This is a genomic window from Mesorhizobium sp. f-mel (assembly GCF_053850215.1).
Map to the genome: position 1 here is coordinate 1 of NZ_JBSPTO010000037.1, position 42903 is coordinate 42903.

At 63.5% G+C, this 42903-nt stretch carries 39 protein-coding genes and 1 pseudogene; 27 read left to right on the top strand and 13 right to left on the bottom strand.

The window, feature by feature from the left end; all coding sequences use genetic code 11:
• Positions 1-212 precede the first annotated feature (212 nt).
• From ACWUKX_RS27995 to ACWUKX_RS28005, 3 genes are all read left to right on the top strand, one after another.
• Positions 213-836, top strand: coding sequence for a CDGSH iron-sulfur domain-containing protein (locus ACWUKX_RS27995; RefSeq protein ID WP_456009917.1), 624 nt, complete (start codon positions 213-215; stop codon positions 834-836).
• A gap of 98 nt (positions 837-934) precedes the next feature.
• Positions 935-1309 carry an endonuclease domain-containing protein gene (locus tag ACWUKX_RS28000; protein WP_456009952.1) on the top strand — a complete coding sequence of 125 codons (375 nt, stop codon included), beginning with the start codon at positions 935-937 and terminating at the stop codon, positions 1307-1309.
• Between the two features lie 189 nt (positions 1310-1498).
• Entirely contained in the window at positions 1499-3535 is a 2037-nt protein-coding gene (locus tag ACWUKX_RS28005; RefSeq protein ID WP_456009918.1) for a hydantoinase/oxoprolinase N-terminal domain-containing protein, read from the top strand.
• Positions 3536-3537: 2 nt separating this feature from the next.
• Here ACWUKX_RS28005 and ACWUKX_RS28010 read toward each other — a convergent pair whose 3' ends face one another.
• A complete protein-coding gene (locus ACWUKX_RS28010) occupies positions 3538-3963 on the bottom strand; it encodes a hypothetical protein (RefSeq protein ID WP_456009919.1) in 426 nt (141 codons plus the stop codon).
• A gap of 241 nt (positions 3964-4204) precedes the next feature.
• Between ACWUKX_RS28010 and ACWUKX_RS28015 the strand changes: the two genes are divergently transcribed.
• The gene (locus tag ACWUKX_RS28015; protein ID WP_456009920.1) at positions 4205-6379 is read left to right on the top strand and encodes a malate synthase G; all 2175 of its coding nucleotides are present in this window, start codon (positions 4205-4207) and stop codon (positions 6377-6379) included.
• A 326-nt stretch (positions 6380-6705) separates the two neighbouring features.
• Positions 6706-7248: a hypothetical protein gene (locus ACWUKX_RS28020; RefSeq protein ID WP_456009921.1), complete on the top strand. Its 543-nt coding sequence runs from the start codon at positions 6706-6708 to the stop codon at positions 7246-7248.
• A gap of 359 nt (positions 7249-7607) precedes the next feature.
• On the opposite strand, the gene ACWUKX_RS28025 is transcribed toward ACWUKX_RS28020, so the two are convergent.
• Both ACWUKX_RS28025 and gshB read right to left on the bottom strand, forming a co-directional pair.
• Positions 7608-9140, bottom strand: a complete 1533-nt coding sequence (locus ACWUKX_RS28025) for a YifB family Mg chelatase-like AAA ATPase (protein WP_456009922.1) — start codon at positions 9138-9140, stop codon at positions 7608-7610.
• Positions 9141-9322: 182 nt separating this feature from the next.
• Positions 9323-10264, bottom strand: coding sequence for a glutathione synthase (gshB, locus tag ACWUKX_RS28030; protein WP_456009923.1), 942 nt, complete (start codon positions 10262-10264; stop codon positions 9323-9325).
• A 402-nt stretch (positions 10265-10666) separates the two neighbouring features.
• Between gshB and ACWUKX_RS28035 the strand changes: the two genes are divergently transcribed.
• From ACWUKX_RS28035 to ACWUKX_RS28090, 12 genes are all read left to right on the top strand, one after another.
• Positions 10667-11434 carry an SDR family NAD(P)-dependent oxidoreductase gene (locus ACWUKX_RS28035; RefSeq protein ID WP_456009924.1) on the top strand — a complete coding sequence of 256 codons (768 nt, stop codon included), beginning with the start codon at positions 10667-10669 and terminating at the stop codon, positions 11432-11434.
• Positions 11431-12387 carry a 2-dehydro-3-deoxygalactonokinase gene (locus ACWUKX_RS28040; RefSeq protein ID WP_456009925.1) on the top strand — a complete coding sequence of 319 codons (957 nt, stop codon included), beginning with the start codon at positions 11431-11433 and terminating at the stop codon, positions 12385-12387. Before ACWUKX_RS28035 ends, ACWUKX_RS28040 begins: the two co-directional genes overlap by 4 nt.
• Positions 12384-13025: a 2-dehydro-3-deoxy-6-phosphogalactonate aldolase gene (locus ACWUKX_RS28045; protein WP_456009926.1), complete on the top strand. Its 642-nt coding sequence runs from the start codon at positions 12384-12386 to the stop codon at positions 13023-13025. Before ACWUKX_RS28040 ends, ACWUKX_RS28045 begins: the two co-directional genes overlap by 4 nt.
• The gene (locus ACWUKX_RS28050) at positions 13022-13903 is read left to right on the top strand and encodes an SMP-30/gluconolactonase/LRE family protein (RefSeq protein WP_456009927.1); all 882 of its coding nucleotides are present in this window, start codon (positions 13022-13024) and stop codon (positions 13901-13903) included. The genes ACWUKX_RS28045 and ACWUKX_RS28050 overlap by 4 nt, the downstream gene beginning before the upstream one ends.
• A 177-nt stretch (positions 13904-14080) precedes the next feature.
• Positions 14081-15151: a D-alanine:D-lactate ligase-like protein gene (locus ACWUKX_RS28055; RefSeq protein WP_456009929.1), complete on the top strand. Its 1071-nt coding sequence runs from the start codon at positions 14081-14083 to the stop codon at positions 15149-15151.
• A 113-nt stretch (positions 15152-15264) separates the two neighbouring features.
• Positions 15265-15933 (top strand): helix-turn-helix domain-containing protein, encoded by a 669-nt coding sequence (locus ACWUKX_RS28060; RefSeq protein WP_127316962.1) that lies wholly within the window; start codon positions 15265-15267, stop codon positions 15931-15933.
• A gap of 30 nt (positions 15934-15963) precedes the next feature.
• Positions 15964-17034, top strand: coding sequence for an extracellular solute-binding protein (locus tag ACWUKX_RS28065; protein WP_029347850.1), 1071 nt, complete (start codon positions 15964-15966; stop codon positions 17032-17034).
• Between the two features lie 16 nt (positions 17035-17050).
• A complete protein-coding gene (locus ACWUKX_RS28070; RefSeq protein WP_095517613.1) occupies positions 17051-17935 on the top strand; it encodes an ABC transporter permease in 885 nt (294 codons plus the stop codon).
• Entirely contained in the window at positions 17935-18720 is a 786-nt protein-coding gene (locus tag ACWUKX_RS28075; protein WP_456009931.1) for an ABC transporter permease, read from the top strand. Before ACWUKX_RS28070 ends, ACWUKX_RS28075 begins: the two co-directional genes overlap by 1 nt.
• Before the next feature lies 1 nt (position 18721).
• Positions 18722-19831 (top strand): ABC transporter ATP-binding protein, encoded by a 1110-nt coding sequence (locus ACWUKX_RS28080; protein WP_456009932.1) that lies wholly within the window; start codon positions 18722-18724, stop codon positions 19829-19831.
• 24 nt (positions 19832-19855) lie between these two features.
• Positions 19856-21241, top strand: a complete 1386-nt coding sequence (locus tag ACWUKX_RS28085) for an NAD(P)/FAD-dependent oxidoreductase (protein ID WP_456009933.1) — start codon at positions 19856-19858, stop codon at positions 21239-21241.
• Positions 21242-21267: 26 nt separating this feature from the next.
• Positions 21268-21621: a cupin domain-containing protein gene (locus ACWUKX_RS28090; RefSeq protein WP_456009934.1), complete on the top strand. Its 354-nt coding sequence runs from the start codon at positions 21268-21270 to the stop codon at positions 21619-21621.
• 61 nt (positions 21622-21682) lie between these two features.
• Here the strand turns inward: ACWUKX_RS28090 and ACWUKX_RS28095 are convergent, their stop codons facing one another.
• From ACWUKX_RS28095 to dnaK, 6 genes are all read right to left on the bottom strand, one after another.
• The gene (locus ACWUKX_RS28095; protein ID WP_029347841.1) at positions 21683-21970 is read right to left on the bottom strand and encodes a DUF1330 domain-containing protein; all 288 of its coding nucleotides are present in this window, start codon (positions 21968-21970) and stop codon (positions 21683-21685) included.
• 17 nt (positions 21971-21987) lie between these two features.
• Positions 21988-22671 (bottom strand): orotidine-5'-phosphate decarboxylase, encoded by a 684-nt coding sequence (pyrF, locus tag ACWUKX_RS28100; RefSeq protein ID WP_455848775.1) that lies wholly within the window; start codon positions 22669-22671, stop codon positions 21988-21990.
• Between the two features lie 20 nt (positions 22672-22691).
• On the bottom strand, positions 22692-23288 hold the full coding sequence (locus ACWUKX_RS28105) for an NADPH-dependent FMN reductase (RefSeq protein WP_456009935.1): 597 nt from the start codon (positions 23286-23288) through the stop codon (positions 22692-22694).
• Positions 23289-23347: 59 nt separating this feature from the next.
• Positions 23348-23953, bottom strand: a complete 606-nt coding sequence (pmtA, locus tag ACWUKX_RS28110; RefSeq protein ID WP_029347837.1) for a phospholipid N-methyltransferase PmtA — start codon at positions 23951-23953, stop codon at positions 23348-23350.
• Positions 23954-24095: 142 nt separating this feature from the next.
• Positions 24096-25226 carry a molecular chaperone DnaJ gene (gene dnaJ / locus ACWUKX_RS28115; RefSeq protein ID WP_065006409.1) on the bottom strand — a complete coding sequence of 377 codons (1131 nt, stop codon included), beginning with the start codon at positions 25224-25226 and terminating at the stop codon, positions 24096-24098.
• A 211-nt stretch (positions 25227-25437) separates the two neighbouring features.
• Positions 25438-27354, bottom strand: a complete 1917-nt coding sequence (gene dnaK, locus ACWUKX_RS28120; RefSeq protein WP_456009937.1) for a molecular chaperone DnaK — start codon at positions 27352-27354, stop codon at positions 25438-25440.
• Positions 27355-27860: 506 nt separating this feature from the next.
• Here dnaK and ACWUKX_RS28125 point away from each other — a divergent pair.
• The 4 genes and pseudogenes from ACWUKX_RS28125 to ACWUKX_RS28140 form a co-directional block, all read left to right on the top strand.
• Positions 27861-28139, top strand: a pseudogene (locus tag ACWUKX_RS28125) (hypothetical protein); the annotation flags it as partial.
• 239 nt (positions 28140-28378) lie between these two features.
• On the top strand, positions 28379-29056 hold the full coding sequence (gene rpe / locus ACWUKX_RS28130) for a ribulose-phosphate 3-epimerase (RefSeq protein ID WP_287337391.1): 678 nt from the start codon (positions 28379-28381) through the stop codon (positions 29054-29056).
• A 225-nt stretch (positions 29057-29281) separates the two neighbouring features.
• Positions 29282-30652 carry a malonyl-CoA decarboxylase gene (locus tag ACWUKX_RS28135; protein ID WP_456009938.1) on the top strand — a complete coding sequence of 457 codons (1371 nt, stop codon included), beginning with the start codon at positions 29282-29284 and terminating at the stop codon, positions 30650-30652.
• Positions 30649-32172 carry a malonate--CoA ligase gene (locus ACWUKX_RS28140; protein ID WP_456009940.1) on the top strand — a complete coding sequence of 508 codons (1524 nt, stop codon included), beginning with the start codon at positions 30649-30651 and terminating at the stop codon, positions 32170-32172. Before ACWUKX_RS28135 ends, ACWUKX_RS28140 begins: the two co-directional genes overlap by 4 nt.
• A 16-nt stretch (positions 32173-32188) precedes the next feature.
• Here ACWUKX_RS28140 and nagA read toward each other — a convergent pair whose 3' ends face one another.
• From nagA to ACWUKX_RS28160, 4 genes are read right to left on the bottom strand one after another with little or no spacing between them, the layout of a single operon-like run.
• Positions 32189-33358, bottom strand: a complete 1170-nt coding sequence (gene nagA / locus ACWUKX_RS28145; protein ID WP_456009941.1) for an N-acetylglucosamine-6-phosphate deacetylase — start codon at positions 33356-33358, stop codon at positions 32189-32191.
• On the bottom strand, positions 33355-34365 hold the full coding sequence (locus ACWUKX_RS28150; RefSeq protein WP_455838870.1) for an SIS domain-containing protein: 1011 nt from the start codon (positions 34363-34365) through the stop codon (positions 33355-33357). The genes nagA and ACWUKX_RS28150 overlap by 4 nt, the downstream gene beginning before the upstream one ends.
• Positions 34366-34397: 32 nt before the next feature.
• Positions 34398-35180 carry a GntR family transcriptional regulator gene (locus ACWUKX_RS28155; RefSeq protein ID WP_456009942.1) on the bottom strand — a complete coding sequence of 261 codons (783 nt, stop codon included), beginning with the start codon at positions 35178-35180 and terminating at the stop codon, positions 34398-34400.
• Entirely contained in the window at positions 35177-36058 is an 882-nt protein-coding gene (locus ACWUKX_RS28160; protein ID WP_456009943.1) for a BadF/BadG/BcrA/BcrD ATPase family protein, read from the bottom strand. Before ACWUKX_RS28160 ends, ACWUKX_RS28155 begins: the two co-directional genes overlap by 4 nt.
• Before the next feature lie 199 nt (positions 36059-36257).
• On the opposite strand from ACWUKX_RS28160, the gene ACWUKX_RS28165 reads away from it, so the two are divergent.
• From ACWUKX_RS28165 to ACWUKX_RS28190, 6 genes are all read left to right on the top strand, one after another.
• Complete coding sequence (locus ACWUKX_RS28165; protein ID WP_456009945.1) at positions 36258-37214, top strand: N-acetylmuramic acid 6-phosphate etherase; 957 nt, start codon at positions 36258-36260, stop codon at positions 37212-37214.
• Positions 37215-37216: 2 nt separating this feature from the next.
• Positions 37217-38476, top strand: coding sequence for an ABC transporter substrate-binding protein (locus ACWUKX_RS28170; RefSeq protein WP_456009946.1), 1260 nt, complete (start codon positions 37217-37219; stop codon positions 38474-38476).
• A 236-nt stretch (positions 38477-38712) separates the two neighbouring features.
• Positions 38713-39636: a carbohydrate ABC transporter permease gene (locus ACWUKX_RS28175; RefSeq protein WP_456009947.1), complete on the top strand. Its 924-nt coding sequence runs from the start codon at positions 38713-38715 to the stop codon at positions 39634-39636.
• A gap of 11 nt (positions 39637-39647) precedes the next feature.
• The gene (locus ACWUKX_RS28180) at positions 39648-40487 is read left to right on the top strand and encodes a carbohydrate ABC transporter permease (protein WP_456009948.1); all 840 of its coding nucleotides are present in this window, start codon (positions 39648-39650) and stop codon (positions 40485-40487) included.
• Positions 40484-41545, top strand: coding sequence for a Gfo/Idh/MocA family protein (locus ACWUKX_RS28185; RefSeq protein ID WP_456009949.1), 1062 nt, complete (start codon positions 40484-40486; stop codon positions 41543-41545). The genes ACWUKX_RS28180 and ACWUKX_RS28185 overlap by 4 nt, the downstream gene beginning before the upstream one ends.
• A 31-nt stretch (positions 41546-41576) precedes the next feature.
• Positions 41577-42575, top strand: coding sequence for an ABC transporter ATP-binding protein (locus tag ACWUKX_RS28190; protein WP_456009951.1), 999 nt, complete (start codon positions 41577-41579; stop codon positions 42573-42575).
• Positions 42576-42903 lie beyond the last annotated feature (328 nt).

Genomic DNA, 42903 nt, shown 5'->3' on the forward strand with positions numbered 1-42903 from the left:
CAAACAAGCGAACAACCGCTGCAATCTCGCCGCCGCCAGATTCCGCTCGCAACTGTGCAACAGCCCCTCAAGGGGGGAGATTACTCGCTCGGCCGCCTGCACCAATTTCCACGTGGCTATCTCCCCACCCAAAAGGGGAGATAGGGGGCACCCTTCACGGCTTGACGCCGTCCGCACGGCTGCCCTAGCCTGACACGAACAGGAGACACCGCATGGCAGTGGTCGAGGGCGAAAAAATCGACGTCGGCTTTTCCGGCCGGCGCTGCATCCATTCGCGCAACTGCGTGCTTGGCGACCCGCGTGTCTTCGTGCCCAACGCACCCGGCCAGTGGATCCACCCCGAGGCGGCCAGCGTCGAGAAGATCGTCGCAATTGCCGAGAGCTGCCCGTCGGGCGCCATCACCTATGTCCGAAAGGATGGTGGGCCGCAGGAAAGGCCGCCGGTGGTCAACACCGTGCGCATTCGGGAAAACGGCCCGCTGGCGCTGCATGCCGAGATCGTGCTCGGCGACGAGAATTTTTATCGCGCCACGCTGTGCCGCTGCGGCGATTCGGAAAACAAGCCGTTCTGCGACGGCAGCCACACCAAATCAGGTTTTTCCGCCACCGGCGAGCCGCCACTGAAGGACACGCCGGCGCTAGACGCGAGGAATGGCCCGCTGACGGTAACCCCGACCACCAACGGCCCGCTCAAGCTCGAGGGCAATGTCGAGATCGTCACCGGCACCGGGCACACCGTCGATCGCACCCAACGCACCTTCCTCTGCCGCTGCGGCCATTCGGCCAACAAGCCGTTTTGCGACGGGACGCATAAGAAGGTGGGGTTCGTGGGGTAAGGCTGACGTTGCAGCCGAAACTGCCAATCTCCCCCTCGTGGGGGAGATGTCCGGCAGGACAGAGGGGGGCGCCGTGGAGCGCTAATTTCACAAGCACAATGCCTCACACGCCACTGCCTCCAAAACATCGCGCAAATGCCAGATCGATGCGCAAGGTCATGACATCAGCTGAATTGAAGCTCTGGAACGAACGTCGCGCGCATCGACTGATGGGGCTTGGCTTCCGCCGACAATTGCCCATCGCCTGCTATATCGTCGACTTCGCTTGCCCGGAGAAGAAACTGATCGTCGAGGTTGACGGCTTCCAGCATGCGCAAGGTGATGCGGTCGCCGGCGACGAGGTAAGGACATTGCGTCTGGAACAGGATGGCTGGACCGTCCTGCGCTTCTGGAATGACGAGATTATCCGCGACATCGACAATGTCTGCCAGCATATTGTGATTGTGGCTGGCCTAGGGCGTGCGTCTGAATGAACGGCCGGAGCGGATGTAACCACGGCGAGGCCGGCGGGACAGCGCCCCCTCTGTCCTGCCGGACATCTCCCCCACTTGGGGGGAGATTGGCCGTCACCACGGTCATCGCCTGTTGGCCCACCTCTCCCGCCTTTATCCGCCGGCCCGTATCGGCTAAGGGGCGGGAACGCAAAATCTCCGGACCCGCCAATGACCGCCAAGACCAAACCCCTGTTCCTCGGCATAGACACCGGCGGCACCTATACCGATGCCGTGCTGTGGTCGGAAGCCGGCGGCCCGCAACAGGGACCGAACAGCGGAAAAGTACTGGCCAAGGCCAAGGCGCTTACCACCCGCCACGATCTGGCGGTCGGCATTTCGGGCGCGGTCGATGCGGTGCTGCAAAAAGCCGGCACCGACCCTGCGGCGATAAAACTGGTGTCGATGTCGACGACGCTGGCCACCAATGCGCTGGTCGAAGGCCAGGGCGGCCGCGTCGCGCTGGTGATGATCGGCTTTTCGGAGGGCGACCTTGCCCGCGACGGGCTGAAGGCGGCACTCGCCACCGATCCGGTGGTGTTCTGCCCCGGCGGCCACGATGTCCACGGCAATGCGGCAAAGCTCGACCTGTCCGGGCTGGAGGCGGTGCTGCCGGAACTCGGCGCCACGGTGTCTGGCTTTGCCGTCTGCGCCTATTTCGCCACCCGCAACCCGGCGCATGAGCTCGCCGCTCGCGACGTCATCCGGGAAAAAACCGGCCTGCCGGTCACCGCCAGCCACGAGCTTTCGGCCAAGCTCGGCGGCCCGCGCCGGGCGCTGACGACGCTGCTCAACGCCAGGCTGATCTCGATGATCGACCGGCTGGTCGCGGCGACCGAAGGTTTTCTTGGCCACCGTGGCATCGCGGCGCCGCTGATGGTGGTGCGTGGCGATGGCGCCCTGGTCTCGGCCGCCTTTGCCCGCCAGCGGCCGATCGAGACGATCCTGTCCGGGCCGGCCGCCAGCCTGGTCGGCGCCCGCCACATGACCGGCCTCGACGATGCCGTGGTATCGGACATCGGCGGCACCACCACCGACGTCGCCGTGCTCGACAAGGGCCGTCCCAGGCTCGATCCGGAAGGGGCCACCGTCGGCGGCTTCCGCACCATGGTCGAGGCGGTGGCCATGCGCACTTTTGGGCTTGGCGGCGATTCCGAAGTGGCGCTGGAGGACGGCGTGCTCAGCCCGAAAATCCTGCTCGGGCCGCGCCGCCTGGTGCCGCTGGCGCTGGCCGGCATGGTGCATGGCGAAGCCGTCACCTCAGAACTGGAGCGCCAACTGCGGGCGCCGAACCCCGGCCGCATGGATGGCCGCTTCGCGGTGCGCACCGGCGTGCCGGAGCGGCTCGCCGCCGGCCTCACCGCTCCGGAAGCGAGGCTGTACGAGGCGATCGGCAGCGTGCCGCTCGCCCTCGACAGGCTGCTCACCTCGAACGCCCAGAACGCCACCCTGAACCGGCTGGTGTCGCGCGGCCTGGTGCATATTTCGGGCTTCACGCCGTCGGACGCCGCCCATGTGCTGGGCAAGCAGGCCAACTGGGATGCCGCCACCGCGAGGCTCGGCGCCGAACTGTTCACCCGCAAGCGCGACGGCCGCGGCCAGTTCATCGCCGCGACGCCGGAGGCGATCTCCGAGCGGGTGCTGGTGACGCTGACGCGCTGGTCGGCGGAATACATCCTCGAAACCGCCTTTGCCGAGGACGGGTTGGATGGCGCGGCGACCGTTGCCCATGCGCTGGTCCAGCGCGCCGTCGACGCGCATCCCGGCATCGCACGGCTCAGCGTCGCGCTCGACCGTCCGGTGATCGGCCTCGGCGCCTCGGCGCCGCTGCACTATGCCGGCCTGGCCGAGCTGGTCGGCAATGGCTGCGTGGTGCCCGAGGATACCGACGTCGCCAACGCGCTCGGCGCCGTCGTCGGCCAGGTCAGGGTTTCGGCGGAAGCGCGGGTCAGCCAGCCCAAGGAGGGGCTGTTTCGCGTCGCGTCAGGCGAAACCGTGCGCGATTTTGTCGACGAGGCGGCGGCGATCGCCGCGGCGGAGACCGATGTGCGGGCGATAGCCGCCGGGCGGGCCAGGGACGCCGGGACCGACAGCGCCGAGATCGAAATCGCCAGCGAATTCCGCGTCTCCACCGTCGAGGGTCAGCGCATGTTCATCGAGGCGCATGTGGTGGCGGTGGCGTCCGGCAGGCCAAGGATTGCGGTGTGATGTCAGATGGAGGATTTGGGCGCGGTTGCAAGTCGCTCGAAAACTGCGTTTACCCGTATGCGGCTGCCATTGGGATCGACGATCTGCATGACCAAAATCAGCCGCTTTTGATGAATCTTGAAGGCGGCCGCCAAGCCTCTGGCCTTAGCGCCTGCCGATGTTGACCCCGCCCAAGTGCCTTTTCCGATCAACGCAGCTTCTCCATTGATCGTTTCTGCTTTCAGATCGGCGGTCCAGCCATTGCTCGCAGCGACCTGCAGGCCGGGATTGCCGCTGTGGATGACGACTGTGCAATCGCTGCATTTGCCGCCGGTCGAGTAAACCTGCTGCCAGGTGCCGATGAATTCGGCATCAGCAGCCGCGGCAGGACCAGCGCCGGCGAATGCAAGAGAGAATAGAACAAAAGTAAGCCAGGCAAATCTCAACATCGGCCAACTCCAAAATGTCTTCTTCATTTGACAGGCAATGTATAAGGCCGGGTTTACTGGAATGAGAAAATTGACCCGATATGCGATTGAACATAGCCGCTTATGCCCCGCGACGTCTTTTCGCTCCTGCCTGAGATGACGAAGTGGACCAAAATAGCTCCCCTTCACCCTAAGCTGAATTGACCGTGCTACCCTGACATGCCAAAGGCCCGGCCAAAGCCTTCATCTTGGAGACACCCTGATGACCGATCGCGTCGAAATCGCCGGATTGCGGATTGCCCGCGAGCTTTATGATTTCGTCGTGAACGAGGCGCTGCGGGGCACCGGCATTGCAGCCAACGCGTTCTGGACCGGCTTTGCGGCCATCGTGCACGATCTTTCGCCGAAGAACCGGGCGCTGCTCGAAAAGCGCGACGCCCTGCAGGACCAGATCGACCGCTGGTATCGCGACAATGGCGCGCCCAGCGACATGGAAGCCTATAAGGGGTTCCTGAGGGAGATCGGCTATCTCATGCCGGAAGGGCCGGCCTTCTCCGTCGCGACCGAAAATGTCGACCCGGAGATTTCGGTGGTCGCCGGGCCGCAATTGGTGGTCCCGGTGATGAATGCGCGCTACGCGCTGAATGCCGCCAATGCGCGCTGGGGCTCGCTCTACGATGCGCTCTACGGCACCGATGCCATTCCCGAGACCGGCGGCGCCGAGAAGGGCGGGCGGTTTAATCCCGCACGCGGCGCAAAAGTCATCGCCTGGGCGAAAAGTTTCCTCGACGAGTCGGTGCCGCTGACGACAGGCAAATGGGCTGGGGTGAACGGACTTTCGGTTGCCAACGGCATGTTGCGGCTGGGCGGGGGCGCCGGCGCCACCACGCTCGCCGACCCCAAACAGTTTGCCGGCTATCGCGGCGATGCGGCCAATCCCGAAGCCGTCCTGCTCACCAGGAATGGCTTGCATATCGAGATATCAATCGACCGCAGCAACCAGATCGGCAAGACTGATCCGGCCGGCATTGCCGACGTCGTGCTGGAATCGGCGCTGACCACCATTCAGGACTGCGAGGATTCGGTCGCAGCGGTGGATGCGCAGGACAAGGTCATCGTCTACCGCAACTGGCTCGGCCTGATGAAGGGCGACTTGGCGGAAGAGATCACCAAGGGCGGCAAGACCTTTACCCGAAAGCTCAACCCGGATCGCAGCTACACCTCGCGCGGCGGCGGCACGCTGACGCTGCCCGGCCGCTCGCTGATGCTGGTCAGGAATGTCGGTCACCTCATGAGCAATCCGGCGATCCTTGACCGCGACGGCAACGAGGTGCCGGAAGGCATCATGGATGCGGCGATGACGGCGCTGATCGCGCTGCACGATATCGGGCCGAACGGACGCCGGCAAAACTCGCGCGCCGGCTCGATGTATGTGGTGAAGCCGAAGATGCACGGGCCGGAGGAGGTCGCCTTCGCCGTCGAGATCTTTGGCCGCGTCGAAGCCCTGCTCGGCATGGCGGAAAATACCATCAAGATGGGCATCATGGACGAGGAGCGCCGCACCACGGTCAACCTCAAGGAGGCGATCCGCGCCGCCAAAGAGCGCGTCGTCTTCATCAACACCGGCTTCCTCGACCGCACCGGCGACGAGATCCACACCTCGATGGAAGCCGGCCCAATGATCCGCAAGGGCGACATGAAGCAGGCCGCCTGGATTTCGGCCTACGAAGCCTGGAACGTCGATACCGGGCTGGAATGCGGGCTGGCCGGCCACGCCCAGATCGGCAAGGGCATGTGGGCGATGCCTGATCTGATGGCGGCTATGCTGGCGGAAAAGATCGCCCACCCCAAGGCCGGCGCCAACACCGCCTGGGTGCCGTCGCCGACGGCTGCGACGCTGCACGCCACCCATTATCACCAGGTCGATGTCCACGCCGTCCAAGTGGCGCTGAAGAGCCGGCCGAAGGCAAAGCTCGATGACATCCTGTCGGTGCCGGTCGCGGCGCGGCCGAACTGGTCTCAAGAAGAAATCCAGAAGGAGCTCGACAACAACGCGCAAGGCATTCTGGGCTATGTCGTTCGTTGGATCGACCAGGGCGTCGGCTGCTCGAAAGTGCCTGACATCAATGACGTTGGCCTGATGGAGGACCGCGCCACGCTGCGTATCTCCTCGCAGCATATCGCCAACTGGCTGCACCATGGCGTGTGCACCTCAGACCAGGTGATGGAGACGATGAAGCGCATGGCTGGCGTCGTCGACCGCCAGAACGCAGGCGATCCGCTCTACCGGCCGATGGCGCCCGACTTCGACAGGTCCATCGCCTTCCTCGCCGCCTGCGACCTCGTTTTCAAGGGCCGCGTCCAGCCCAACGGCTACACCGAACCGGTCCTGCACGCACGGCGGCTGGAGCTGAAGGCGAAGGAAAGAGCTGGATAGCAAGCCGCCGTTGCAAACGTGCTGGCCTCACTCCGGGCGTTTTTAGGTGGGTAGAAATTTTTGCGCCTACCCTGCTCAGGCCGAAGGCATGTCGCAGCCCGCTCCAGAGCATCTCGGGAAAAAACATGCCGGATGTTCAACACAGAGAAATGCACGGATTAATGCAGCAGAACTTCAGCATGACTCACCCGACAGATATTAGACATTCCTAAAACGTCGTGTCCCGGTGCATGCGATCTGCTACGATTTTAATCACCGACAAACGGCTCTGGGAGGCCGTGCGTCTGACATCATGCACAAGATCAACTCAAAACCGGAGAACGGCCATGAAACGGCTTCTAACGGTCGCTGCCCTTTTGGCGGCGGGCAGTTTGTTTGCGATTCAAGGCGCAGCCGCCGATGACGCTGCGATGATCAAGAGCGCTGAATCCGCCGCACCCCCCGCTGTAGGAAGCGGCGCTACGATCCACGCCATGGATGAGAAGGGTGCAATGCGCACACTGCGCGAGGGCACAAACGGCTCCTGGTGCATGCCGGACAACCCGGCCACGCCTGGCCCAGATCCAATGTGTGGCGATGCCAACGCGATGGAATGGGCAGTGGCGTGGATGGGAAAAAAGGAACCGCCCAAGGGCAAGGTCGGCTTCATGTATATGCTGTCCGGCGGCACCGATGGCAGCAACACCGATCCTTATGCGACGAAGCCTGAGGAAGGCAACAATTGGGTGGAGACTGGACCGCACGTGATGATCGTCAACGCAACGGACATGATGCAGGGCTATCCGGCTGACCCCAAACCTGACACGTCCAGGCCATATGTGATGTGGGCGGGCACTCCATACGCACATCTCATGATCCCGGTTAAGTAGCCGCCGCGGAAATGACTGGCGATTGCGGTCAGGCTGCATAGCACCGGAATGTCGAATACCTTGCCGGCCCGGGCCGCTTCCGGCCCGCAGGCTGACCGACGCCGATCCGCGCGTATTGTGGGTCAGCTGGTTCCAGACCCGCTTCGAGCGGCGGCACCGCGCAACCGATGGCGACATGCGCTGCGCAAATCGCCAGGCTGGCGGCCGACGGCGTCTGGTTGGCCGACCTGGCGACGATCGCTCTTCCCGAAGGCAGCAACTGCGCGTCGAGCTCCTTGAGATGACCCGGCAGCCCAGAACCGATGTATAGGCTTGCTGGCTGCTCGGCGGGCAAGCTTTCCGGCGCCGAACATTGCACTCTACGCCGCCTGCGCCATTCGCTCCGAGCTCATGCGGTAGGAAATCGCCTCGGCCAGATGGATGCGGCCGACCGTCTCGCTGGCCTCGAGATCGGCCAGCGTTCGCGCCACTTTCAGCACCCGGTGGTAGGCGCGCGCGGAAAAGCCGAGTTTTTCGCTGGCGTCCCTGAGCAGCGACAGGCCTGATGCATCCGGCATCGCGATCTCCTCGATGACCGAGGGCGAGCAATGCGCGTTGGTGGTGGCAGTGGTCGCGCCGAGCCGCTCGAAACGTTCGCGCTGGATTGTCCGGGCGCGCGCGACGCGCAGCGCCACCGCGGCACTTTTCTCCGCCCGGTCCGGCCGGATCAGATCGCTGGCCGAGACCGCCGGCACCTCGATCCGGAGATCGATGCGGTCGAGCAGCGGGCCGGAAATGCGCGCCTGGTAGTCGGTGCGGCAACGGTCGCCGCGCAGGCAGCGATAGCCCGGCTCGCCGGCCATGCCGCAGCGGCACGGGTTCATCGCCGCGACCAGCTGGATGCGCGCCGGATAGGTGACGCGATGGTTGGCGCGGGCGATCATGCAGTCGCCGGTCTCCAGCGGCTGGCGCAGCGCGTCGAGCGCCTGCGGCGAGAATTCGGGAAACTCGTCGAGGAACAGCACGCCGTGATGGGCAAGCGAGGCCTCGCCCGGCTGCACCCGTAGGCCGCCGCCGACCATCGCCGCCATCGAGGCCGAATGGTGCGGGGCGCGGAACGGCCGCCGGTCGGTCAGCTTGCCTTCGCCGAGTTCGCCGGCCACTGACGCGATCATCGAGACTTCGAGCAATTCCCTCGGCGCCAGCGGCGGCAGGATCGACGGCAGCCGCTGCGCCAGCATCGATTTTCCCGATCCCGGCGGTCCGACCATCAAGAGATTATGCCCGCCGGCCGCCGCCACTTCGAGTGCCCGCTTGGCGCTCTCCTGGCCCTTGATGTCGGCCAGATCCGGCAGGTCGCGCGCCGAGGCATGGATGCCGGCCTCCGGCCGCGACAGGACCTGCGTGCCGCGAAAATGATTGGCGATGGCAATCAGGCTGCGCGGCGCCAGAATGTCGAAATCCTTGCCGGCCCACGCCGCTTCCGGCCCGCAGGCGAAAGGACAGATCAAGCCCTTGCCTTCGGCATTGGCGCCGATCGCCGCCGGCAGCGCGCCGGCCACCGCGGCGATGGTGCCGTCGAGCGACAGCTCGCCAAGCACGACATAGCCGGCCAGCATGTCGCCCGGAATGGCCCCCAATGCCGCCATCAGGCCGAGCGCGATCGGCAAATCGTAATGGCTGCCTTCCTTGGGCAGGTCGGCCGGCGCCAGATTGACCGTGACCTTCTTCGACGGCATCGACAGGCCCGACGCATGCAGCGCCGCCTGCACCCGCTCCCGGCTCTCGGCCACCGCCTTGTCGCCGAGACCGACGATGTGCATGTTGACCTTGCCCGGTGCGATCATCACCTGCACGTCGACCGGCACGGCCTCGATGCCCTGGAAAGCGACCGTACGAACCCGCGCAACCATTTCTCTGCCCCCGGATATGAGCTCGCCCGAAGCCCATGCGATCATGCCGCGAACGGCGTTACCAGAGACAACCATAGATTTCGGGCGAAGGCAAGAACATTACGGGAACAATGGAACGCTACGTTCCGATGACGCTGCATCGGCTATCGGTCGGAAAACGCTGTTCCGCCAGGCAATGGCCGCTACTTGCGTTTGTCCTCGACCGCGTCCCAGAACAGGCTGGCGATGTCGGCGCCGCCGAAGCGTTTCACCTCGCGAATGCCGGTCGGCGACGTCACGTTGATCTCGGTCATGTAGTCGCCGATAACGTCGATGCCGACGAGGATAAAACCGCGCTCCTTCAGCGACGGGCCGATGCGGGCGCAGATCTCGCGTTCGCGCGCCGTCAGTTCGGTTTTTTCGGCGCGGCCGCCGACATGCATGTTGGAGCGTGAATCATGCTCGGCCGGCACCCGGTTGATGGCGCCGACCGGCTCGCCGTCGATCAGGATGATGCGCTTGTCACCCTTGCGCACCTCCATCAGGTAGCGCTGCACGATATAGGGCTCGCGGAACATCTGGCCGAACATCTCGAGCAGCGAGGCAAGGTTGCGGTCGGCCTCGTGCAGGTGGAAGATGCCGGCGCCGCCATTGCCGTAGAGCGGCTTGACGATGATGTCGCCGAACTCCTTGCGGAAGGCGGCGACCTCCAGCGGGTCCTTGGTGATCAGCGTTTCCGGCATCAGGTCGGGAAATTCGGTGACGAAGATCTTTTCCGGGCTGTTGCGCACCCACGCCGGGTCGTTGACCACCAGTGTCTTGGGATGGATGCGCTCGAGGATGTGCGTCGTGGTGATGTAGTTCATGTCGAACGGCGGATCCTGCCTGAGCAGGACGACGTCCATCTCCGACAGGTCGGTGCGGACTTCTTCACCGAGCGAATAGTGGTTGCCCTTCTCATCGCGGACTTGCATTTCCTCGATGCGGGCAAACACCTTGCCGCCGCGCAGCGACAATCGGTCGGGCGTGTAGTGGAACAGCTGGTGGCCGCGCCGCTGCGCTTCCAGCGACAGCGCGAAAGACGTGTCGCCGGCAATCGAGACGGTGGAGATGTGGTCCATCTGGACGGCGATTTTCAGAGGCATGGCGGATCTCCGGCGGATCGGATGGGCAGCTGTGCTTGCCCTTACAACCTCGCCGGTCATCTGCCAATCGCGACATTTTGAGGATTGCCTGCTGCAAGCGGGGCGTCTGTCGGCCAGTTGCAGACAAAGCGAGGCTGTGCGTGCGCTCGATGCCTCGTGGGGTTGGCCGCCGCTGCAAGGACGCGTAGTGGGGCGTGATCGTCTTTTTGTCTGATATAAGCCTCGGGAATCGGTTTTTCTCCCTTGCTCCCCCGACCGGGCTGGCTAGGATGCGCGCCGACTGAGCCTACAGCGCCGCGCGTCCTTTTGGACGCGCAAAGGACGCTGTAGCACTTTGATTTTGCGCATGATCCTTTCCGAAAATCGAAACCGATTTCCGGGGTCATGCGCAGGGAGAAAAAAATGATGCCATCGGCACGCTTTGCCGACCTTCAAGGTGCCTCGGTGCTGATCACCGGCGGCGGCTCCGGCATCGGCGCGGCGCTGACCGAGGGCTTTGCCCGCCAGGGAGCGAAGGTCGCCTTCATCGACATCGCCGATGGCCCGAGCCTTGCGCTGGCCGACCGCATCGAGAAGGATCTCGGCCGCCGGCCTCTCTATCTCACGACAGACATACGCGATGTCGAGGCGCTGCGGGCTTCAGCCGCCAAGGCGGCCGAAGCGCATGGCGACGTCACCGTGCTGGTCAACAATGCAGCACTTGATGATCGCCACGCAGTGGAAGATGTCACCGTGGAATTCTGGGACAACAACCAGGCGGTCAACCTGCGCCCGCATTTCTTCTCCGCACAGGCGGTAGCGCCGGGCATGAAGCGCGCCGGCGGCGGCTCGATCATCAACTTCACGTCGACGTCGTTTCTGATCAACCACCCCGACATGCCGGCCTATACCGCCGCCAAGGCCGGCATCGTCGGCCTGACCAAGGGGCTTGCCGGCAAGCTCGGCGCCGACGGCATTCGCGTCAATGCGATCGCACCCGGCTGGGTGATCACCGAGCGGCAGAAGGAGCTCTGGGTCACCGAACAGGCGCTCGCCGCCCACGTTGCCAAGCAGTGCATCAAGCAGGTGATGCAGCCGGAAGACATTGTCGGCACGGTGCTGTTCCTGGCGTCGGACGCTTCGCGGATGCTGACCGCACAGATGTTGATCGTCGATGGGGGCTTCCTGTGAGCCCAGGATTTCCGAACAAGGTGCCGGCCGTTGCCGCCGTCGATTGGGGCACAACCCGTCTCCGGGTCTGGCTGATCGATGAGGCCGGAAACGTCCTTGCCGAGCGCCGCGGCGACGACGGGCTGATCACTGCGCAGGCCGCCGGGTTTTCGACCGTCCTCGAAGGACATCTGGTGGCGATGGGCGCGCCGGAAGCGATGCCCGTCATCATTTGCGGCATGGCCGGCTCGCGCCAGGGCTGGCTGGAGGCGCCCTATGTCACCGTGCCGGCGCCGATCGGCGCCATCCTTGCCGGCGCTGCGCGCATCCCCGGCCAGCGCCGCGACATCCGTATCGTGCCGGGGCTTGCCCAGCGCCAGGCCGATGCGCCCGACGTCATGCGCGGCGAGGAAACGCAGCTTGCCGGCGCTGGCATGCCGGCAAAAGGCCGTCATCTCGTCTGCATGCCCGGGACCCATTCGAAATGGGTTTTGGTCGAGGAAGGCGCTGTTGCCGGTTTCGGCACGTGGCCGACCGGCGAGCTGTTTTCGGTGCTGGCGGCGCATTCGATCCTGCGCCATTCGCTGGGCGAGCAGCCCCAGCCGGTTGCACCAGGCAATCCGTTTTTCCGGCGCTGGTGCGAGCAAGCGCTTGCCGACGGCGGCGATGTCACGTCGAGACTGTTCTCGATCCGCGCCGCTGGCCTGCTTCAGGACCTGAAGCCCGACGATGCCGCTGCTTGCCTGTCCGGCCTGCTGATCGGCGGCGAGATCGCCTCGGCCAGCCGGCGCTATGGGAAGAGCGGGTCGGTCGTGCTGGTCGCTTCCGGCGCGCTCGGCGCGCTGTACACGGAGGCGCTCGGCCTTGCTGGACTCGCGGTTCGGACCGTCGATGCCGACGAGGCGGTGCGTGCGGGCCTGATCGAGGCGGCGCGCGAAAATGGCATGATTGCTGGAAGCGGAGTTGCCGCATGACCGAGACCGCACCATTTCCGAAGCTCGAGCGCGGCCTTGTCGCCATCTTGCGCGGCCTCAAGCCGGATGAGGCGGTGGCCATTGGCCGGGCGATCTTCGAGGCCGGCATCGAAGCGATCGAAGTTCCGCTCAATTCGCCGGAACCCTTCGCCTCGATCGCAAGGATCGCGGAGGCGCTGCCGGCGACGGCACTGGTCGGCGCCGGGACTGTGCTGACCGCGGCCGATGTCGACGGGTTGCAAAAGGCCGGCGGGCGGCTACTGGTCAGCCCCAACATCGATGCCGAGGTCATGGGTCGCGCGATGAATTACGGCATGGTGACGATGCCCGGCGTGTTCACCCCGACCGAGGCCTTCCAGGCGGTCCGGCTCGGCGCCTCGGCGCTGAAATTCTTCCCGGCCAGCGTGCTCGGCGCGGCCGGCATCGCGGCGATGCGCGCGGTTTTGCCTTCCGATATGCTGGTCGGCGCGGTCGGTGGCGTGTCGGAAAAGGACTTTGCCGGCTACAAAGCTGCTGGCGTCGGCGTCTTCGGCCTCGGCTCCAGCCTGTTCAAGCCCGGTATGAACGTGGATGAGGTGGCAACGCGAGCACAGGCCGCAGTTGTCGCCTGGGATGCGGCGTTTGGAGCAGTGCGATGAACGAAGCCATCGTTTCTGTTCTTTCCGACCATGTCTGCCAGCTCGGCGAAGGCCCGAGCTATGACCCCGCCACTGATACGCTCTACTGGTTCGACATCGTCAACGGCCAGCTTCTGGAAAAGCACCTTTCCGGCGGTGCGGTCAAAATCCACGAGCTTGGCCAGATGGCCAGCGCCATCGCCGTCATCGATGACAACAGACAATTGATCGCTACCGAAACCGGCCTGCATGTCCGCGACGTCGCGACCGGCAAGATGACGCTGCACACGGCGATCGAGGCCGACAATCCGGTGACGCGCTCGAATGATTCGCGCGTCCATCCCTGCGGCGCCTTCTGGGTCGGCACGATGGGCAAGGGCGAGGAAAAGGCCGCCGGCTCGATCTACTGGTTCTTCAAGGGGGAGCTGCGTCGGCTCTATTCGGACATCACCGTGTCGAACTCGATCTGCTTTTCCGAGGACGGAACGGTCGCCTGTTACACCGATACCAGCACCGGCCTGTTGATGCGCGTCGCCTGCAATCCAGCGACCGGCCTGCCGGTCGGCGAACCGAAGATCTTCGTCGATCATCGCAAGGCCAAGGGCTATATCGACGGTTCGGTGCTCGATCGCGACGGTGTTCTTTGGAACGCCTGCTGGGGCGGCAGCGTCATCGAAGCCTACGGGCCTGACGGCAAGCTCATCCGTTCGGTCGCGATGCCGGTGACGCAACCGTCTTGCCCGGCCTTTGTCGGCGGGAATGCCGACCGGCTGGCGGTGACTTCAGCCTGGTCGGGCAAGAATGAGAAGCAGCGCCTGCTGGACCCGCAAGCCGGCATGACATTTCTGCTCGACATTCCAGTCAACGGCCGCTTCGAGCCGCGCGTGCTGATCGCCTAGACCATGATCCCGAACCTTTGGTTCGGAAAAGATCATGGTCAAACAAGAAGATCGCCCAGCACTGTCGTGCAGGCGTCCGGCTGACGTCGGTTTTCCGCGAAGGCCTGATACATTCGCCGTGCGATGGTAGGCAATCGCGCTGCCAGGACCCGTTCATCCCCGGGAATCGTTCATCCCATGTCAAGCCGCAAGCCGAAGCTGATCCTTGTCTACGAGCCGGAAAAGGCTTGCTTCGACCGGCTGGTCGCCGATGGCCACGTGGCGGCGCGCGCCGCCGAAATCGCCTCGTATCTGGCGCAATCGACCGACATCGCCTCTGAGTTCGATGCGCTGGCCGCAGCCTGCCTGACACGCGGCCTGTCCTTTGTTGCAGTGGCGCTCGACGATGCCGCGAGCGCTCTCGCCGGCGAGGGCCCAAAGTCCACGCTTGTCTGGACGCTGACCGACGGCATCGCCTATTTCCGTGGCGGCGCCGCACCTGCTTTGGCACGGCTGAATGGCCTGAAGGTGATCGGTGCCGATGACGCGCTGTTTGCGCTGTGCCAGGACAAGTTCCGCTCCGGCGCCGTGCTTGGCGCACTCGGCCTGCCGGTGCCGCAATCCGGTTTGGCCCGCGACGGTCATTGGCTGGTCGAGCCGCCAGCCTCGCCGGCAGGCTGGTTTGTCAAGCCGAACCGGCTCGGCGCCAAGATCGGCATCTGGCGGGACTCGCGCTGTGCCGATCTCGGCCATGCGCTGGACCTTAGCCGGCGTGTGTTCGCCGCCTATCGCGACGACGTCGTCGTGCAGCCCTATGTAGCCGGGCGCAATGTGCGCGCGAGCTATCTCGGCCTGAAGCCGGACACCGGCGTCGAGGCGCTCGGCGTCGCCTTTGTCGATTCGGGCGGTGATTTCCAGACCATGGCAGACAGCCTGGCGCTCTATGGCGACACCGGCGAGGCTGCCAGGGAGGCGGGGACATACGCCGAGCCCGAGCTGCTGCCGGTCGCCGCCAGCCAGCCGCGAGCCGATGCAAAGATCCGACGGATCGCGCAAAGCCTGATGACCGGGCTCGGCCTGCGAGATGTATTTTCCATCGATTTCCGGGTCGAAGCCGTCGACAGCGTCCATCTCATCGAATTCGAGGTCTGCCCCGGCCTGCCCTGCTTCGATTTCCGCGCCTATTGCCGCACGCAATGGGAGATGGGCCTCGCCGATGCGATGGCCGAGACCGCGGCGAGCCGTTTTAACCGAATGGCCGCGTCCTGAGCAGAAATCCTGCGTGAAGCTGCCCTCGGCGACCCAGGATCGTATCGTATCTCGACAAATCGCTTGCGTTCCGGCACCTCACTTAATAGGGTGTTAAGTGAAGGAGGCACGCGGTGAAAGTCGACCTTGCGACATCCCCGGACGTGGCCGCGCTGGCAGCGGCGGACGCGGACAAGGCGAAGCATGTCGGTGGGCGGATCAAGGCCATTCGCACGGCCCGACGCATTTCGCTTCGCCAGCTGGCCGACATGGTCGGCACGACGGCGAGCTTCATCAGCCAGCTCGAGCGCAATCTGAGCGGCGCCAGCGCCAGCACCCTGATGCGGATCGCGGCTGCGTTGGATCTCGGCATCAACGACCTGTTCGAGCAGACCGAAGGTGGGTTCCACAAGGTGCTCACCAGAGGCGACCGCCCACTGCTGCCGATCAGCCACGGCTGTCGAAAGACGTTGCTGTCGCGGCGGCCGATCCATGAGTTCGAGGTTTATTCGGGGGATTTCGACGTCGGCGGTTCGACCGGCAACGATGCTTACACGCATGGCGGCAAGCACGAGATGTTCGTCGTTCTGAAGGGAACAGTCGAGCTGACGCTGGCAGACGAGCGCTTCGTCATGAACGAGGGCGACAGCATCGAATACGCAACCTCGACGCCGCATCGCACTGCAAACATCGGCAAGACGCCAGCGCAGGTGCTCTGGATCATCGCGCCACCGACCAGCGGCGCGGCGGAACTCAATCGATACACGCCCGGACAAGGCTCGCAGCCGGGCGAACCGAACTAATGCGGGTGCACATAAATGGGAGATAAAACTATGAAGACCAAGATCGGACAGGTGGCCGCACTCGGGCTGTTGATGATCACCACCGCAGCGCTTGCACAGAGCAAGCCCGTGGCGGGCGAGGTGGCCGAGGGCTCGCTAAAGGGCAAGACGCTTACCTTCGTCTCGTATGGAGGCATTTACCAGGATGGTCAGATCGCCGCGCTGAAGGAGTTCGTCGACAAGTCCGGAGTGACGCTGCTCAGCGACGGGCCAACCGAAATCTCGAAACTGCAGGCGCAGGTCGAGTCCGGCAATGTCACCTGGGACGTTGTCGATACCGGCGATTTCCCGCCCTACGTCTATTGCGGCAAGCTGTTCCAGAAGCTGGACTTCTCGAAGATCGATACGTCTAACATTCCGGAGGGCCAGATCAGCGAATGCAGTGTGCCGGCCATGAACTATGGCGTGGTGCTGATGTACAACACCGAAAAGTACAAGGATAACCCGCCCAAGAGCTGGAAGGATTTCTTCGACATCGAGAAGTTCCCGGGCTCGCGCGCTCTGGAGGGCAGCGGCGATCTCTCCGGCGGCATGATCGAGCAGGCATTGCTCGCCGCCGGCGGATCGGTGGAAAACATGACGGTTGCCGATATCGACAAGGCGATCGAGAAGGTGAGGTCGCTCGGTCCGGACACGATCTTCTGGAAGACCGGAGCCGATTCCCAGCAGCTCGCGGAATCCGGCGAAGCCGACATGATCGCGATGTGGACCGGACGTGCCATGACTGCGGTGAAGAACGGCGCGAAGTACACGCCGGCGTGGCAGGACTGGCTGGTCGTGATGGACCAGATGACCATTCCGATGGGCGTCAAGGACCCCGACGCGGCGCATGCGCTGATCAACGCCTATGTCGGCAAGAGCGCCCAGGAGACGCTTGCAAAAACCACCTCGTATACCCCGATCCACAAGGACGCGAAGCCCGAAGTGGACGAGATCACAGCGGCGTTCATGACCAACACGCCGGACAAGCTGAAGCTCGGTTACCAGCAGAACATCAAGTTCTGGGTGGAGAACTTCGAGGTGGCGAACGAAAAGTGGAACGCGTTGATGGCGGGCAACTAGGTCCGCCACCGTGGCAATGAGAGCAATCGACAGCCGGAACACTGTTCCGGCTGTCGCCGCAGACGACCGGCGGCGCTGGTTTCGTGGACAGGCTTTCTGGCTCGTCGCGCCGGCGCTGCTGCTGCTCGTCATCTGCCTGGGTCTGCCGCTCGCCATCGTTACCTTGCGCAGCTTTTCCGAGCCGCAATGGGGATGGCAGAACTATGCCTGGTTCTTCGGCACACCGGTCAACCTGACCGTACTTCAGCGCACCTTCGCGATCTCCGCCTGGGTGACGCTGGTATGTCTCATTGCCGGCTATCCCTATGCCTATGTGATGACCGCAGTCGGACCCAAGATGCGGCTCGTCCTCATCCTGTGCGTGCTGGTGCCGTTCTGGGTGAGCGGTGTGGTGCGCACCCTGGCATGGGTTATCCTTTTGCAGGATTCCGGCGTGATCAACTCCGTCATCCGGGCAGTCGGCCTTGGTCCGGTCAAGCTGATCCGCACGCAGACAGGCGTGGTGATCGGCATGGCGCAGGTGCTGCTGCCGTTCATGATCCTGCCGCTCTATTCGGTGATGAAAACGATCGACCTGCGGCTCATGCAGGCGGCACGGAGCCTTGGCGCGAGCCCGGCGCGCGCCTTTGCCCAGGTTTATCTGCCGCTCTCGCTTCCTGGCGTCTACGCAGGCGCCATCATCGTGTTCATTCTTGCGCTCGGGTTCTACATCACCCCCGCGCTGCTCGGCGGTCCGCGTTCGACCATGCTCTCGACCCTGATCCAGAACCAGGTGCTCAGCCTGCTAAACTGGGGCCGCGGCGGTGCGATGGGTGTGGTGCTGTTGATCGCGACCTTCGTCCTGCTCGCGCTCGCAGCACCGCTGTCGAGGCAACCGCACAAGACGGGCTCGAGACGCTGATGAAACAGCCCGGTCGAATCCTGCTCGGTCTGTACTGCCTGCTCGTCGCGGTCTGGCTGGTCGCACCGACAATCGTCGTCGTGCCGATGTCGTTCAACGACAAGAAGTCGCTGGCCTTTCCGCCATCCGGCTTTTCCTGGCAGTGGTACCAGAACTTTTTCACCAACCCCGAATGGTCGGCGAGCCTGATCGGTTCGCTCAAGGTCGCCGTTGTCACGGCGGTGTTCGCCACCGTCATCGGCACGCTGGCGGCATTCGGCCTCGATCGCATGAAAAGCCGCGTCAGCGGCGTGCTGCGCGCGCTGCTGATCACGCCAATGGTCGTGCCGGGGGTGGTGCTCGCCGTTGGAATCTATGCGGTCTATCTCGATACGCGGTTGGTCGGCACCATGACCGGCTTCGTGCTTGCCCACACCATGCTCGCCGTTCCTTTCGTCATCATCGCCGTCTCCGCCAGCCTGGAAGTCTTCGACAAACGGCTGGAAACTGCTGCGGCCAGCCTCGGCGCAACCCGGCTGACGGCGTTCAGGACGGTGACGTTGCCGCTGATCGCGCCGGGCATCCTGTCGGGCCTGCTGTTTGCGTTCGTCACCTCATTCGACGAGATCATCGTCGCGCTGTTCATCACCAGCCCTTATCTGAAGACACTGCCGGTCCAGATATTCTCGAGCATTACCCGGGACGCCGATCCCACCGTTGCGGCGGTGGGCACGCTGCTCTTCATCACTACGTCGCTGGTGATCGGGGCGGGGCTGTTGATCGGTTCGAGACAGGGAAGACGTTGACATGGCCTCACCATCCACTCGCGGCGCAGCCATCGATCTCAAATCCGTCAGCAAACACTATGGCAGCTTCATCGCTCTCGATAAAGTCTCGCTAGGCATCAAGCCGGGGGAGTTCATGACGCTGCTTGGGCCCAGCGGTTCGGGCAAGACGACCACGCTCAACGTCATCGCCGGCTTCACCGAGGTCAGTTCGGGTTCGCTTGATGTCGGCGGCAGGAGCGTCATCGGCGTACCGGCGCATAAACGCAACATCGGCGTGGTCTTCCAGCACTACGCGCTGTTCCCGCACATGACGGTCAGCAGGAACGTCGCATATCCGCTGACCTTGCGCGGCATCGCCAATCCCGATCGCGAGGCCCGGGTGCGCAAGGCGCTGGACATGGTGAAGATGGCGGATTTCGGCCACCGCTTCCCCAGCGAGCTTTCCGGCGGGCAGCAGCAGCGCGTCGCACTGGCGCGTGCCATCGTATTCGGCCCACCGCTGCTTCTGATGGACGAGCCGCTCGGCGCGCTCGACAAGAAGCTGCGTGAATGGCTGCAGCTCGAAATCAAACGGATCCACCGCGAATTGGGCACCACCTTCGTTTATGTCACGCACGACCAGGAGGAGGCCCTGGTCCTCTCGGACCGCATCGCCGTGTTCAACCAGGGACGCGTCGAGCAGATCGGCACCGGTCGCCAGCTCTACGACGAGCCCGAGACCTTGTTCGTCGGAAAATTCGTCGGCGACTCGACGATACTGCGCGGCGCAGCCTCCACCTCCGGGAACGAGACCGCCATTGACATAGAAGGGCGGAAAGTGGCTGCCGCCAAACGCCTTGCCGACGGCGCCAAACCCGTGATGCTGCTGCGGCCGGAGAAGCTGAGCCTCGCCAGACGGGGGAAGGGCGGACAGGATCGAAACACCCTGCCCGGGCGCATCGGCGAGGCCATCTACCTCGGATCGGGCTCCAAATACGAGGTCGTGCTGGCCGACACCTCCAAGGCGATCGTGCGCTCTTCGCTGGACGCCGAGACCTTCGCCATCGGCGACGAGGTTGATCTCGTATTCGCGGGCAGCGACGTGAAGCTGTTGGCGGACGACGAAAACGCCGATTTCACGCTGACCTGAATCCTATCTGGGAAAATCTCGACAATGGACGTGAAGAAGAACGGCGACGTTTCATTCTGGTATGCCGACATCGGCGGCGTGCCCGGCTATCGGCCGCCGCTGCAGGGCGATATCATGGCCGACGTCTGCATCGTCGGCGCCGGCTATACCGGCCTTTGGACCGCCTATTATCTGAAGCAGGCAGCGCCCCACCTCAACATTGTCATCGTCGAGAAGGAGTTCGCCGGCTTCGGTGCTTCGGGACGCAATGGCGGCTGGCTGTCCGGCGGGTTCTCATGGTCGCGCGAAAAATATGAGAAGGCATCGTCGCGCGCTGGAGTCGTTGCCATGCAGGCGGCAATGATGGGCACGGTCGACGAGGTCATATCGGTCGCGCAAACCGAAGGCATCGACGCCGACATTCGCCGCACCGACGAACTGCTGGTCGCAACCAACGAGGCGCAGGAGCAGCGCGCCAAGGCGATGTATGCCCATGCCAGGTCCTGGGAGCTGACTGACGAACGTGTGGGGTATATCGATGCAGCCGAGATGCGTCGGCGCATAGCGGTGCACAACGCGCGCGGCGCCTTCGTCATCAAGAAGGTTGCGCGGGTTCAGCCCGCAAAGCTAGTGCAGGGGCTCGCCAAGGCAGTGGAGCGCCTCGGTGTGCCGATCTATGAACAGACAACCGTGCTGTCGATCGAAAAAGGCAAGGTCACAACCAGCCGAGGCGTGGTGCGCGCGGAAAAGATCGTGCGGGCGACCGAGGGTTTCACTGCGGGAATCGCGGGCCACGAGAGACTTTGGTTGGCGCTCAACAGCGCCATCGTGGTCACCGAGCCGTTGTCCGACAAGCTGTGGAGCGAAATCGGCTGGGATGGCTACGAGGTGCTCGGCGATGCCGCGCACACTTACTGCTACGCGCAGCGCACCCGGGAAGGACGCATTGCCATGGGCGGACGCGGGGTGCCTTATCGGTTCGGCTCGAAAACCGACCTTCGAGGCGTCACCCAGCAGGCGACGATCGACAAGCTGCACAAGATCCTGACGACGCTTCTGCCGCAGACCAAGGGGCTCAAGCTCGACCATGCGTGGTGTGGAACGCTCGGCGTGCCGCGGGACTGGTGCACGACAGTGGGCTTTGACAAGCAGACCGGAATAGGCTGGGCAGGCGGCTATGTCGGCCTCGGCGTTTCCACCTCGAACCTCTCGGGACGCACATTGAGGGATCTTCTGCTGGACAACGACACCGAGCTGACGCGGCTTCCCTGGGTCAATCGAACCGTGCGCAAGTGGGAGCCAGAGCCGCTGCGCTGGCTGGGCGTCCATTCGATGTATCAGCTCTATCGAATTGCCGACGAGAGGGAAGCAAAGGGGCTGCCGCGCACTTCGCGGCTAGCGGCCCTGGCAGACCGCATCACCGGGCATTGAACCGCATCACCTCGAGGAGATACAGCATGATCGACTTCAAGACCTTCGCCCACCTTGCGCATATCGACCTCGGTGAGCCCCAGCCGAAACCCACCTCGGTGGAAGGCGATCAGCTGGAAGCAGCCAACACCCTCTGGGCTTCGGATGATGGCAAGATCGAAGTCGGTGTCTGGGAATGTTCGCAGGGCCGGTTCACCGCGCGCCGCGACACGAATTCCGAGATCTGCCACATCGTCTCAGGCCGCGTGACGCTGCACGGTCCCGAGGGCGCGGCCAAAAATGTCGGACCCGGCGAATTGCTTATTCTGCCGCTTGGCTGGCAGGGCGAATGGACCATACACGAGAAAACGCGCAAGCTTTACATCCTGCATTCGGTTTGATCGCTGCAGGTGCATGCTCGCCTGCATTTCCGATGAGACCACGCGCGCCACGGCGGTCGAACTAAACCCCTTCGACCAGCACGATCTCGCCGTCGGCTACTTTCTGCCGGATCGTCACGGCGCGTTGATACTCCGGCGAGTGATAGCAATCGTGCGCCGCAGCCAATGACGGAAACTCGATGATTACGTTGCGGTCGCGGCCCGGCCCTTCCGCCTTTTCATGCGCACCGCCTCGTGCCAGGAAAACGGCGCCGAAGCGATCGAAAGCCGGTTTGGCGGCAGTGACATAGTCCTTGTAGCCTTCCGCATCGCGCACATCGACGCGGGCGATCCAGTATCCCTTGGGCATGCTTCTTCTCCGAATTGTTAGGCCGAGCGCATTTCGTCAAGGATCGCTTCCGCGACCGCTCGCCTGTCGGCGGCGCCGACGATCGGCCGGCCGACGACGAGATGGCTGGAGCCGTTCCGGATCGCCTGCGCCGGCGTCACCACGCGTTTCTGGTCGCCATGGTCGCTGCCCTTGGGCCGTATTCCCGGCGTGACGACGGCCATGTTGGGCCCGACGATCCGGCGCACCGCTTCCGCTTCCTCGGCCGAGCAGACGATGCCGCCCATGCCGGCATGCAGCGCCTGTTCGGAGCGCCTCAGCACCAGCGTATGCGGGTCATGTTCATAGCCGGCGTCGATCACGTCCTGCTCGTCCATCGAGGTCAGCACGGTGACGCCAAGCAGGCAAAGATCGCTGCCCCTGGCGGCCTCGACCGCTGCCTTCATCGTCTTCGGATAGGCGTGCAGCGTCAGCATGGTCATGCCCATCCTGGCAATGGCCTCGACACCCTTGGCTACCGTGTTGTCGATGTCGAGCAGCTTCATGTCGAGGAAGATCCTGGTGCCGCCGCTGGCGAGCTCGCGGGCGAAATCGAGGCCACCGGCGAAGGCGAGCTGGTAGCCGATCTTGTAGAAGGAGACGATCCCGTCGAGCTCACGCACCGCCTTCTCGGCGCCCTTCAGCGTCGGCACGTCGAGGCCGACGATCAGCCTGTCTTGCATGGTGCTGGCGCGCTCCTGGATCACGCCTCGATCCGCGTCGACAGCATGCGCGAGGTTTCGATCAGCGTGCGGCATAGGTGCTCCATCGATCTGTGCAGTCTCTCGTCCCTGAAATTTCCGTCCTCGTCGAAGGCGTTGCCGCCCTCCGGCACCGAGCATTCCGGCGTCACCACCTCCATCTTGCAGCGCACCAGCACGGCGCGCAGATGGTTGATGCAGCGTACCCCGGCGAAATGTCCTTTGGAAGACGAACAAAGGCCGGCGGGCTTGCCGGTGAACGGCCTGAACGACCGCCCGCCATCCATTCGCACGCGGCTCACCCAATCGATGGCGTTCTTGAGCAGCGGCGGGATCGAGCCGTTATATTCGGGCGTCGCGATCAGCAGCCCGTCATGGGTGGCGATCTGCCGGGCAAGCTTGATGGCGTTTTCAGGAATGCCTTTCTCCTTTTCCAAATCCTCGTCGAGAATTGGCAGCGGATAGTCAGCAAGCGAGATGCGGGTTACCTCGGCACCCTGCAGAGCGAGTTCCTTCTGCGCCACATCGGCGGTCCTGCCGCTGTAGGCGCCAGCGCGAATCGAGCCGGCGAAGACGAGAATTTTCGGGATCACTGCCATTGGCCCCCATTGTCAGCCGACAGGTATAGGCCAGGCACGTCTCAAATCCCAAATTCCGATCAATGCGCCGCGCGCCGGTAAATCCACAGCTGCGTTGGCGGGATGTTGCGGATGACGAAATGGAAGTGCTCGACCGTGTAGTCGCCGCGGCCGGGCGGGATCGGCGACAGCGGGCCGTAGGTCAGCTGCACGATCGGGCGGCCTGTCGGGATGCGGTCGAGAAGACTTTCGACATAGGCGATGCGCTGGGCGACCGGGAAATTGAGCAATGGCACGCCGGAGACGACCGAGTCGAAGGTCAGGCCGCTCTTGTCGCCGAGTGTCGCATCGAGATTGAAGGCGTCGCCCTCGATGACGTTGACGCCGGGATAGAGCTGGCGCAGATGGCGCACGAAATCGGGGGAGTATTCGACTGCGTAGAGATTTTCAGGCTTTACGCCCTGGGCGAGGATGGCTCGGGTGATGACGCCGGTGCCAGGCCCGACTTCGAGCACCGGCAGGCCCGAGTTCGGGTTGACGACGGAGGCCATCTTGCGAGCCGTGGTGGAACTGGTCGGCACGATCGAACCGACCGCCTTCGGCTTGTCGATCCAGCCCTTGAAGAACTTCAGTTCGTCGTCGAACTTTTCCGCCAGCGCCTTTCGCAGTCCGGGACCATGTGCCATGCAAGTTCTCCTGAACGCTCCCCCGAGAGGCTACTTAGCAGCTACGGGGTTCAAGGCAAGGCGGACGCCGGTATAAGATGTTGATGACGCTAGGGAAGCCTCGCCTTGATTGCACTCTACACCGGATTGGCGAGAATAGGCATCAGCGCTCGCCGAAGGTTTCGAAAAAGTCCTTCATGCGGGCGAAAAAGCCGCTCGACTGCGGCGAATTATCCTTCGAGGAAACCTGCTCGAACTCCTCCAGCAACTCGCGCTGGCGGCGGGAAAGGTTTTGCGGCGTCTCGACCGCGGTCTGGATATAGAGGTCGCCGACATTGTGCTGGCGCAGCACCGGCATGCCCTTGCCCTTGAGGCGGAACTGGCGGCCGTTCTGGGTGCCTTCAGGCACTTTCACTTTCGTCTGGGTGCCGTCCAGCGTCGCCACCTCGAAGGAGCCGCCAAGTGCTGCCGTTGTCATCGAGATCGGCACCTTGCAGTAGAGATCGGCGCCGTCGCGCTGGAAGAATTCGTGCGGCTTGACCGCCAGGAAAATATAGAGGTCGCCCGACGGGCCGCCGCGCAGGCCGGCCTCGCCCTCATTGGCAAGGCGAATGCGGGTGCCGTCCTCGATACCGGCCGGGATGTTGACCGACAGCGAGCGCTCCTCGGTGACGCGGCCCTGGCCGGCGCATTTCGGGCACGGCTCCTTGATGGTCTGGCCACGCCCCTGGCATTGCGGGCAGGTGCGCTCGATCGAGAAGAACCCTTGCGTGGCGCGTACCTTGCCGTGGCCATTGCACATCGAGCAGGTGACGGGCTGGGTGCCGGGCTTGGCGCCGCTGCCGGAGCATTCCGTGCAGGAGATCGAGGCCGGCACGTGAATCTGTGCGGTCTTGCCGGTAAACGCCTCCTCCAGCGTGATTTCCATATTGTAGCGCAAGTCGGCGCCGCGCTCGCGGCCACCTGAGGAGCGGCGCTGGCGCCCGCCCATCATGTCGCCGAAAATATCCTCGAAGATGTCGGCGAAGCCGCCGGCGCCGAAGCCGTGTGCGCCGCCGTTCATGCCGCCCTGTTCAAAGGCGGCGTGGCCGAAACGGTCGTAGGCCGCGCGTTTCTGCGGGTCCTTCAGTGTCTCGTAGGCTTCGTTGATTTCCTTGAACTTGTGCTCGCAGGAATGGTCGCCGGGATTGCGATCGGGATGGAACTGCATGGCGAGCTTGCGGAAAGCGCTCTTGAGCTCCTTCTCGTCGGCCCCCTTTTGCACACCCAACGTTTCGTAGAAATCAGCTTTCATCTTTTCCTGCAGTCCGGATATTCAACGTCTTGAAGCCTTGTTGCGTCGTTTGCCGGCACGCTGTTCCGATTTAGGTGCGATGGCGCCTGGATGCCAGTGTCGACGCGGGCTTGCTCGCATTTTTCCGATCAAGCCCGCACTTTTTCGGCCAGAGTTGCAAAAAAGCCCGGCTTTGCGCCGGGCCTTCTGCGATAATCTGCCGTCAGGCCGCTCAGGCCGACTTCTTCTTGTCGTCGTCCTCGTTGATTTCCTCGAAATCGGCATCCACCACGTCGCTGTCCTTGGTGGCATCCGCCTTGGCGTCAGCCTCCGCGGCTTCCTTCTGCGAAGCTTCGTACATGGCTTGGCCGAGCTTCATCGAGGCTTCGGCGAGCGCCTGGGTCTTTGCTTCGATCTCGGCCGCGTCGTCGCCTTCGGCAGCGGTCTTCAGCGCCGCGATCGCATCGGCGATCGCCGTGCGGTCGGCCTCGGAAACCTTCTCGCCATACTCCTTCAGCGACTTCTCCGAGGAATGCACCAGCGCCTCGGCCTGGTTGCGGGCCTCGACCAGCGCGCGCCGCTTCTTATCGGCCTCGGCATTGGCTTCGGCGTCCTTCACCATCTTCTCGATGTCGGCGTCCGAAAGGCCGCCAGACGCCTGGATGCGGATCTGGTGCTCCTTGCCGGTGCCCTTGTCCTTGGCCGAGACGTTGACAATGCCGTTGGCGTCGATATCGAACGTGACCTCGATCTGCGGCACGCCACGCGGCGCCGGCGGAATGCCGACCAGGTCGAACTGGCCGAGCGCCTTGTTGTCGGCGGCCATTTCACGCTCGCCCTGGAAGACGCGGATGGTCACGGCCGACTGTGAATCCTCGGCCGTCGAGAACACCTGGCTCTTCTTCGTCGGGATCGTCGTGTTGCGTTCGATCAGCCGCGTGAACACGCCACCCAGCGTCTCGATGCCAAGCGACAGCGGCGTCACGTCGAGCAGCAGCACGTCCTTGACGTCGCCCTGCAGCACGCCGGCCTGGATGGCGGCGCCCAATGCGACGACCTCATCCGGATTGACGCCCTTGTGCGGCTCCTTGCCGAAGAACTGCTTTACGATCTCCTGGATCTTGGGCATGCGGGTCATGCCGCCGACCAGGACGACCTCGTCGATTTCGCCGGCCTTGAGGCCGGCATCCTTGAGCGCCGCCTTGCAGGGATCGATCGTGCGCTGGACGAGATCCTCGACCAGGCTCTCGAACTTCGCACGCGTCAGCTTCAGCGTCAGGTGCTTGGGACCGGTGGCATCGGCAGTGATGAAGGGCAGGTTGATCTCGGTCTGCGTCGTCGACGACAGCTCGATCTTGGCCTTTTCGGCCGCTTCCTTGAGGCGCTGAAGGGCGAGCTTGTCGCTGCGCAGGTCGATCCCCTGTTCCTTCTTGAACTCGGCCGCCAGATACTCGACCAGACGCATGTCGAAATCCTCGCCGCCGAGGAAGGTGTCGCCATTGGTCGACTTCACCTCGAAGACGCCGTCGCCGATTTCGAGCACCGAAATGTCGAACGTGCCGCCGCCAAGGTCATAGACGGCAATAGTCTTGCCTTCCTTCTTGTCGAGACCGTAGGCAAGTGCGGCCGCAGTTGGCTCGTTGATGATGCGCAGCACTTCCAGGCCGGCGATCTTGCCGGCATCCTTGGTGGCCTGGCGCTGGGCATCGTTGAAATAGGCCGGAACGGTGATGACCGCCTTCTCGACCTTCTCGCCGAGATAGGCTTCCGCCGTTTCCTTCATCTTCTGCAGGATCATTGCCGAGATCTGGCTGGGCGACTGCTTCTTGCCGCCGGCCTCGACCCAGGCGTCGCCATTGTCGCCCTTGACGATCTTGTAGGGGACAAGCTTCTTGTCCTTTTCCGTCACCGGATCGTCATAGCGACGGCCGATCAGGCGCTTGACCGCGAAGATGGTGTTTTCGGGATTGGTGACCGCCTGGCGCTTGGCCGGCTGGCCGACGAGGCGCTCGCCGTCGCTGTTGATGGCGACGATGGAAGGGGTCGTGCGCGCGCCTTCCGCATTCTCGATGACCTTCGATTCCTTGCCGTCCATGATGGCGACGCAGGAGTTGGTGGTCCCCAGATCGATACCGATTACTTTTGCCATTTTTCTAATCTCTCCGCTAAGCAGGCTCTCAGGACCCCTACAGGCGTTCCGACGAAAGCCCCTGTTCACAAGAAATTCCGCTTCGGCAACCGGCATTCCGGCGCCGAACGGCTTGGCGCGTATATAAGAACAGCCTGCGCGGCGCGCAAGCATTCTGCGCAAGGCATCCAACATCCTTTTCTTGGGCCGACCGGGGTTCTCCGGCCATGGCTCCCATGAACCTTTCCGCGTCGGTTCGCGACTGACACCCAGATGCGCCGCGTGGTGCGGCCCTGAAAAGGAAAGGCCCATGACTGGAAATCCAGAGGCTCCGCGGTTTCCGGGAACTCGGTGCGACCACCGCTTTCGGGATCGGCTCGACGCGCTGGGCTTTCCGCTGATTCCGTTGACCCGCCATAAGAGCCGACGTATCGTGATTATGAGGAAGCAGACAATTCGATCAGGGAAAAACGTGCCGGAACGTCGCGCCTTGCCCTGATTTGCGCGGAAACGCCGGATGTTTCTCCCGTCGCCCCCCGACACTTGCCGAACAGCTTGCCGGCGGCGGGGCGCTCGCCATGCACGGCGTGCAGATCACGCCGACGGCGCTGGTCAGGCCGGCCAACGTCCCGCCCTTCGGCTCATGGTTCGTCGACTTCGACGGCTATTTCGAAGACCCCGAGGTTGAAGCTCATGTCGGCGACGTCGAGGTCTGGCATCCCTGCGAGGGCCGTGCCGGCTATTACGAGCAGATACCGGGCGGCGGTTACCTGCCGCCTTTCTATCCGCCCGACTTTCCGCCCCCGGTGGCGTGCCTGCCGAGCAAAAGCAACGGATTCCTCGACAGCAGAATCCGGCGCGCAACAGCATATTTAACTAACCATTCGCACCCACAAGACCCCGCCGGAGCAAGCCGGCGGGGTCTTGGTGCCGACATCTGACGCCATCGCGCCAGGAACAACCGGCTTCCCCTTTTCGGGATCATGGTCTAGCAGTCGACCCAGACGATGCGCCCGCAACCACGGGCGCCTGGAAAGGCCGGATCATGAGCAAAAAAACCCTGATCGCGCCATCGGTGCTTGCGTCGGATTTTTCGAAGCTCGGCGACGAGGTCGAGGCGGTGGCGGCGGCCGGCGCCGACTGGATCCATCTCGACGTCATGGACGGGCATTTCGTGCCCAACATCACTTTCGGCCCACCGGTGATCAAGGCGATCCGCAACCGCACCAAGGCCTTCTTCGACTGCCATCTGATGATCGCGCCGGCCGACCCCTATCTGGGTGCTTTCGCCGAAGCCGGCTGCGACGGCATGACAGTGCATGCCGAGGCCGGGCCGCATCTCGACCGTTCGCTGCAGACGATCAGGAACCTCGGCAAGAAGGCCGGCGTGTCGCTCAATCCGGCGACGCCGGAATCGGCGGTCGAATATGTGCTCGACCGGCTCGATCTGATCCTGATCATGACCGTCAATCCGGGTTTTGGCGGCCAAGCCTTCATTCCGGGAGTCGTCGACAAGGTGAAGCGGGTGAAGGCGCTGATCGGCAATCGGCCGATCCGGATCGAGATCGACGGCGGCATCTCGCCGCAAACGGCACCTTTGGTCACCGCCGCCGGCGCCAGCGTGCTGGTCGCCGGTGCAGCCATCTTCAAGGGCGGCAGCGTTGAAGCCTATCGGGGGAACATCGAGGCGATCAGGACAGCGGCCGACCGGGCGGCCGGCTGACGCTGTCGGCGTCGTTACCAAACGCGCCGTCTCGTCAGCCGGTCAGGAATTCGTTGGCCGACGCCGGTGCGCTTGTGCTCGTGACATACGGTCCCCCAGCCAAAAATGTCTTTGTCCATTTTTGGGCAATTTTATTGGCATAACAGAAACTACATCCATATTCTCTTTCTCACCCTGATGCCTCTTCGGACCTTCCCGCAGGGCTCCTCTTCGACGGTCGGATCGATGAACCGCAGCCCTTTCTTCGCTGACCTGCTGAACACCATCGCCGATCGCGGCCGGATGATGCTTAACCTCGTTCGCGGTGACGAGCCGGTCTCGGCCGACAGCCTGGGGCGTCTGTGCGCCCGTCTGCTTTCCAGCCAGGGCGAGGCATCGGGCGTCGCCTATGCCCGGGAAATCCTTGAGCGCTGGCGCACCCTCGGCGCCGACGGAAGGCTGGCTTTCCTGCATGTGCTGCGCGATCGTTTCGGCACCGATCATGCCAAGCTTGCCGCCGCGGTGGATGCCTATCGCGCCGCGCCCGACGATCGCTCGGCACTTACCCTGCACGATGCCGCCGAACCGGCAAGACAGGAGCTTCTGCGCCGCCTGAACCTGGCGCCCGGCGGCATCGAGACGCTGGTGCGCATGCGCCAGGACCTGCTTGCCCGGCTGCCCACATCGCCCGATCTCGCCATCGTCGATGCCGACTTCACGCACCTCCTGTCGTCATGGTTCAACCGCGGCTTTCTGGTGCTGCGGCGGATCGACTGGTCGACGCCAGCCAACATTCTGGAAAAAATCATCCGCTACGAGGCGGTGCACGCCATCCACACCTGGGACGATCTGCGCCGCCGGATCGAACCCGACGACCGGCTCTGCTATGCGTTCTTTCATCCGCAGCTCGGTGACGAGCCGCTGATCTTCGTCGAGGTCGCGCTCACCCGGGCGATGCCGACGACAATCGCCGAGCTGCTTGCCGACGAGCGGCCGCTGGTGCAGCCACGGCAGGCCACGACGGCAGTGTTCTATTCCATCTCCAACTGCCAGGAGGGCTTGCGCGGCATCTCGTTCGGCAACTTCCTGATCAAGCAGGTGGTCGAGGACCTGCGCCGCGACCTTCCCGGCCTGACGGATTTCGTCACACTGTCCCCGGTGCCGGGCTTTGCCCGCTGGCTGGCCGAGCAGGCCGAAACCATCCCCTCCGCCGCCGAAGTGCTGGACCTCGTCGCCGACCAGGGTTGGCACGCGGATGCTGCCATGCGCGACCGCGTGGGCCAGGCCCTGCTTCCTCTTGCGGCACAGTATTTCCTCGAAGCCCGCACCGCCTCCGGCAAGGTGATCGATCCGGTCGCCCGGTTCCATCTCGGCAATGGCGCGCGGCTGGAGCGCATCGACCTTTTCGGCGACCTGTCGCCCCGCGCCTTACGTCAGGCGCATGGCCTGATGGTCAATTATCGCTACAAGCTCGACGATATCGAGAAGAACCACGAGCTGTTCGCCGCCAGGAACGATGTGGCGGCCGCGCCCGCTGTGCGCCGCCTGCTGCCGAAACCGGCGAGACCGGCCGCACCACCGCTTCCGGCGGCTGCCCAGACTCGGAGGGATGCATGAGCAACCATTTGTTCGACGCTTTCCGCGCCGGGATGCCGGCGCCCGAGCGTCTGTTGATGGAGACGGATGACCGGCGCTCGATCACCTATGGCGATATGCTGGCGCAGTCCGCGCAACTGGCACATGCGCTTCTGCAATTGGGCGTCGAACCCGGCGACCGCGTCGCCGTCCAGGTCGAGAAGAGCGCCGAGGCCATTTTCCTCTATCTCGCTTGCCTGCGCGCCGGCGCGGTCTTCCTGCCGCTCAACACCGCCTACACGCTGACCGAGCTCGACTACTTCTTCGGCGATGCCGAGCCGCGGCTGGTCGTCTGCGATCCGGCACGGGCAGCCGATATCGCCTTGGCGGAGAGATCGGGCGCTATCGCAGTCACGCTTGGCGGCAATGGCGAAGGCTCGTTGATGGATCAGGCCTCGCGGCGGTCTTCGGACTTCCGCGACGTGGTGCGCGGGCCGGACGATCTTGCGGCGATCCTGTACACGTCGGGGACCACCGGCCGCTCGAAAGGCGCCATGCTCAGCCATGAGAACCTCGCCTCGAATGCGCGGGTTCTGGTCGACCAGTGGCGCTTCACTGCCGCAGACGTCTTGATCCACGCGCTGCCGATCTTCCACACGCATGGCCTCTTTGTCGCCACCAACGTCATCCTGATGGCCGGCGCCTCGATGCTGTTCGAAACCAGGTTCGACCCGGCCCGCATCGTCTCGCTGCTGCCGCGGGCCACGGCGCTGATGGGCGTGCCGACCTTTTATGTGCGCCTGTTGCAGCAGGACGGCTTGAACCGGCAAGCGGCGAAAAACATCCGCCTGTTCGTTTCCGGATCGGCGCCGCTGCTGGCCGAGACGCACAAGGCCTGGCGCGAGCGCACCGGCCATTCGATCGTCGAGCGCTACGGCATGACCGAGACCAACATGAACACGTCGAACCCCTATGATGGCGAGCGGCGCGCCGGCACGGTCGGTTTTCCCCTGCCCGGCGTCGCGCTGCGCATCGCCGACCCCGAGAGCGGCGAAACACTTGCGCAGGGCGAGGTCGGCATGATCGAGGTGAAGGGTCCCAATGTCTTTTCCGGCTATTGGCGCATGCCGGAAAAGACCAAGGCGGAATTCCGTGATGACGGCTTCTTCATCACCGGGGATCTCGGCCTGATCGACGCCGACGGCTATGTCCACATCGTCGGGCGCGGCAAGGATCTGATCATTTCCGGCGGCTACAACATCTATCCGAAGGAGGTCGAGAACGAGATCGACGCGCTGCCCGGCGTCGCCGAAAGCGCTGTCATCGGCATTGCCCATCCGGATTTCGGCGAAGGCGTCACCGCGATCGTGGTGCGGACGCCGGCCTCGACCATCACCGCTGCCGAGATCGTCGATGACATCGCCGGACGGCTGGCGAAATACAAGCACCCGAAGCAGGTGATCTTCGTCGACGAACTGCCGCGCAACACGATGGGCAAGGTGCAGAAGAACCTGCTGCGCGAAACCTACAAGGACCTCTACGCGCCGGCCAAAGCCGGCTGACGTTAAAAGTTTGCACTCAGTTGCTGCCGGCTCCGAACACCCTGTCGCCTTCTATCCAGACGCCCCTGACGTCCAATTCGTCCGACAGCGCGACAATATCGGCGGCGGTGCCGTTGGCGAACCGCCCGAGCCGGTGCGACTGACCGATCGCCTGCGCCGGATAGAACGAACCCATGCGCAGCGCTTCCGAAAGGTCCAGTCCGACAATGCGGTGGACGAAGCGCACGGCGGAGATCATGTCGAGATCGGCGCCGGCCAGCGTCCCGTCGCCAAGCCGCAGGCTGCCGTCCTTGCGGTAGACGGTGCGGCCGTTCAGCGTGAACGAGGTCATATCGGTGCCGATCGTCGCCATGGCGTCGGTGACCAGGAAAATTTTTGCCGGACCCTGCTTGGCGCGCAGCGCGATGGCCATGGTGGCGGGATCGACATGGATGCCGTCGGCGATGATGCCGGCAAACAACGTGTCCTTATCGATGGCGGCACCCGCCAACCCCGGCTCACGATTGCCGATCTGGCTCATCGCGTTGAACAGATGGGTGACCATTGTTGCGCCGGCATCGGCGAACGCGCGCGCCTTGGCATAGCCGGTGTCGGAATGGCCGAGGCTGACGACGATGCCGGCCTCGGCGAGCGCCGAAACGCGTACGGTGTCGACGGATTCCGGCGCGATCGTGGTCAACAGTACCGGCAGAGTTTTCCGCGTCGCAATCAGCATCGCCTGGTCGGCATCCAGCATCGGCCGGATCAGCGCCGGATCATGCGCGCCTTTGCGGGCGATCGACAAATGCGGGCCTTCGAGATGCAGGCCCAAAAAGCCAGGCACCTTTTGCTTTCCGGCCTCCGCTCCGGCGGCAACCGCCGCCGCGGTGATCTCAGGCGTGTCGGTGATCAGCGTCGGCAACAGCGCGGTCGTGCCGAACGGCGCGTGCGCCCGGCAGATGGTTTCGATCGAGGCGACATCAGGATGGTCGTTGAGCATGACCCCGCCGCCGCCATTAACCTGCAGGTCGACGAAGCCCGGCGCAAGCATGCCGCCGCCGGTTTCGATACGCTCGACACCGGATGGAACGGCGCCGACGGCAACGATGGCTTCGACGAGGCCGTCACGCACGACAAGCGCGGCATCGTCGTGCCAGTCGTCGCCGTCGAATATCCGGGCCCCAGTCAGGGCAAAACGGTCGCTCATATGGTTTCCGTCACCTTGCGCAGATTGGGCGGCGTGTCCGGATCGAGGCCGCGATGGCGGGCAAAGGCCTCGACGAAGCCATAGAAGGACACGATCAGCGCCAGCGGGTCGGTCAGCGGATGGCCGGTGGCGACATGCGGCAGGTGCTGAGCGCTTTTCGCCTTGTCCGAGGTCACAAAGACGGCCGCGCCCTTGGCCGCCAGGCTGTCGGCGGCCTCGGCAACCGACGGCTCGGAAGCATCGCGGGCGGCGAGCGCCAGCACCGGGAAATCAGGCCCGACCAGTGCCAGCGGGCCATGCATCACTTCGGCAGCACTATAGGCCTCGGCGTGCATGGCACAGGTTTCCTTGAACTTAAGCGCTGCTTCATTGGCGATCGCAGCGGACGGACCGCGACCTAGGATGAATAGCGATTTCGGCGTCTCAAGGGCGCTGGCCAGCGCCATCCAGTCGCAGGCGATCGCCTTGCGGAAATGTTCCGGCAAATGGGCGAGCGCCGCCAGCAACTTGTCGTCGCCGGTGCTATGCGCCATCAAAGCGAGGCCGGCGACGGCCGAATTGACGAAGGTCTTCGTCGCGGCGACGCTGCGTTCCGGGCCGGCCAGAATGTCGATCGCATAATCGGAGGCCCGCGCCAGCGGCGAATCGGCGGTGTTGGTGATGGCGACCGTCAGCGAACCGCCGGCTCTCGCGGCTTGCGCCATGGCGACGATGTCCGGGCTCTTGCCCGACTGCGAGATCGCCAGGCAAGCCGAGCCGCCGAGCTTGAGCTTGGCGCCATAGATCGAGGCGATCGATGGGCCGACCGAAGCGACGGCGAGGCCGGCGGTCAGCTCCACCGCATACTTCATGAAGGTGGCGGCATGGTCGGAGGAGCCGCGCGCCACGGTGACGACGAACTGCGGATCGCGCTCGCGAATGCCGCGCCCGGCCTCGATCAGCACCGCTGCCGAGCCGTCGAGCAGGCGCGCGGTGGCCTCCGGGATCTCCTCGATCTCGCGCCGCATATGGGTGGTCCGCTTTTGGGTCGTCGTCGCGCTCATGGCCGGCCCTCTTCGCCCGGCCCGCTCAGCCGGAGCTCGGCGACGAAATCATAGGCGTCGCCTCTGTAGATGGAGCGGGTGAATTCGATAACCTTGCCGCTCGCCAGATAGGAAATACGCTCGATGTGCAGCCCGGCAATGCCTGGCGGCACTTCGAGCAGGCGCGCGTCATCGTCGCCGAGATTGGCGGCGGAGATGCGCTGCACCGCCCGAACCGGTCGACTGCCGGTTGTTTCCAGCGCAGCGTACAGCGACGACCCAATTCCTGCCGGGTCCGGCAGCACGCTGGCCGACAGTGCGGCGCGTTCGATCGCCAACGGCGTATCGTTGGCGATGCGCAGGCGCGCTACGCGTGCCACGAGCTCGTTCGACGACAGGCCAAGCACCATCATCTCGTCCGGCGAGGGCGCATAGAGGCCGCGATCGAGCCAGGCCGAACGGACAGCCATGCCGCGCCGCGCCATGTCCTCGGTGAAGGATGTCAGCCGCGACAGCGATTGCTCGACGCGTTCCATGCGCGGTGCGACAAACGTGCCGGAGCCGTGGCGCTGGACGAGGATGCCGCCCTTGACCAGGTCCTGCACCGCCTTGCGCACCGTGACGCGCGAAATGTCCGCCTTGCTGGCGATGTCGCGCTCGGAAGGCAGCGCATCGCCCGGTCCGATCAGGCCGCGATTGACCGCGTCCTCGATGCTCTTCCTGAGCTGCAGATAGAGCGGTGCGCCGCTTTGCGCCGAGTGTTTCAGGGTCGCGAAGATCTGGTCGGCGGCTTCGCTCATCGTGCCGCCTCCGCAGTCCTCGAGAAAACACGAACCGCCATCTGCACCGCACCGCCCAGCGCATCGTCGAGCGGCGGCTTCAGCAGCGCCCTGTAGCGCGCCGACAGGCGTGGTGCATAGAGCGTCGCCAGCCCGCCAAGCAGGCACAGCGGATCGTCGTCGCCGAGATCGAGCACGCCGAGTGCGGCCTCGACATCGGCGACCGCCTTGTCGAGGATCCAGTTGGCGACGATGTCGCCCTTGGCGGCATGGTCGAAGACCTTGGGCGCGAAGCCGCCGAAATCGCCGGGCTTGGCATTGGTGGTGAACTCGACCAAATCCTCGGGATTGTCGCGGAAGATGGCGAGCATGGCCTGCGTCAGCGGCGATCCCTGGCGGATGCCGTCATAGGCGAGCAGCGTCTGTTCGAGCAGGTCGCGGCCGATGCGGGCGCCGCTGCCCTGGTCGCCGACCTGAAAACCCCAGCCGCCGATGGCGCGCGACTTGCCGTTTTTGCGCGCCATGTAGGCGGTGCCAGTGCCGAGGATGGCCATGGCGCCGTCACCGGAGCCGACCGCGCCTTCCAGGGCGATCTCGGCGTCGGTCTCGACACGGCTGATGCTGAACGGCAGGATTGCTTCGAGCTGCTGCCTGTAGGTGCCGACATTGGCGCCGGCGAGGCCGAGGATGGCCGGGGTCTGCGGGATCATTTCGGGGTCTTGTCCGGCGGCGACAAAGGCCTGTTTTGCCGCCTCGACGATGTTGGCCCTGGCGCCGGTTAGATCGGTGCGGATGTTGGCCGCACCACTCTTGGCGCGGCCGACGACGGTGCCGTCCACTGTTGCAACGGCCGCCCTGCAGCTGGTACCGCCGCCATCAATGCCAAGCACGAAATTCACGCGATTTCTCCTCCGGGCGGATAATACCAATAAAATACCAATAGCCAAGGATTAATTTCCGTTTCAAAAAGATTAAGCCGCATCCGGTTGAAAAACCTGCGTATTTTGCCCGAAAGCCAATTCCGAGGCAGGGAAATCGCTAATGCGTGTGGACAAGTGGTATTTTTTTGGTATGGTTTTCTGGATTGGAGGAAAGCGGATGGCCGAAACGCGCACCGAAGCGCTTCACCAGAATGCCGAGGGGCTGGACATCCAGGCCCCGGACGCCATCCTTTCCTCTTTGGCCAATGCGCAGATCGAGGCCGCCAAGGCGGTGCACGGCGCCATTTCTGCCATCGCCAAAGCAGCCGAAATCATAGCCAGCCGGCTGAACAACGGCGGCAAGCTCGCTTACGCGGCAGCCGGCAGCTCGGGCCTGATGGCGCTGGCCGATGCGCTGGAGCTGCCGGGTACCTTCGGCATTCAGCGCGACCGTATCGCCATCCTGATTGCCGGTGGCGACGATGCCTTCAAGACACTGGCCGGCGGACCGGAGGACGACACCGACGACGCCTCGGCAGCGGTTGCCGCTGCCGGCATCGGCGAGGGCGACTGTCTGATCGCGGTCTCGGCCAGCGGCTCGACACCTTATGCGGTCAGAGCGATCGAGGACGCCAGGCGCCGCGGCTCGGCAACCATCGCTATCGCCAATAACAAGGATGCGCCGCTGCTTCGGCTGGCCGATATCGCCATATTGCTCGAGACACCGCCGGAGCTGATCGCCGGCTCGACGCGCATGGGCGCCGGCACCGCCCAGAAGATCGCGCTCAACATGCTGTCGACGCTGGCCGCCATCCATCTTGGCCATGTGCATGACGGCTACATGGTCAACCTCATGGCCGACAACATCAAGCTGCGCGACCGCGCCGCACGCATCGTCGCCGCCATCAGCGGGCGCGACAGGGACGATGCGGCGCGCCTGCTCGAGAAGAGCGGCGGCGGCGTCAAGACCGCCATTCTGCTCGCCGCCGGCGCTGCCAATGCCGATGCGGCCGAGAAGATACTGGAAGGGACCGGCCAGAAGCTGCGCCCGGCCCTTTCCGCGATCGAGGGGAGCATGAGGCAGAAAGCCTCTGTTCTCAAAACCGAACCTGAAAAAGGTCAACAGGGAGACTGAGCATGACAACGAAACTACTGACGGCACTTCTTCTCGGCACCAGCATTCTCGGCTCCGCCGGAATGGCCTATGCCCAGGACGTAACGCTCAACATCGAAAGCTGGCGCAACGATGATCTTGCCATCTGGCAGGACAAGCTGATCCCTGCCTTCGAGGCCAAGCATCCGGGGATCAAGGTGACTTTCTCGCCGATGGCACCAACCGAATACAACGCGGCGATCAACGCCAAACTTGAGGCAGGATCCGCCGGCGATTTGATCACCTGTCGTCCGTTCGACCTGCCTCTGGCGCAATACAAGCTGGGTCAACTCGACAAACTGAACGATCTGCCGGGAATGGAGAATTTCTCTGACGTCGCCAAGTCCGCCTGGACAACCGACGATGGCAAGGACACCTTCTGCGTGCCGATGGCCTCGGTCATCCACGGCTTCATCTACAACAAGGACGCCTTCGACAAGCTCGGCATCAAGGTGCCGACGACGAACGAGGAGTTCTACGCGGCGCTTGACAAGATCAAGGCCGACGGCACCTACATCCCGATGGCGATGGGCACCCACGACCAATGGGAAGCGGCGACCATGGGCTACTACAACATCGCGCCGAATTTCTATAAGGGCGAGGACGGCCGCAATGCGCTGATCAAGGGCGAACAGAAGCTGACCGACGCCGACTGGGTCGCGCCCTTTGCCGAACTCGCCAAGTGGAAGCCATATCTCGGCGACGGCTTCGAGTCACAGACCTATCCGGACAGCCAGAACCTGTTCACGCTCGGCCGCGCCGCAATCTATCCGGCCGGCTCGTGGGAAATATCCGGTTTCAATGCCCAGGCACAGTTCAAGATGGGCGCCTTCCCGCCGCCGGTGCAGAAAGCGGGCGACCCCTGCTACATCTCCGATCACACCGATATCGGCATCGGTCTGAACGCGAAATCGCCGAACAAGGAAGCCGCTCGCACGTTCCTGAGCTGGGTTGCCTCGACCGAATTCGCCGGAATCTACGCCAATGCCTTGCCCGGCTTCTTCAGCCTGAATTCGACACCGGTGGAACTCAAGGATCCCCTTGCGCAGGAATTCCAATCGTGGCGGCAGAAATGCAAGTCGACGATCCGGCATACGGCGGCGATCGTCGGCCGCGGCAATCCCAATCTCGACACTGAAACGTGGCGGGAATCAGCAAACGTCATCAACGGCACAGAGACGCCGGAAGCAGCGGCCAAGAAGCTGCAGGACGGTCTCGACAGCTGGTACAAGCCCGCGAAGTAAGAGCCTCAGGCAGAGCGCTGCGATCTCCCCCCTCGAGGGGGAGATGTCGCCGAAGGCGACAGGGGTGGAGGCAGGGCTGCGACCTGATCGTTGCTGGAAAGCACGGTCGATACCACGATGGCGCACTGCCTTGGCCGACCCACCCGCCTCACTTCGCGAGGCACCTCCCCACGAGGGGGAGGGAGGCGCCGCGCCTTTGGCGGCAATTGCAAACCTGATCGGCGGGGACCGAACTCATGGCCGCAGCACCGAAAAGACCATTCCGCTGGCACATCGGCGTCTTCCTCGCGCCGGCGGTGCTGGTCTACACTGGTATCATGATCCTGCCGCTGTTCGGCACGCTTCAGCTTTCGCTCTTCCGCACCATCGACCAGTCGCAAGTATTTGTCGGCTTGGCCAACTTCCGCGCGTTGTTCGGTGATCCACGCCTATCGCAAAGCTTCTGGAACGCACTTGGGAACAATACTTGGTTCTTCATCATCCATATGCTGGTGCAGAACCCGATCGGCGTGCTGCTGGCAGCACTGCTTTCGAACCCCCGGCTCCGCTTTGCCACCTTCTATCGTACGGCAATATTCATTCCGACCATCCTCTCTTTTGTGATCGTCGGCTTTGTCTGGAAGTTGATCCTGTCACCGCTGTGGGGCGTGGCGCCGAATTTGCTTGATCTTGTCGGTCTGAAAAGCCTGTTCGCGCCGTGGTTGGGCAAGGAAGAATATGCTCTGACAACGCTCAGCCTGATCTCGGTATGGCAGTTCGTCGGCATCCCGATGATGCTGATCTATGCGGCACTGCTGTCGATTCCAGAGGAGGTGATCGAAGCGGCCGAATGCGACGGAATCACCGGCATGGCGCAATTCTGGAAGATCAAGCTGCCGCTGATCCTGCCCTCGATCGGCATCATCTCGATCCTGACCTTCGTCGGGAATTTCAACGCCTTCGACCTGATCTACACTGCTCAAGGCGCGATTGCCGGACCCAACGGTTCCACCGATATCTTGGGCACGCTTCTCTATCGCACGTTCTTCGGCTTCCAGACGCAGTTGGGCGACAAATACCTTGGCGCGGCGATAGCCTCGATGATGTTCTTCATCATTCTGACCGGCGTCTGCATCTATCTCTTCACCATTCAGACGCGGCTGCGTCGATATCAGTTCTGAGGGATGGAGCAATGAGCAAGGCAACCTTCTCCCTCCCCCGCACCATCGGCGCCCACACGATCCTGTTGATCTATACGGTGATCGCGCTGTTTCCGGTCGCCATCGTCATCATCAATTCGTTCAAGTCGCGTGCCGCTATCTTCGGCGCGCCGCTGACGCCGCCGACCCCTAAGACATTCGACCTGATTGGCTATACCACTGTGCTCAACCAGGGCGATTTCTTCCACTATTTCCAGAACAGTCTTGTCGTCACCGTAGCCTCGCTATTCTTCGTGCTTTTGTTCGGCGCCATGGCGGCTTTCGCGCTGTCGGAATACCGCTTCCGCGGCAATTCGCTGATGGGCCTCTACCTGGCGCTCGGCATCATGATTCCGATCCGCCTCGGCACCGTCGCTATCCTACAATTGATGGTGGCGAGCGGGCTGGTCAACACGCTGACGGCGCTGATCCTGGTCTATGCGGCGCAGGGCCTGCCGCTCGCCGTCTTCATCCTGTCGGAATTCATGAAACAGGTGTCCGACGATCTGAAAAATGCCGGGCGCATCGATGGGCTGTCCGAATACACCATCTTCTTCCGGCTGGTGCTGCCGCTGGTGCGGCCGTCGATGGCAACGGTCGCCGTCTTCACCATGATCCCGATCTGGAACGATCTGTGGTTTCCGCTAATCCTAGCATCTTCCGAAAATACCAAGACGGTGACCCTCGGCTCGCAGATTTTTGTCGGCCAATACGTCACCAACTGGAACGCTGTGCTGGCAGCGCTTTCACTGGCGATCCTGCCGGTGCTGATCCTCTACCTCATCTTCTCGCGGCAGCTGATCCGCGGCATTACATCGGGAGCCGTCAAGTGAGCTCGGAAAAACCTCTTCGCGTCGTCGTTGCCGGGCTTGGCAATATGGGCCGCAGTCATGCGCTGGCCTATCACACCAATCCGGGGTTTGAGATCGCGGCGCTGATCAACCGTTCGGACGTGCCGCTGCCGGCCGGGCTTTCCGCGTATGATATCAGGCGCTCCTTCGACGAGGCGCTGCGCGACGAAAGCCCCGATGTCGCCTGCATTGCCACCTATTCCGACAGCCATGCCCACTATGCGGTCAAGGCGTTCGAGGCCGGCTGCCATGTCTTTGTCGAAAAGCCGCTGGCGACGACGGTGGCGGATGCCAAACGCGTCGTCGCGGCTGCCAAGGCCAACGGCAGAAAACTGGTGATCGGCTACATCCTGCGCCATCACCCTTCCTGGATCAGGCTGATCGCCGAGGCGCGGAAGCTCGGCGGCCCTTACGTGTTCCGCATGAACCTCAACCAGCAATCCTCAAGCCATAGCTGGGAGACGCACAAGCAGTTGATGCAGACGACATCGCCGATCGTCGATTGCGGCGTGCATTATCTCGACGTGATGCTGCAGATCACCGACGCCCGGCCGGTCGAGGTGCGCGGCATGGGGCTGAGGCTGACCAACGAGATAGCGCCCACGATGTACAATTACGGTCACCTGCAGGTGCTGTTCGACGACGGCTCGGTCGGCTGGTACGAGGCCGGCTGGGGGCCGATGATCTCGGAGACAGCCTTCTTCGTGAAGGACGTGATCTCGCCAAATGGCTGCGTGTCGATCGTCATGAAAGAGGGCGTCAAATCCGACGACATCGACACCCATACCAAGACCTCGACCATCCGCCTGCACAGTGCGGCGACCGACGCGGACGGCAAGTTCGCCAAGCCGGATGAGACACTGTCGATGGAAGGCGAACCCGGCCATCAGGATCTCTGCGATCTCGAACAGGCTTTTCTGCTGAAGGCGATCCGCGAGGACCTAGACCTCTCCCGCCATATGGACGACGCGGTGAAGTCGCTCGCCGTCTGCCTTGCCGCCGACGAGAGCGTTCGCAGCGGCGCCCCAATCAGACTCTAGACCAGTCAAACTCTAGAACAGGAACGAAGCCGTGGGCTCGCTGAACATCGAGAATGTGAAGAAGGCTTTTGGGCCGGTCGAGGTGCTGAAGGGCATCAACCTCGAAGTGACCGATGGCGAATTCGTCGTCTTCGTCGGCCCCTCCGGCTGTGGCAAGTCGACGCTGCTCAGGGTCATCGCCGGGCTGGAGGATTCGACCTCGGGCCGCGTGATCATCGACGGGGCGGACGTCTCCGCAACCCCGCCGGCCAGACGCGGCATCGCAATGGTGTTCCAGACCTACGCGCTCTACCCGCATCTGACGGTGAAGAACAATATGGGCCTCGGCCTCAAGCAGGCGGGCACGCCGGCGGCCGAGATCGACCGCCGCATTGGCATCGCCTCCTCGATGCTGTCGCTGGAACCCTATCTCTCGAGGCGGCCGGCCGAGCTGTCAGGCGGCCAGCGCCAGCGCGTCGCCATCGGCCGCGCCGTGGTGCGCGAGCCCAAGCTTTTCCTGTTCGACGAGCCTTTGTCGAACCTCGATGCAGCGCTGCGCGTCAACACCAGGCTGGAGATCGCGCAATTGCACCGCCGGCTGAAGGCGACGATGATCTATGTCACCCACGACCAGGTCGAGGCGATGACGCTGGCCGACAAGATCGTCGTGCTCAACGCCGGAAAGATCGAGCAGATCGGCGGACCGATGGAGCTTTATAATTCGCCGGCGAATGAGTTTGTCGCCGGCTTCATCGGCTCACCGAAGATGAATTTCGTCGACGGCGCCAGGCTTGCCGAAACGGCCAAGACCATCGGCGTCCGTCCCGAGCATTTGACCGTCGATGCGAAATCCGGCGCCTGGAAAGGCACGGTCGTCCATGCCGAGCATCTTGGCGCCGACACCAACCTCTATCTCGACTGCGAGAAGGCCGGGCTGATCACCGTGCGCATCTTCGGCGTCTACAACGCCGAACCGGGAGCCACGCTTTATGCGACGCCGGATCCGGCAAAGACCTACCGGTTTGGGGCGGATGGGAAGGTGTTGAAGTAGCTGGTGCCGACTCCCCTTCTCCCTTGTGGGAGAAGTGGCCGAGCGAAGCTCGGTCGGATGAGGGGTGTTGGAAGGATCGCTACGCTGAAGGCGTAAGCGACTAAAATCCTTCGGTGTTTTCTCGCCGCGTTTCTTCCAGCACCCCTCATCCGTGTCGGCGCTGCGCGCCGATCCATCTTCTCCCACAAGGAGGCCTTTGCACAGAATCTGATTGGTGATTCTGTAGTGTTGGTCACTAGGGAGATTCGCGGATGGTTGATCGTGTGCTTGGTCAATTGAGCTTGGCGGACGGTCTTGCGGTGTCGGATGAGACGATCTTCGATCTTGT

What these genes read in the sequence shown, in the direction of transcription:
- ACWUKX_RS28175 (WP_456009947.1), top strand. Translation starts at nt 38,713, where the DNA reads ATGGCCGCAGCACCGAAAAGACCATTCCGCTGGCACATCGGCGTCTTC.
- ACWUKX_RS28135 (WP_456009938.1), top strand. Translation starts at nt 29,282, where the DNA reads ATGAACCGCAGCCCTTTCTTCGCTGACCTGCTGAACACCATCGCCGAT.
- ACWUKX_RS28035 (WP_456009924.1), top strand. Translation starts at nt 10,667, where the DNA reads ATGATGCCATCGGCACGCTTTGCCGACCTTCAAGGTGCCTCGGTGCTG.
- ACWUKX_RS28045 (WP_456009926.1), top strand. Translation starts at nt 12,384, where the DNA reads ATGACCGAGACCGCACCATTTCCGAAGCTCGAGCGCGGCCTTGTCGCC.
- ACWUKX_RS28080 (WP_456009932.1), top strand. Translation starts at nt 18,722, where the DNA reads ATGGCCTCACCATCCACTCGCGGCGCAGCCATCGATCTCAAATCCGTC.
- ACWUKX_RS28065 (WP_029347850.1), top strand. Translation starts at nt 15,964, where the DNA reads ATGAAGACCAAGATCGGACAGGTGGCCGCACTCGGGCTGTTGATGATC.
- pyrF (WP_455848775.1), bottom strand. Translation starts at nt 22,671, where the DNA reads ATGCAAGACAGGCTGATCGTCGGCCTCGACGTGCCGACGCTGAAGGGC.
- ACWUKX_RS28095 (WP_029347841.1), bottom strand. Translation starts at nt 21,970, where the DNA reads ATGCCCAAGGGATACTGGATCGCCCGCGTCGATGTGCGCGATGCGGAA.
- ACWUKX_RS28155 (WP_456009942.1), bottom strand. Translation starts at nt 35,180, where the DNA reads ATGAGCGAAGCCGCCGACCAGATCTTCGCGACCCTGAAACACTCGGCG.
- ACWUKX_RS28000 (WP_456009952.1), top strand. Translation starts at nt 935, where the DNA reads ATGCCTCACACGCCACTGCCTCCAAAACATCGCGCAAATGCCAGATCG.
- ACWUKX_RS27995 (WP_456009917.1), top strand. Translation starts at nt 213, where the DNA reads ATGGCAGTGGTCGAGGGCGAAAAAATCGACGTCGGCTTTTCCGGCCGG.
- ACWUKX_RS28010 (WP_456009919.1), bottom strand. Translation starts at nt 3,963, where the DNA reads ATGTTGAGATTTGCCTGGCTTACTTTTGTTCTATTCTCTCTTGCATTC.
- ACWUKX_RS28070 (WP_095517613.1), top strand. Translation starts at nt 17,051, where the DNA reads ATGAGAGCAATCGACAGCCGGAACACTGTTCCGGCTGTCGCCGCAGAC.
- dnaK (WP_456009937.1), bottom strand. Translation starts at nt 27,354, where the DNA reads ATGGCAAAAGTAATCGGTATCGATCTGGGGACCACCAACTCCTGCGTC.
- ACWUKX_RS28055 (WP_456009929.1), top strand. Translation starts at nt 14,081, where the DNA reads ATGTCAAGCCGCAAGCCGAAGCTGATCCTTGTCTACGAGCCGGAAAAG.
- ACWUKX_RS28075 (WP_456009931.1), top strand. Translation starts at nt 17,935, where the DNA reads ATGAAACAGCCCGGTCGAATCCTGCTCGGTCTGTACTGCCTGCTCGTC.
- rpe (WP_287337391.1), top strand. Translation starts at nt 28,379, where the DNA reads ATGAGCAAAAAAACCCTGATCGCGCCATCGGTGCTTGCGTCGGATTTT.
- ACWUKX_RS28025 (WP_456009922.1), bottom strand. Translation starts at nt 9,140, where the DNA reads ATGGTTGCGCGGGTTCGTACGGTCGCTTTCCAGGGCATCGAGGCCGTG.
- ACWUKX_RS28005 (WP_456009918.1), top strand. Translation starts at nt 1,499, where the DNA reads ATGACCGCCAAGACCAAACCCCTGTTCCTCGGCATAGACACCGGCGGC.
- ACWUKX_RS28165 (WP_456009945.1), top strand. Translation starts at nt 36,258, where the DNA reads ATGGCCGAAACGCGCACCGAAGCGCTTCACCAGAATGCCGAGGGGCTG.
- ACWUKX_RS28180 (WP_456009948.1), top strand. Translation starts at nt 39,648, where the DNA reads ATGAGCAAGGCAACCTTCTCCCTCCCCCGCACCATCGGCGCCCACACG.
- ACWUKX_RS28090 (WP_456009934.1), top strand. Translation starts at nt 21,268, where the DNA reads ATGATCGACTTCAAGACCTTCGCCCACCTTGCGCATATCGACCTCGGT.
- ACWUKX_RS28020 (WP_456009921.1), top strand. Translation starts at nt 6,706, where the DNA reads ATGAAACGGCTTCTAACGGTCGCTGCCCTTTTGGCGGCGGGCAGTTTG.
- ACWUKX_RS28150 (WP_455838870.1), bottom strand. Translation starts at nt 34,365, where the DNA reads ATGCGGCGCGAGATCGAGGAGATCCCGGAGGCCACCGCGCGCCTGCTC.
- ACWUKX_RS28085 (WP_456009933.1), top strand. Translation starts at nt 19,856, where the DNA reads ATGGACGTGAAGAAGAACGGCGACGTTTCATTCTGGTATGCCGACATC.
- gshB (WP_456009923.1), bottom strand. Translation starts at nt 10,264, where the DNA reads ATGCCTCTGAAAATCGCCGTCCAGATGGACCACATCTCCACCGTCTCG.
- ACWUKX_RS28050 (WP_456009927.1), top strand. Translation starts at nt 13,022, where the DNA reads ATGAACGAAGCCATCGTTTCTGTTCTTTCCGACCATGTCTGCCAGCTC.
- ACWUKX_RS28140 (WP_456009940.1), top strand. Translation starts at nt 30,649, where the DNA reads ATGAGCAACCATTTGTTCGACGCTTTCCGCGCCGGGATGCCGGCGCCC.
- dnaJ (WP_065006409.1), bottom strand. Translation starts at nt 25,226, where the DNA reads ATGAAAGCTGATTTCTACGAAACGTTGGGTGTGCAAAAGGGGGCCGAC.
- ACWUKX_RS28170 (WP_456009946.1), top strand. Translation starts at nt 37,217, where the DNA reads ATGACAACGAAACTACTGACGGCACTTCTTCTCGGCACCAGCATTCTC.
- ACWUKX_RS28105 (WP_456009935.1), bottom strand. Translation starts at nt 23,288, where the DNA reads ATGGCAGTGATCCCGAAAATTCTCGTCTTCGCCGGCTCGATTCGCGCT.
- ACWUKX_RS28015 (WP_456009920.1), top strand. Translation starts at nt 4,205, where the DNA reads ATGACCGATCGCGTCGAAATCGCCGGATTGCGGATTGCCCGCGAGCTT.
- pmtA (WP_029347837.1), bottom strand. Translation starts at nt 23,953, where the DNA reads ATGGCACATGGTCCCGGACTGCGAAAGGCGCTGGCGGAAAAGTTCGAC.
- nagA (WP_456009941.1), bottom strand. Translation starts at nt 33,358, where the DNA reads ATGAGCGACCGTTTTGCCCTGACTGGGGCCCGGATATTCGACGGCGAC.